Annotated in this window: 36 protein-coding genes; 10 read left to right on the top strand and 26 right to left on the bottom strand. The window is 41.4% G+C overall.

Translation table 11 applies throughout. The annotated features are described in order from the left end of the window. Positions 1–111 precede the first annotated feature (111 nt). The 4 genes from IQ246_RS13055 to IQ246_RS13040 all read right to left on the bottom strand — a co-directional run bounded on the left by IQ246_RS13055 (position 112) and on the right by IQ246_RS13040 (position 4,651). Entirely contained in the window at positions 112–954 is an 843-nt protein-coding gene (locus tag IQ246_RS13055) for a phytanoyl-CoA dioxygenase (RefSeq protein ID WP_194003651.1), read from the bottom strand. Positions 955–973: 19 nt separating this feature from the next. Further along, a complete protein-coding gene (locus IQ246_RS13050) occupies positions 974–2,002 on the bottom strand; it encodes a glycosyltransferase family 2 protein (RefSeq protein WP_194003650.1) in 1,029 nt (342 codons plus the stop codon). A 245-nt stretch (positions 2,003–2,247) separates the two neighbouring features. Continuing rightward, positions 2,248–3,516, bottom strand: coding sequence for a class I SAM-dependent methyltransferase (locus IQ246_RS13045; protein ID WP_194003648.1), 1,269 nt, complete (start codon positions 3,514–3,516; stop codon positions 2,248–2,250). Between the two features lie 106 nt (positions 3,517–3,622). Beyond that, positions 3,623–4,651 carry an NAD(P)-dependent oxidoreductase gene (locus tag IQ246_RS13040; protein WP_194003646.1) on the bottom strand — a complete coding sequence of 343 codons (1,029 nt, stop codon included), beginning with the start codon at positions 4,649–4,651 and terminating at the stop codon, positions 3,623–3,625. A gap of 97 nt (positions 4,652–4,748) precedes the next feature. On the opposite strand from IQ246_RS13040, the gene IQ246_RS13035 reads away from it, so the two are divergent. Next, on the top strand, positions 4,749–4,886 hold the full coding sequence (locus IQ246_RS13035) for a hypothetical protein (protein WP_194003644.1): 138 nt from the start codon (positions 4,749–4,751) through the stop codon (positions 4,884–4,886). Positions 4,887–4,945: 59 nt separating this feature from the next. Here IQ246_RS13035 and IQ246_RS13030 read toward each other — a convergent pair whose 3' ends face one another. From IQ246_RS13030 to IQ246_RS13005, 6 genes are all read right to left on the bottom strand, one after another. Further along, positions 4,946–5,161: a hypothetical protein gene (locus IQ246_RS13030; protein ID WP_194003642.1), complete on the bottom strand. Its 216-nt coding sequence runs from the start codon at positions 5,159–5,161 to the stop codon at positions 4,946–4,948. 10 nt (positions 5,162–5,171) lie between these two features. Further along, a complete protein-coding gene (gene lhgO / locus IQ246_RS13025) occupies positions 5,172–6,383 on the bottom strand; it encodes an L-2-hydroxyglutarate oxidase (RefSeq protein ID WP_194003640.1) in 1,212 nt (403 codons plus the stop codon). Between the two features lie 57 nt (positions 6,384–6,440). Continuing rightward, positions 6,441–7,214: a glucose-1-phosphate cytidylyltransferase gene (gene rfbF / locus IQ246_RS13020; protein ID WP_194003638.1), complete on the bottom strand. Its 774-nt coding sequence runs from the start codon at positions 7,212–7,214 to the stop codon at positions 6,441–6,443. Between the two features lie 318 nt (positions 7,215–7,532). Continuing rightward, positions 7,533–9,713 carry a tetratricopeptide repeat protein gene (locus IQ246_RS13015; RefSeq protein WP_194003636.1) on the bottom strand — a complete coding sequence of 727 codons (2,181 nt, stop codon included), beginning with the start codon at positions 9,711–9,713 and terminating at the stop codon, positions 7,533–7,535. Positions 9,714–9,766: 53 nt separating this feature from the next. After that, a complete protein-coding gene (locus tag IQ246_RS13010; protein WP_194003634.1) occupies positions 9,767–10,549 on the bottom strand; it encodes a PP2C family serine/threonine-protein phosphatase in 783 nt (260 codons plus the stop codon). Positions 10,550–10,601: 52 nt separating this feature from the next. Continuing rightward, on the bottom strand, positions 10,602–11,276 hold the full coding sequence (locus tag IQ246_RS13005; RefSeq protein WP_194003632.1) for a VWA domain-containing protein: 675 nt from the start codon (positions 11,274–11,276) through the stop codon (positions 10,602–10,604). Between the two features lie 745 nt (positions 11,277–12,021). Here IQ246_RS13005 and IQ246_RS13000 point away from each other — a divergent pair. From IQ246_RS13000 to IQ246_RS12980, 5 genes are all read left to right on the top strand, one after another. Next, positions 12,022–13,425: a response regulator gene (locus IQ246_RS13000; protein ID WP_194003630.1), complete on the top strand. Its 1,404-nt coding sequence runs from the start codon at positions 12,022–12,024 to the stop codon at positions 13,423–13,425. Positions 13,426–13,653: 228 nt separating this feature from the next. Then, positions 13,654–13,875 (top strand): type II toxin-antitoxin system VapB family antitoxin, encoded by a 222-nt coding sequence (locus tag IQ246_RS12995; RefSeq protein WP_194003629.1) that lies wholly within the window; start codon positions 13,654–13,656, stop codon positions 13,873–13,875. 236 nt (positions 13,876–14,111) lie between these two features. Next, positions 14,112–16,544 (top strand): phenylalanine--tRNA ligase subunit beta, encoded by a 2,433-nt coding sequence (pheT, locus tag IQ246_RS12990; RefSeq protein ID WP_194003627.1) that lies wholly within the window; start codon positions 14,112–14,114, stop codon positions 16,542–16,544. A gap of 173 nt (positions 16,545–16,717) precedes the next feature. Beyond that, entirely contained in the window at positions 16,718–16,987 is a 270-nt protein-coding gene (locus tag IQ246_RS12985) for a YciI family protein (RefSeq protein WP_194003625.1), read from the top strand. Positions 16,988–17,207: 220 nt separating this feature from the next. After that, the gene (locus IQ246_RS12980; protein WP_194003623.1) at positions 17,208–17,600 is read left to right on the top strand and encodes a hypothetical protein; all 393 of its coding nucleotides are present in this window, start codon (positions 17,208–17,210) and stop codon (positions 17,598–17,600) included. 368 nt (positions 17,601–17,968) lie between these two features. Here IQ246_RS12980 and IQ246_RS12975 read toward each other — a convergent pair whose 3' ends face one another. Continuing rightward, positions 17,969–18,160 carry a hypothetical protein gene (locus IQ246_RS12975; RefSeq protein ID WP_194003621.1) on the bottom strand — a complete coding sequence of 64 codons (192 nt, stop codon included), beginning with the start codon at positions 18,158–18,160 and terminating at the stop codon, positions 17,969–17,971. A 522-nt stretch (positions 18,161–18,682) separates the two neighbouring features. Between IQ246_RS12975 and IQ246_RS12970 the strand changes: the two genes are divergently transcribed. After that, a complete protein-coding gene (locus IQ246_RS12970; RefSeq protein ID WP_194003619.1) occupies positions 18,683–21,211 on the top strand; it encodes a mannose-1-phosphate guanyltransferase in 2,529 nt (842 codons plus the stop codon). A gap of 92 nt (positions 21,212–21,303) precedes the next feature. On the opposite strand, the gene IQ246_RS12965 is transcribed toward IQ246_RS12970, so the two are convergent. The 14 genes from IQ246_RS12965 to IQ246_RS12900 all read right to left on the bottom strand — a co-directional run bounded on the left by IQ246_RS12965 (position 21,304) and on the right by IQ246_RS12900 (position 38,798). Then, on the bottom strand, positions 21,304–22,269 hold the full coding sequence (locus tag IQ246_RS12965; protein WP_194003617.1) for a nodulation protein NodZ: 966 nt from the start codon (positions 22,267–22,269) through the stop codon (positions 21,304–21,306). 254 nt (positions 22,270–22,523) lie between these two features. Continuing rightward, complete coding sequence (locus IQ246_RS12960; protein WP_194003615.1) at positions 22,524–24,080, bottom strand: iron uptake porin; 1,557 nt, start codon at positions 24,078–24,080, stop codon at positions 22,524–22,526. Between the two features lie 19 nt (positions 24,081–24,099). Continuing rightward, positions 24,100–25,089, bottom strand: coding sequence for an NAD-dependent epimerase (locus IQ246_RS12955; RefSeq protein ID WP_194003613.1), 990 nt, complete (start codon positions 25,087–25,089; stop codon positions 24,100–24,102). Positions 25,090–25,250: 161 nt separating this feature from the next. Then, positions 25,251–26,483 carry a histidine phosphatase family protein gene (locus IQ246_RS12950; protein WP_244142016.1) on the bottom strand — a complete coding sequence of 411 codons (1,233 nt, stop codon included), beginning with the start codon at positions 26,481–26,483 and terminating at the stop codon, positions 25,251–25,253. Continuing rightward, positions 26,467–28,323, bottom strand: coding sequence for an ABC transporter ATP-binding protein (locus IQ246_RS12945; protein ID WP_194003609.1), 1,857 nt, complete (start codon positions 28,321–28,323; stop codon positions 26,467–26,469). The genes IQ246_RS12950 and IQ246_RS12945 overlap by 17 nt, the downstream gene beginning before the upstream one ends. 53 nt (positions 28,324–28,376) lie before the next feature. Continuing rightward, a complete protein-coding gene (locus IQ246_RS12940; protein ID WP_194003607.1) occupies positions 28,377–29,372 on the bottom strand; it encodes a glycosyltransferase family 2 protein in 996 nt (331 codons plus the stop codon). 97 nt (positions 29,373–29,469) lie between these two features. Next, positions 29,470–30,681 carry a glycosyltransferase gene (locus IQ246_RS12935; protein ID WP_194003605.1) on the bottom strand — a complete coding sequence of 404 codons (1,212 nt, stop codon included), beginning with the start codon at positions 30,679–30,681 and terminating at the stop codon, positions 29,470–29,472. Positions 30,682–30,852: 171 nt separating this feature from the next. Then, positions 30,853–32,040 (bottom strand): glycosyltransferase family protein, encoded by a 1,188-nt coding sequence (locus tag IQ246_RS12930; protein WP_194003603.1) that lies wholly within the window; start codon positions 32,038–32,040, stop codon positions 30,853–30,855. A 31-nt stretch (positions 32,041–32,071) separates the two neighbouring features. Next, a complete protein-coding gene (locus IQ246_RS12925; RefSeq protein WP_194003602.1) occupies positions 32,072–33,328 on the bottom strand; it encodes a glycosyltransferase family protein in 1,257 nt (418 codons plus the stop codon). A gap of 591 nt (positions 33,329–33,919) precedes the next feature. Then, positions 33,920–35,044 carry a HAMP domain-containing protein gene (locus IQ246_RS12920; RefSeq protein ID WP_194003600.1) on the bottom strand — a complete coding sequence of 375 codons (1,125 nt, stop codon included), beginning with the start codon at positions 35,042–35,044 and terminating at the stop codon, positions 33,920–33,922. A gap of 2 nt (positions 35,045–35,046) precedes the next feature. Beyond that, positions 35,047–35,409, bottom strand: a complete 363-nt coding sequence (locus IQ246_RS12915) for a response regulator transcription factor (protein WP_194003598.1) — start codon at positions 35,407–35,409, stop codon at positions 35,047–35,049. A gap of 187 nt (positions 35,410–35,596) precedes the next feature. After that, on the bottom strand, positions 35,597–36,265 hold the full coding sequence (locus IQ246_RS12910) for a response regulator transcription factor (RefSeq protein WP_194003596.1): 669 nt from the start codon (positions 36,263–36,265) through the stop codon (positions 35,597–35,599). Continuing rightward, positions 36,243–37,850, bottom strand: a complete 1,608-nt coding sequence (locus tag IQ246_RS12905) for a cell wall metabolism sensor histidine kinase WalK (protein WP_194003594.1) — start codon at positions 37,848–37,850, stop codon at positions 36,243–36,245. The genes IQ246_RS12910 and IQ246_RS12905 overlap by 23 nt, the downstream gene beginning before the upstream one ends. 90 nt (positions 37,851–37,940) lie before the next feature. Next, a complete protein-coding gene (locus tag IQ246_RS12900) occupies positions 37,941–38,798 on the bottom strand; it encodes a hypothetical protein (RefSeq protein ID WP_194003592.1) in 858 nt (285 codons plus the stop codon). Positions 38,799–38,936: 138 nt separating this feature from the next. Here IQ246_RS12900 and IQ246_RS12895 point away from each other — a divergent pair, with 138 nt between their 5' ends. The 3 genes from IQ246_RS12895 (at position 38,937) to IQ246_RS12885 (ending at position 40,568) form a co-directional block, all read left to right on the top strand. Then, complete coding sequence (locus IQ246_RS12895) at positions 38,937–39,845, top strand: metallophosphoesterase (RefSeq protein WP_194003590.1); 909 nt, start codon at positions 38,937–38,939, stop codon at positions 39,843–39,845. Positions 39,846–39,999: 154 nt separating this feature from the next. Continuing rightward, a complete protein-coding gene (locus tag IQ246_RS12890; RefSeq protein WP_194003588.1) occupies positions 40,000–40,266 on the top strand; it encodes a type II toxin-antitoxin system ParD family antitoxin in 267 nt (88 codons plus the stop codon). After that, on the top strand, positions 40,266–40,568 hold the full coding sequence (locus tag IQ246_RS12885) for a type II toxin-antitoxin system RelE/ParE family toxin (protein ID WP_194003586.1): 303 nt from the start codon (positions 40,266–40,268) through the stop codon (positions 40,566–40,568). The genes IQ246_RS12890 and IQ246_RS12885 overlap by 1 nt, the downstream gene beginning before the upstream one ends. A 216-nt stretch (positions 40,569–40,784) precedes the next feature. On the opposite strand, the gene pcrA is transcribed toward IQ246_RS12885, so the two are convergent. Next, positions 40,785–43,106 (bottom strand): DNA helicase PcrA, encoded by a 2,322-nt coding sequence (pcrA, locus tag IQ246_RS12880; RefSeq protein WP_194003584.1) that lies wholly within the window; start codon positions 43,104–43,106, stop codon positions 40,785–40,787. Between the last annotated feature and the right edge of the window lie 163 nt (positions 43,107–43,269).

The raw sequence follows: 43,269 nt of genomic DNA, 5'->3' as shown, positions 1-43,269 counted from the left end.
GGGGATGGGGGATGGGGAAGAAGTAATAAAGATGTACTGAATTTTTTTCAAAAATCAAATATGATTCCTATAGATTGGATTAGTATTAACAAAAACTTGGCAATTAATACACTATCGGCTATTTTCTACTTGCTCTCTTAACTCCATTTTGGGATAAGTATCATCCCAGTATTGAGTGCAAAGCTCTGGGCGTTCTGGGGGATTGGCTGTATAACAAAAAAATAAAGCTGAGCGGTCTTCTGTGCGTATTGTCCCGTGGTGGAAAGTCTTTTTTGTATCTACAATAATCACTGTTCCTGCTGGGCCAATACATGATTTCCAAGCTGATTTGGGAATAACTTCTTTTACTTCTTCATCGTTAATGCCTAAATAGCTTGACTTTAAAAGTTTGTAGTAAATTCGCCAATAATTCCAACTAAATAAAGAGGTTAAGGAACGCGGAATGTATTCAAATGGCCCGGTTTTTTCTTCAACATCATTTAAGTAAACAAAGATTTTGATAATCCGGCGGTCTTCTGCATCACTATGCCAGAGCAACGTACCAAACTGATTTTCACTCTTGAAATCTTTGCGTAAATGTACACCATGAAAAGTAATGGGAAGACCAATATAATTTTCGATGATATTGAGTAGTCTTTTCTCCCTTCCCCAGGTAGAGATTTCTGATAAATCTGTAACTGTGTAAATTTGTGGCCACTTTTTATCTAGATGGTCGTTGTTGGCATTTTCCATCTGAGATAATTGATTGTAAGCAGTTTTGAGCAGATCGGAAGTCGAATTTAATCCTAATTCGGCAAGTGTTGTTACATAAACGCCGTCTCGTTTGAGAGCATTAATAATTATGCGATCGCCTTCTTCCAATGCAGGCAAATTGGGAGCATGTTTCAAAAGTGCTAATCTATAAACTAACTCAGATCCTAGTGAAGCTATTTTGTTTTTAATGTTGTTAAGCATGGCATGATTACTTTATTTTTTACATGGATTTAGTAACTGATCGCTTACCATTAGCTCGCACTTGTTGAGTAGATGCTTCACTAGCTTCGGAAATTTTCAACTCTTTAAAACCCATGACATCAAATGCTGACAGGCTAACTAAAGTTAAAAAGGGAATAACTATTTTGATAGCAGACATCGGCCATCTTCTTAAAGCACCTAAGAAAACTTTCAAGTTTACTTCTCTACCATTTTGCAAAAGCATCCGCCTGCAAAACTGCTTGGAATATCCACTCTCCTCCAGTTTCAAAATAACTTCTGGTATATGTTTGTATTGCATTAATAGTGCAGACTTTGGTTCTTTTTGCCAATAACTCACACCGACAATACATTCCAAATAAGTCTCTTTAGTAACAATTACACTGCCATTAGCCGCACAATAACCAGCTAAGTATGCCAAAGATATCCAGTTATTCTCAGCATCTTGCCAAATTTGTAGAGCACGTTTTACTAAGTCAGTGCGGTACACCGTAGCAGTTAAAAAGATAACTGCGCCAACACTTTTAGAAAAACAATGTTCAAATATCGCTTTACCATCACCACGAGCATCTTCGCTATCAACATCAAACCAGCGGTTATCAACTATTGTTGGTGGATGAACTGGTTCACCAGTAATTTTATTACGACCAGAAAAGTTGAGAAACAATAATGATAAGTCTTCGTGCTTCTTGAGTTTGTCGATGACATAACTAACGGCTCTCTCCTGAATTGGGTCATCATCGCCAATTGTCCAAACATATTTTGTTGTTGCAGAGTTTAGGCAATAAATAATATTTTTGACTACACCTAAATTCTTGAAGTTTTTATTTACTTTAAAGGTGATATTACTAAGTTTAGTTTGCCACTTTTTTATGACATCCTGAGTATTGTCCGTAGAACAATTGTCAGAAACTAAAATTTCACAATCAGATTCAAAGCCTCTAATAGCTTGAGCTAGCCATTCTAACTGTTTATCAAGTAAATCGGCACGATTATAAGTAGGAATAGCGATGGTCAGTAATTTATTCATAGCGATAAAAATCAGTTTTTGTAGAGTCTAATATACTGCTTTACTGTCAAATGCAATCTCTCAATCTTCAATGGAAAAGTAAGGGTTATAAACTACTTCATCCGTTGATGCATTCAGCCAGGAAAAATTTAAAATTAATAGTGCTAAATTATGATATTTTTTAGTTATTAACCTGCAATTATTGCATTAATAATTCCAACTGAAGAAGCAGAGTAAGTAAAAAATACACTGCTTCTGTTTGATAATTACGATACTATGGATAGCAGATTATGTACAGGTGATGGATAAACTTGCACTTCAGGAATTGGCACTACAAACTGTCCACCCCACTCGCTAATAAATGCCATTTGTTCCATAATTTCTTCTTTCAGATTCCAGGGCAAAATGAGTAAATAATCTGGTTTAGTTTCGCGGATTGTGTCTGGATGAAAAATAGGAATATGAGTTCCAGGTAAAAATAATCCCTGTTTGTAGGGATTACGATCTACTGTATAATCGATAAAATCTTTACCAATACCACAGTAGTTGAGCAGTGTGTTGCCTTTAGCTGGCGCACCATAACCGACAATTGATTTACCCTTTGCTTTAGCCGTTAGTATAAAACTTAATAGCTTGTGCTTTGTCTGTTTGACTTTCTCTCCAAATTTAATGTAAGTCTCTATTCGATGCAGCCCAGCAGCAATTTCTTTTTCTTTTATTTGCTTAATTCGTTCGCTAATCCTGGGATTATCAACATAGTCATGTTTGGCATAAATTCTCAAAGAACCACCATGAGTTGGTAATTCTTCCACATCAAAAAGTTTTAAGTTGTGCGCTGCAAAAATTTTTTCTACAGTTAGGAACGAAAAATAAGAAAAATGCTCATGATAAATAGTGTCAAACTGATTTTGTTGAATGAGTTGCAAAATGTGAGGAAACTCCATTGTCAAAACCCCGCTTGGCTTGAGAATTAGTTTCATCCCGGCGATAAAATCATTTAAATCTGGTACGTGAGCTAAGACATTATTGCCTACTAAAAGATCAGCTTGTTTTCCTTGTGTAATTAGTTCTTTTGCGATTTCTACTCCAAAAAACTTGTTTATACTAGGAATACCTTTTTCTTGAGCTACTTTGGCTATATTGGCCGCTGGTTCTATTCCTAAAACTGGGATTCCCTTCTCTATAAAATATTGCAGCAAGTAGCCGTCATTGCTGGCAATTTCAATAACTTGAGTATGATGATTTAAGCCCAATTTATCTACTATCATATCGCTATAAGTCTTGGCATGTTTTAACCAAGTTGCTGAATAGGAAGAGAAGTAGGCATAGTCACTAAAAATGTGATCTGGAGTTTCAAACTGTTCTAGTTGAACTAAAAAAGTATCTTCTGAGATATAAGCATGAAGTGGATAAAATTTCTCGGCATTATTTAGCTGTTCCGCTGCTAAATAAGCGTTGGCTAAAGGAGACATTCCTAGATCAACAAAAGTATGTTGTAAATGTTGACGACTAAAACGACATTGGGCAATTCTCATAAACTAAATCTCACTGATGGGAAACAACTTGGTAGATGAGAGAAATCCGAATCAACAATATTTGATTCGGAAATTGCATTTTTTTGCTAATGGTAGGCTACTTTAACTACTTTTTATTCCAGAAGAAATCTTGGTCAATTTGCTCAGTACGAATCAGATACTCTAGCTGCTTTAAGCGCGTAAATCCTCTAAACAAGAAAGTATCTTCAGCCATATCTATTTGACTGAACAAATCAAATAACTGCTGAGCACCGGACTGAGCATTCCAATCACACTTAAATCCGGGTAGGGTTGTGTTGATTTTCTCGAAGGATACTCGATAGCTGCGGTTGTCTGCACCGTTGTCACCAAAGGACAATTTACAATTTGGGAAAATGGCAGCAATAATCTCAGCGATTTCTTTGACGCGATAGTTGTTCGCTGTATCTCCCACGTTGAAGATTTGGTTATGTACAATATCCCGTGGTGCTTCTAAGGCGCAGATTATCGCTTTGCAAATATCCAATGCGTGGACTAATGGACGCCAAGGTGTACCATCACTAGTCATTTTGATTTGTTTTGTAGTCCATGCCAAACCTGCCAGGTTGTTTAAAACAATATCAAAGCGCATTCTAGGAGAAGCACCAAAGGCTGTAGCATTCCGCATAAAAGTAGGAGAGAAGTCATCGTCAGCTAGTAGTTTGACATCTCGCTCTACTAGAGTTTTACACTCTGCGTAGGCTGTTTGAGGGTTAATAGGAGATGCTTCTGTGACATCACCTTCGGTAGCAACACCATAGACACTGCACGAAGACATATATACAAAGCGACGCACACCTATGGCTTTAGCCAGGTTAGCTAGACGAACGGAACCTAAATGATTAATTTCGTAAGTGATATTAGGTGCTAATTGTCCGGTGGGATCGTTGGAGAGTTCAGCCATGTGAACTATTGCTTCTACGCCTTGCAAATCTTCCGGGGTGATATCACGGATATCTTTGTTGAGAGTTTTGGCTGTTACTTGAGTACCGTTGTACAGCCAACCAACCTTATAGAAACCAGTATCGATGCCGAGAACTTCGTGTCCGCGTTCGATTAACAGAGAAGGTAATAACGAACCAAGATAGCCTTCTGTTCCGGTTACTAATATTTTCATTATTGTCAAATCCTCTGTATTAATGAGTTCGATTCAATTTCGCTGAGCAATTACTCTAGCGGGTACACCAACCGCAATTGAGTAAGGAGGAATTCTATTGATAACTGCTGCGACAAATTGTGGCATCATGTATGGCTTGTTACCCCACGACTCCGCTAACAGCAACAAATCTTTTGGTAAAGACGTTGAATTGCAACGTCTCTACAATGGTCTATCTGTCACATACTTTTTTTAATTTGTATAACTTCTTGTGGGAATTTTGTAGAGTCTAATACCAACACTACTACTTTCCATTTAGATATCAGCAATACCGGAAAGTTTCACATATATATATGTCAATGCAAACGGTTTTGTATAACTGATAGAAAATTGGAGGATACAGTTACTTTTGCCAGTAGAAATTAACAGCGATCGCTCACACATTTCCTGTATAGTGTAAATATTGAGAAACTTCCAATTTAAGTTTTTTTGAAGTTGCGATCGCTGATTTTTAATTCTACTTGCATCCACCAATTATGTCTTAAACTACTACAGTCTCTAAATGCAACGGTTGAGGAATTTGTGCCACAATCGCTTGACCAATTTCTAAGGAAGATGTAGCCGCAGGAGAAGGAGCATTGCAAACATGGATGGAGTTTTGAGCTTGAACAATCAAAAAGTCATCCACAAGAGAACCATTGTTCATCAAAGCCTGAGCACGAACTCCCGCATGAGTAGGAACTAAATCCTGTGCTTGAACTTCTGGAATTAGTTTTTGCAAACTTCTCACGAAGGCGGCTTTACTAAATGAACGAATGATTTCCTGAATACCTTCATCGGCGTGTTTTGCAGCCAATTTCCAGAAACCGGGATAGGTTATGACTTCCAGAAAATCCCCTAAGTTAAAGTCGGTTTTTTGATAACCTTCGCGCTTGAGGCTGAGAACTGCATTTGGCCCTGCATGAACGCTACTATCAATCATCCGGGTGAAGTGAACACCCAGAAAGGGAAAATCTGGATTAGGAACTGGGTAAATTAGAGTTTTGACTAGATAGCGTTTTTCTGGGGTGAGTTCATAATATTCTCCCCGGAATGGTACAATTTTGGCTTGAGGGTCAACTTGACCTAACTTGGCAATGCGATCGCTGTGCAATCCTGCACAATTAATTACGAAACGCGTTTCAAAACTGCCGTTGTTTGTTTCCAGTACCTGATTTTTACCGCTTGGAGAGATTTTTAGAACTTTTGTATTGAGATGTAAATCTCCACCTTGCTGTTTAATTAACTCAGCGTATTTAAAACAAACTTGCTTGTAATTAACAATACCAGTTGAGAATACCCGGATTCCACCTACGCATTTTACATGGGGTTCAACTTCTTTGACTTCCTCTGGGCTGATTCTCTGGACTGCCATGCCATTTTCTAAGCCTCGCGTGTAAAGCTTTTCTAGGCGTGGTAGCTCTTGTTCTTCTGTTGCGACTATTATTTTACCGCAAACTTCATGCTCGATTCCATGCTCTTGGCAGAATTCTACCATTGAGCGACTACCATCACGACAAAATTTAGCTTTGAAACTTCCCGGCTTATAGTAAATACCAGAATGAATCACTCCGCTATTATTACCAGTTTGATGAAATGCCCATCGGCTCTCTTTTTCTAGTATTAAAATACGTGCATTGGCATAGCGTTTGCCTAAAGCTAACCCGGTAGAAAGTCCAACTATTCCCCCGCCTATAATCGCAAAATCATACATTAGTATTATCGCACCTGAAGCCAGAGTATTGAAGTGTTTGTAGATCCAACTTGTTATCTACCATATCTTCCAAGGAGCCTGACTGTTCTTCCATAGCTCCTCTAGGTAGTTTTTATCGCGTAAAGTATCCATCGGTTGCCAAAAACCATGATGTTTGAAAGCAGATAGCTGTTCCATATCAGCTAGCTTCTCTAATGGCTCTTGCTCCCAAACAGTAGAGTCATCAGCAATTAAGTTAATTACTTCTGGTTCTAGGACAAAATAACCGCCATTAATCCAAGCGCCATCACCTTCAGGTTTTTCCCGGAAGCTGGTAATTTTAGTTTGCTCATTTCCTAAAGAAATAGCACCAAAACGTCCTGCTGGTTGAACTGCGGTGAGTGTTGCTAAGGTATTTTGTTCTCGATGAAAGTTCATTAGCTCTGTGATATTTATATCACTTACACCATCACCATAGGTAAAGCAAAAAGTGTCATTACCAACATGTTCGCTGATGCGCTTTAAGCGCCCACCTGTCATTGTATTATCACCTGTATTTACTAAGGTGATCCGCCAGGGTTCAGCATAACCGAAATGTACATTCATCTGGTTAAATCGCAGATCAAAGGTAACATCTGACATGTGTAAGAAGTAGTTGGCAAAATACTCCTTAATTATGTAACCTTTGTAACCGCAACAAATAATGAAGTCATTGATGCCGTGGGCAGAGTAAGTTTTCATTATATGCCATAGAATTGGCTTACCACCAATTTCAACCATCGGCTTGGGTTTGATACTAGTTTCTTCACTGAGGCGTGTACCAAGCCCTCCAGCCAAAATCACCGCTTTCATGCAATTACCTCGGAGATTTGCAGGTAGATTATTATTTTACTTTTACGATCTGAAGAGGATGCACTTGGATAGAGAAAAATTGATTTCTAATTTATTTTTCTCCGTAAATAATCTAACTAAGATTTTAATCAAAATTATGAAGGAAAGATAAATTAAAATCTTTTGTCTGTGAAAGCTTTATGAATATATATAAAACCGAAAATTTAATATTAATTTAAATACAAAAGTTACCTATAAAATAATCAGGGTTAGCTTTGGCTAACCCTGATTAGGCTTGATTTTCCTCCATCAAAACTAATAATTTGTTAGTGACAAAATTTACTTCTTTTCATTAGCTTTGTCAAACATACTTGAGCTTTGGAATAAACTATCACATTTGTTTTCTACAACTACGCAGATATGGCTGAGTGCTTGCTGGTAACTATCCATATCCTCTTGCTCAAGAGAGATTTTGGCAGCTGTTTGTAAATCTTGAATAGCTTGCGTATGGTTCGGGTTAATTTTACTGCCACTATATTGTGAAAGTTCATAACGAACCATACCTCGTTTGAGATAGACTTTCGCTAGCTTGGAATTGAGATTTAGTGCTTGATTAAAGTTGGTTATTGCTTCTTTGTATTCTTGAGCATAATTGGTGCTATATTGAGCGACTTGATAATAAGCAACACCCCGCTGATAGTAAGCTTCGGTTTTGGAAGAATTGAGATTTATTGCCTCGGTAAAATCCGCGATCGCTTTTTTGTAACCTTTTTGAGAATCACCGCTGTATTTGGCAATTTGAGAGCGGACAATACCCCGCCTGATTAATGCTTCCACTTCATTGCTATCGAGGCTTAGGGCATTATTAAAGTCTGCGATCGCTAGGTTATACTCTTTGTCAGGGTCGCTACTATATTCTGCGAGCATATATAGAGCATTGCCTCGATTCACAAAAGCTTTAACTTCTTTAGGATTGATTTGCAGAGCTTGGCTATAGTCTGTACGTGCTCCTTCAAAATCTTTCAAATTGTAGCGGGCATTGCCACGATTGACGCGAGCTTTAGCATTTTTAGGATCTTTTTCGATTGCGTGGCTAAATTTTTCAATTGCTAAATAGTAGTCTCGCACTTTATAAGCAGCATGACCCTGCTTGTAGTAATCTGCGAAGCTGAGATTATCCTTTTTAGGTGTCTGGCGAGGCTTCAATGTTTGTTGAGTGTAAGCATTTTGGAACACAAATGGACGAGTAAATTTAATCATTACGTCCAAATATCCCAAAACACCAAAACCCAGCAAGCAACAAATAATCGGGTATAATTTTGGTCTTCTGGAAGGTTGATAAGGCGCAACACTTTGGGTAATTGGCTGCCAATAATTAACAGCGTGGGCTGGTATTGCTGGCTGTGGGAAACGTGGAGTCTGAGTGTGGCGCTTTCTCGATTTGATGCGCGGTTGTAGATGTTCTCTACTTTCTACTGCTCGATGGGAGGGAAAGGGATCACGTCCGCCTAAACGTGATGTCCGTTCACACCAAGGACAGCTTTGCAGATGATTATTGTAGCGATGCTGGGGATTTACAGTACAGCTAATCAGGGAATCTTCAGCTTCGGCTAGTGCTGATAGCCAGGTTTGAGCGCTGGGGCGGAGGTGGGGGCTATTGTGGCTTTCTTCAAAACAACGGACAAATAGTTCTTGTAAGTTGGGATGGAGAATTTCCCAAGCGGGTGCAATTGGGGTAGGAAGGTAGGGTACGCGCCGCTGTTTACTGTAAGTGAAGTGTCCAGCAGCAATACGTGCTTCGTAGGGTGGTGGTTCAACAGCGCCTTGAAAGATACCAGAAAATGGATGAGTGCCTTCCATTAATAGTTGGAATACCAGCACTGCTAACCCAAATAAGTCGTGGGAAATTTCGCGATCGTGCTGTGCAAAAGTTTTATTCTGTAATTCTGGTGGGGTAAACTCTGGTTTGCCCACTGAGCAGCGATAAACTATATTGTTGTTTGGATCGCGTACTTGGAAAGAGTCTGTGTCTACCAAGGTGACAAGTGCTGTGTCGCTGACGAGGATATTTGACTCATTGACATCCCCAACGCAATATCCACTACTGTGTAGAGCAGCGAAAGCCGCCGCTAGGTTACGAGCCGTGCGGAGCAGGTACTGATAATTGAATAAAGGGCAGTGTTGGCGGCGGGTTCTAGGGTTGTAAAAGTCGATGATTGGACGCATCCCCTGAATGCGTGGCATCAAAAAGCCGATGACGCCACCGCTACCATCTGCTGATCGCAATAAAACTTCTGGCCAAGCGATGGAGATATGCCCCAAACTAGCCGTAGGGTTATCCGGTGGATTGGCAAGCATCGCCTGGAGTTTATCAGCATGTGCAGTAGTTGGCTTGTGATAAATCTTGGCCACCATATTGCTATCAGATGGCAGTGCATAGACACAAGCTTCACCACCACGCCCCAGACTGACACTGAGGTTGAGAATTTCTTGCTTAGGAAGACAACGTAGTACCTGCATGGTGAATTATCGCTAACGGGAGTTGTTTAAAATGCCAAACACTAGACTATTGCTCATGAGTTGCTGAATGCAGCTATAATAAGTGTCAAATCATCATCGGTGCGTTGCGTGATCCGCTCAGAGCGTAAAAAGCTCACCAACTGCTCTTTTGCCACTGTTTTATCCTCGGAATTCGCTACAAACTCAAACAAAGGAAAAAAGAACGGTTTGTGAGGTTCACTAACAACCATATTCAAAGCCAGCATTTGTAGTCCGTCGGTAAGGACACCAACATTGATTATGTCTTCACGCCATAATCTCATCTGCGCTGTATCCAAAGCACTGGCCGAAGTCAAAAAAGTAGTTTCGTTGATGTATTCGCCGCTGTCAGGCATGGTAAGTGCTAGGAGGTTGCCCATGCTATCTTTTGCTACGGCTAATCCATCACCTATCTGCGCTACAGCTACGACTTCTGGTGTAGCCACCAGAATAATTAAGGTAGTCGCTAAATCTTGAGGCTGTTTATTACAAGCAGCCGCCTCATCTTCTACAGCTTTTTTGGCGGCTACTATCGCCTCAGTCAAGAGCGATCGCACATTGGTATCATTAGTCAGGGTGTCTCTGGTGACTTGTTTGATGGAAATGTTTTCTATTGCTGTTTCTACAGCAATCATTGCCCCCACTTTCCCAAGGCTTGCTGAACCCGCACCATCTGCTACCGCTACCACTAAAACATTATCTGATAATACCTGCCAGTGGTGAGCATCTTGACACAACTGCTTGTTCTTTAAATGGCTTGTACCACATACAGATGCAGCTACTACCTGCCATTGAGCAATCTGTTTTGATATGTTCATAGATTTTATTCCAACAGCCAGCTGTCATAAACATCAAGCTGCCATCTTTAAATTAAACAGCCCCCCAACCAATCGGTGGTAGTGCTACCTGTTCGTCTACCTGGGAATGGGAAACAGTTGACATACTAGCTGACAGCCAGACAAACATCTCGATAAAGTTTAGACCTTTGAGTTTTAGGGGAGTACGCACAGTGATTTGATTTAAGCGCGTCATATTCGCGTTTTCTACACCGACTGTAAAAAAAGCTACGCGCTTACTTGCTTCATCTCCTTGTAGACGCTGCGCTGCTTGCTCTACTACATTGTCTTGCTCACCTTGTGGCTCTCCATCAGTAATCATAAATACCCAAGGACGATAGTAAGCAATGCCGTTAGAACGATACTGAGATTTGCGCTCTTGAATTATGTCTAAGGCTTTATGAATTCCTGAACCCATTGTAGTCAGTCCCTGTGCTGTCAAAATGGGTGGATTGAATTGATCAGCAGTCACAAAGTCTTGTACTACGTTGACATTACTATCAAAAGTAACTATCGCTACCTCTACTCGTCTTGCTGCCAAGGAATTTTTTACTAATTCATCTTTCAAACTCAGCAAGCCCTGATTTAAAGCCTCTATCGGCTCTCCTTGCATAGAGCCAGATGTGTCTAGTAATAGTACGCACGGACAACGCGGTTCTGGGTTTTCAGCAAACTCCACAACTTCATCAAGTCTTAATGTATCATGCATAACTTTTTGTGTTATGTTATAGTCCAAAGCTTTATTTCCCTCGCTCTCAAAGTATATAGTTTATCAAGCCAACACGACTACAAATATTGTGTTTGGCAATAGATAATTTAATCTTTATTAAACAGAATATTTTCACAAACATCTCTACATATCTAAGAAATTATTAATCACGACTAGTTTAATAAACAAAGAATTTATCAGGAGCTGGCATTACCTGTTGTAGTGGATCTACCAAAAATTCATCTATTCATAACTAGGATACAATAAATACGTACGTTTTCCTAAATAAGTTTTTAAAGATTTCATGTAGTAAAATTCCCGTTTCTACATAAAGTAATTAGTCCTAATTAAGAGCATCAGACTTCAGAACTATTCTTGTAAGAACTGTGTGAACTTTACTTCAAAATTGTTTAGCAAGTAACTGGGTGTAAATAAACATAATTTTTGAAGTCTTTAGCCAAGAGTTGTCGGTGGTGAGGGTAACTGACAACTAAGACTAACACCTATAAAATAGTCATGACAAAAATTTACATCTGCTTATGCCCACTTACTTCTTTTTCTGGAACTTAGAAAAACCTGTTGAATATAACAAAAAAATTATCAAAATTATAGCTTGTAATATATATACATATTTTAAAAGAAATAATTTGTCTGTAGAGAAATATTAAAAAGAAGGAAATCCTTCATAACCGATATTTCCAATTTACGAATGTTTAGTCGCTTATCCGCAAAAAACTCAAAAAATATGAATAACTCAGGTACATTTACTAAACTACGTCCTCAGAGTTTGTTAAGACAGTTATTTAATTGCTCTGAGACTATTTGTTTACAAGCATTTAGCAATTCAGTTTCTTGGTCGATTTACTTAGAGCAAGGCAAAATAATCTATGCTACCCATTCAGTTGAACCCTTTGATCGATTAGAACGTCATTTGCGTCGCCTCAGTCATCAAATTCCACTACTTACCAGTGAAGTTCGTGTTCAATTACGTCTGATGTTTGAACCAGATACATATAGTCAGGTAGCAGAACACGACAGCAATGCCCGAAATCAGCCTCCTGAATATCAAGCCATACAATGGCTTATTAGTCAACAATATCTACATTCTACACAAACAGCAGTACTGATTCCAGAATTAGTTAAAGAAGTGATTGAATCATTTCTATTGCTCAAAGAAGGTACTTATGAACTAACAGAAACCCTGAATAGAATGCCAATCATTTGCAGATTGGATGTAAAAAATATTTTAGAACACAGTCAAGCAAGACTAAGAAATTGGAAGTCTTTTGAACCTCAAATTTCTTCTCCATATCAACGTCCATATCTGTTGATTTCTGGCAAACTACAGAACGGAAACTTACCAAATCTCAAGCCCAATTTAACTAATTGGATGAAGGGTTTCAGCTTACGTCATCTTGCTGTGATTATGAATCAAGATGAAATCGAACTGGCTCACAATTTATACCCTCACATTATTCAGGGAAAAATTATCTTACATGAACCAGACCCACCATTTGATCAGTTACCAAATACATTGGAAGAATTTACCCAGTCTTCTAAATTGATAACAGACTTAATTAATCGCAAATCAGTTGATGTTGTAGAAGAACTAAGTAACACAACTAGTAAAGCTTACCCAGATAATCTTGAAAACAGTATAACTCCTATTGAGCGATCGCCAAAATTTTCTGAGTCTTTAAAAGAAAATTTTCAGGAGTTAGAAACCAATAATAACATAAATATTGCTTCTGAAAAAGTTACGTCTAATACTGTAATTGCCAAAAAAACCTACAAAATCATTTCCGTAGATGATAGCCCCACAATTCTCAAAGAAATTAGCCGTTTCTTAGAAAATGAAAATTTTGATGTTGTGACTATTAACGAGCCACTGAAAGCGGTTATGTCGATTATCAGACACAAACCAGACTTAATTTTATTGGATCTGAACATGGTAGGAATTGATGGATATGAGTTGTGCCAAATCATACGAAACAACTCGCTATTTAAAGAGATACCGATTATTTTTGTAACTGGAAACAAGGGAATAGTAGATAAAGTCAAAGCAAGACTGGTAGGGGCATCTGGATATCTTACAAAACCTTTTACTCGCGCGGAGTTATTGAAGATAGTCTTTATGCATCTAACTTAAATTAACTATCACGCTGTAATTTTTTCGGAAAATTATTATCGAATGCAGCTACACTATTGGTCAGTATCATGGCTTTTAGAAGAAGATAATACTGACCTGCGGCGAGTTTAATGAAAAGGATTGGTTACGTTTGTATTTGTCAGCAATTGCAAGCCGTTGAATTATAAAACTCAAGTTGTTCATCCAAGAGGTTATTTTGCGAACATTAGTTTGTGTAATAATGTCAACATGGCTATTAATCTAGAAATTGACGAAAACTTAATTCAGAAAGCCCTCGAGCTTGGTGGTGATCGTACTAAGCGTGCCGTTGTTGAAGAAGCATTACGAGAGTATGTGCAGCGTCGAAAGCAACTGAAAATTCTAGAATTATTTGGCACGATTGAATACGATGATGATTATGATTTTAAGAATTTCAGTCAGCATATTCCCGTAACTTTAGTTGAATATTAGGTTTACATTGATTAGATGATTGGTGCAAGTTGTTTTTTATGTAGACGCAGAGCCGCAGGCTGCTGCCAAAATCTCAAGAACGCAAAGGAAAGATAGCTAAAAAAGATTGTTCCGTCAGTTCAACGTAGTAGGATTGTTCAGATGGAAGGGTATGTCTTGCGAGATGAGTAGCCATCGATCGCTAATTGACACCCTAAAATTAGAGCAAAAGACGATTTCAAAAACCAGCACACTCCATGCGTATTTCTCTAAATTGGCTGCGAGAACTAGTAGAGATAAAACTGAGCCACGAAGAATTAGCCGAAACCCTAACAATGGCTGGGTTTGAAGTAGAAGATATTGAAGATCGGCGCACTTGGGCAAATGGCGTTGTGGTGGGAAGAGTGCTTGAGCGTCAACCCCACCCCAACGCTGATAAATTGAGTGTTTGTCAAGTGGATATCGGTGCAGATGAAACTTTAAATATTGTCTGTGGTGCTCCCAATGTCCGGGCAGATATTTATGTACCAGTAGCAACAACAGGTACTTACTTACCTAACATCGATTTAAAAATTAAACCTGCAAAACTGCGTGGCGTCCAGTCTCAGGGTATGATCTGCTCTTTAAAGGAACTCGGTTTACCTAGTGATGTAGACGGAATTCATATTTTTCCTCAAGCAAATTTGCCAGTGGGTAGCGATGTGCGTACATTGTTGGGTCTAGATGATGTAATTTTAGATCTCACTGCCACAGCTAATCGCGCCGATGCTCTGAGTATGGTAGGGGTAGCACGAGAAGTAGCAGCTTTGACAGATGCAAAGTTGAGCATTCCTGAACCGGGTGAGGTAGCGATTACCAGAGGTGGTGGAAATTTAGCTTTAAAAATCACCGAGCCGCAAGCTTGCCCCGCCTATATTGGTACAGTAATTGAACAAATCAAAATTGCGCCATCTCCCGATTGGTTGCAACAGCGCTTGCGGGCGGCTGGAGTCAGACCAATTAATAATGTGGTGGACATTACTAACTATGTTTTGTTGGAATGGGGACAACCACTGCACGCTTTTGATTGCGATCGCCTAAAATCTGTTGCTGGTAGTGAAAATCTAACCATTGGTGTCCGCTTCGCCGCTGCTGAAGAAACCCTCAAAACTTTGGATGGACAAACTCGCACCCTCAAAACTCAAAATTTGTTAATCACCGCTAACGACAAACCCGTAGCCCTTGCGGGAGTCATGGGTGGAGAAGAAACAGAAGTGCATGAAGGTACTCAAAGCCTTGTTTTAGAAGCAGCCTTGTTTGATTCTGTAGCAATTCGCCGTTCTTCCCGGAGCGTGGGGTTAAGAAGCGAGGCTTCTGGTAGATACGAACGAGGAGTTAATCGGGCTGAGTTGGAAGTAGCCAATCGCCGCGCTTTGGCGCTGATTAGCGAGTTAGCTCAAGGTATGCTGGTTCAGCAGGAAATTGCCGACACTCGCCCTGATCCATCTACTTGGAGTCATTCTATTGTACTGCGTTTAGATAGAGTCAATCAGATTCTCGGCCCAATCGACTTGGCAGAGGACACAGGAGAACTCGAAGCAAAAGATGTTGAACGCATCCTGACTGCACTAGGATGTCAGTTAACGCCTTCGGGAGAAGGTACTTGGTCTGTTTCTGTACCGCCCTATCGTTACCGTGACTTAGAACGGGAAATTGACCTAATTGAAGAAATTGCCCGTCTCTATGGCTACAACAAGTTTTGCGACACTTTACCAGAAAAGGCGGAAGCTGGTTATCTACCTTTAGATCAGGAACTGATCCGCGAGTTACGCGCTTACCTGCGGGCGGAAGGATTGACAGAATTAATCCACTACTCTTTAGTGAAACCAGGGGAAGCAAGCCAGATAGTATTAAGTAACCCTTTATTTGTAGAATATTCGGCGCTACGAACTGATTTAATCTCTGGGTTGATTGATGCTTTTCAATACAATTTAGAGCAAGGTAACGGTTCTCTCAATGGCTTTGAAATTGGGCGAATTTTCTGGCAAGAAGACGGGTTACAAGAAGCAGAAGCGATCGCTGGTATCATCGGAGGCGATTGTACCATTGGTAAATGGTCAACAAGTGGTCGAGAGCAATCCCTAACCTGGTTTGAAGCCAAAGGTATTTTAGAAAGTGTATTTCGGCAACTTGGCTTACAAGTAGAATATCAACCAGATCGCCGTGATGAACGCTTGCATCCAGGATGCACCGCCTCACTCTGGGTTAGGGGTAACAGACTAGGTATTTTTGGACAACTCCATCCCCAAGTGCGACGCGAAAAAGGCTTACCAGATTCAGTCTACGTTTTCCAGCTAGATGTAGACGTGCTCTTAGATTCTATGGAACAAGATGAAATCCTCACTCCGACGTTTCATCCTTATTCCACCTATCCAGCTAGCGATCGCGACATCGCCTTTTTCGCACCAGTGAAAGTCTCCGTCGCCGAAATTGAAAAAGCAATTAGCAACGCTGGTAAAGGCTTACTGGAATCAGTGGAATTGTTTGATGAATATCGCGGCGAAAATGTACCACAAGGACAACGGAGTTTGGCATTTCGCTTAATCTATCGATCCAGCGATCGCACTCTCACTGAGGCTGAAGTCGAACCAGTCCACAATCAAGTCCGCGAAGCTTTAGTAGAAAAATTCGGCGTTAACTTGAGAAGCTAAAACTCAGGATATTTCTAGTTCCCAGGCTCAGCCTGGGAATACTCTACTTGAGCCTCAGCCTCATCAATTAATACACAATACGGTAAAACAAGCAATTGACAATCTAATTTTAGAAATTGATTAGATCAAACTCCTAGCACAATATATTCTTAACTAGTAGTACTAACAAAGATATGACTAAATATATCCTCTGGGGAACCTATTGCAAAGACGTTCTAGAAAAGCGTACTCCTTACCGTCAAGCTCATTTAGACGGATTAGCAAAACAGAAAGAATCTGGTGTGCTGATTACTATTGGCCCTACCAAAGATGTCACGAAAGTTTTTGGAATTTACGAAGCCGAAGACGAAGCTACCATCCGCCAATTGATTGAAAATGACCCTTATTGGAAAAATGGCATCTGGACAGAATATTCTGTCAAAGAGTGGATTCAGGCTATTTAGTCAAAAATCGATAGTTAGCTAATCAGTAAATCTTATCAGTCTATAAGATTGCCCAATTTATACCTTTAGTAGATGCAATCGGGGTTTTATTAGTGTCATTATGGGAGTGTTCTCAAACCAAAAACCGTTGCTATGTTGTCTAAACTAAAAAGTAAGATCATCTGCGATCGCAACAACTCCGGTTTTCTCCAGGTGTTTGAAATTTTGAGAGGGTTCTACCATGAATCGAATTCTAAAACGTGCGCTTTTACCCGGTCTGATGGCTGCCAGTTTAGCTGGTGTCACCTTAGTTCCTGTTAAACCAGCTGCTGCCGATGACCAAGTACTAAGAGATGCAGCCATTGGAGCTGGTACATGCGTAGTAACTGGAGCCATTAGAGGACGTGGCACAGTATTACGCAATGCTGCTAAATGTGGCGCTGCTGGCGCTGCTGTCAATGGAGCCAATGGGCTAAGACGCAATCCCAAAAAACGTGACTTAGGTCAAGACGCCGCAGTCGGTGCAGGCGCTAGCGCCGCAACTCGTGCAGTTCTTGGCGGTCGTGAAGATACCGCCGGTGATTTACTTGATGGTGCAGCAGCGGGTGCAGTCATCAATATCCTCACCAAATAAAAAGCAATTCGTAATCCCTCATTGGGAATTTAAAACCTCGTTTCCAGTCAGAGACTGGAAATGATCTCTATTGCGGCTCTGCCGCGAATTCGGCAGGCAGAGCCTCGCAATTGGCATTCCCAGTCAGATACTGGGAATCATTAGTTTTTTTAAAAATATTAGATCGCTCTGCTTCGCTTACAGAGAGCAAAATAAACTCCAGTAAAGTACAAAGGGGATTAAAGTGCGATCGCTCTTTAAAAAATTTACCTAAAAATCGGAATTTTAGAGAAAAATAGACTTTGTTTGTAGTTAGTGCTTTAGCGCTAAAGCACTAACTACGAACCTATCAAATCAATCTTGACGACAGATAACTTTAAAAGTCATCTCTAACCCTTCAAAGCCTTTTTAAAGTTTCGACGATAGGATTGATTCGTAATAAACAAAGCTGGCCATAACAAAGCTAAACCAATGCGATTGGGCAAACTGGGATTAAAATTAGTTCGCTCAAACCCATTCCAGAATTTCCAAACGCCACCAACATAAACCACTATTAAACCGAAAATAATTAATTTAACCATTCCCATCAACTCCGTTAGTAACTGACAGAATTTAAACTAAGTTTTTCTACACCATGTAGATACTTTATAACCAATACTGAGAAGGTATGGTCAAACGCTTCAGTCTTCGACATCCGAGTTTGTTGACAATACATTCTCTCACTCCAGTGTAAAGTAGCCTTAGGCATCACAGCTATTTACCAGTTAACCAACAGAAACCTCTATCGTCAGCATAGAACACAGGCAAAAGACAGACTAATCGTCAAGATAAAAGGTAAAAATAATTTTCCTTTTCTTTATGGCTCTCTTTGCTTTGAAAGCTTCTGATAGCTACAGAGAAATATCTTTTTCACAAGCAATTCCCCTTGTTCATTTTCTCTGGACAAATAGTTTAATGGGTAAGTAGATATGCTTACTACTTATCAGATGCATCTTGCGGAAGTTCCTCAAATCTCAAGATCCATAGGAGACTAAAGAAAGAAAAACAAAACGGATCTTACGGGTCTTGACGCAGGGAATGCTGCAAATAGCTAAGGAGGATTTATGCGTGCAGTACTGATGGCAGGCGGTTCGGGAACGCGGCTTCGCCCGTTAACTTGCGACCTGCCTAAACCGATGGTGCCTATCTTAAATCGACCAATTGCTGAACACATTATCAATCTTCTCAAACGACACCAAATTACAGAAGTAATTGCGACATTACATTATTTACCTGATGTCCTGCGAGACTACTTCCAAGATGGTGGCGATTTTGGCATACAAATGACCTACGCCGTGGAAGAAGACCAGCCCCTTGGTACAGCAGGCTGTGTGAAGAATATTGCCGAACTCCTTGATGAAACTTTTTTAGTCATTAGCGGCGATAGCATAACAGATTTTGACCTCACAGCGGCAATTGAATTTCACAAACAAAAACAGTCAAAAGCTACTTTGATTTTAACTAGGGTTCCTAACCCAATTGAGTTTGGGGTGGTAATTACCGATGAGCAAAGCAGAATTCGCCGATTTTTAGAAAAACCTTCTACTAGTGAAATTTTTTCCGATACAGTCAACACGGGCACTTATATTCTTGATCCAGAAGTTTTGGAATATTTGCCAGCAAACACTGAATGCGACTTTTCCAAAGACTTATTTCCCCTGCTTCTAGCCAAAGATGAGCCAATATACGGTTACATTGCTGAAGGTTACTGGTGCGATGTTGGTCATTTAGACGCTTATCGCCAAGCTCAGTATGATGCATTAGCTCGGAAGGTGGAACTTGATGTTGCCTACAAAGAAGTTTCAACTGGGTTATGGGTAGGACAAAATACCTTTATTGACCCAACAGCAATTATTCAAATCCCAGCTGTGATTGGTGACAATTGCCGCATTGGGGCCAGAGTACATATTGAGGATGGAACTATCATTGGGGATAATGTCACCATTGGCGCTGATGCTAATCTCAAGCGTCCAATTGTATGGAATGGAGCGATTATTGGAGATGAAGCACAGCTGAGCGCCTGCGTAATTTCTCGTGGGACTCGTGTAGACCGCCGTGCTCAGGTATTAGAAGCTGCGGTAGTGGGTTCGCTTTCTACGGTGGGAGAAGAAGCCCAAATTAGTCCTGGTGTGCGTGTTTGGCCTAGTAAGAAGATCGAGTCAGGTGCAATTTTAAACATTAACTTGATTTGGGGTAACATCGCCCAACGAAATTTATTTGGGCAACGTGGTGTGCAAGGATTAGCTAATATCGACATCACCCCAGAATTTGCCGTCAAGTTAGGAGCTGCTTACGGTTCTACCTTAAAACCTGGCTCTAAGGTAACAGTTTCCCGTGATCAGCGTAATATTTCTCGCATGGTGACGCGATCGCTAATTGCTGGTTTGATGTCAGTAGGTGTTGATATTCAAAATCTCGATGCTACAGCTATTCCCATAGCTCGCACAGTTATACCCACCATGTCCGTTGCTGGCGGTATCCATGTGCGGGTACACCCAGATCGCCCTGACTACATCCTAATTGAATTTATGGATGCCAAGGGTATTAATATCTCCAAGGCTCTAGAAAAGAAAATTGAGGGGGCTTACTTTAAAGAAGATATGCGGCGGGCGCTAATTCACGAAATTGGCGATGTGGCATATCCTAGCCAAGTTATTGACCGTTACTGTACTGCCTTTGAGAAGCTGTTACATGTTGCTACTCTTTGTAACAGTCGGGCAAAAGTGGTGATTGACTATGTTTATGCTGTATCTGGGGCAGTGTTACCCCAAATGTTAGATAAATTTGGCGCTGATGCGGTGGTGCTGAATGCCAGCCTGAATAAAAATGCTGTAACCACAACTGACCGTGAAGCACTGCTGACTCAGTTGGGTCATGTAGTCGAGGCGTTAAAAGCTAACTTCGGTGTCCAAGTAACAGCTAATGGGGAACAACTGATTTTAGTTGATGAATCGGGAAGCCTAATTCGTGGGGAAATGTTAACAGCACTGATGGTGGACATGATGTTAACCGCTCACCCCAGAGGAACAGTAGTTGTGCCAGTTCATGCTTCTAGTGCAGTCGAACAAGTCGCCCGTCGCCATGATGGTAAAGTGATTCGCACTAAAGCCAATCCCGCAGCATTGATGGAGGCTTGTCAGAAAAATCCGAATGTGGTAATAGGGGGCAGTGGAGACGTTGGTTTTATTTTTCCGCAACTGCATCCGGGATTTGATTCCATGTTCTGCATTGCTAAACTGATTGAGATGCTGACCATTCAAGAGCGATCGCTTGCTACTGTCCGCTCAGAATTGCCTCGTGTAATTCACAAATCTTATACAGTACGTTGTCCTTGGACAGCCAAAGGCTCACTAATGCGTTATTTGGTCGAAACTCACCCAGCCCAAAACCTAGAATTAATCGATGGGGTGAAAATTTGCCAGCCCTACGATGACAGTTGGTTGTTAGTTTTACCAGATGCCAGCGAACCACTAGTACACTTGTATGCAAATAGCAACGATCGCGATTGGGTAGACGATACCGTCAGAGATTACCGCGCCCGTGTCCAGACATTTGTGGAGAGACAACAAGAATATCTCCCTGCTGAAGTGTAATTTCAAACAGTTACTAGTTATTAGTGAACGCTGATAACTAGTATATTTATGGAGATGTTAATTTTTAATTCCCCGAAGGGACTGACTTCGTGCTATTCGATGAGATATTGGTTCATAGATTTTGAAATCAATTCTTTCTCTGGGAACCAAAGTGTATCTTTATTTGGACTGTTTAACAAAATTATTGGTAAGTCTGGGTTAAAAATGGATGCCCATGCTGACAAGAATGAACTTGTCCTGATTAATACGTTGCATTGAGACAGTAAGAGAGCGTTTATCAACGCTTCTTCACCTTTTTTAAAATTATCTTTACCTAAATTGATGTGATGAAAAGCTTCATTGTTAATTGATTTTAGCTGATCTTCATGGTTAAAAACTGGTATAAATTGAAATTTATTTTTTATATAATCAATAAAATCACCTTCATCACTGGCTACAAAAAGACAATCTACTTTAGGATGTTTATTTAGATAATTATTGACTACTTTCTTAACATATTCCCAAGAAACTCTAGGAGACTCAACTATTTTATCAGTCCCCCTATAGTGTATCCCTAATACAAATCTACCCTGAAAATATTTTTGGAAGTATGTATCTACTTTTGTCTGTATATGTTGATTAATATGCATATATTTTTTCATAAGATTTGATGCATATAATACAGTCATTTTATCGAAGTGTTCGCGTGGCAAAAGTAGTTGTAAAATATGCGTAATAGCAATACTTTTTATCAATTTATTTTGTGAAGTTTTATATATTTTGTCTCCAGGTAGCTCAGGAACTTCAAAAAAGTATTGAAACCAATTTTCGCCTAATTCAGCAGCTAAATAGTTTTCTCCAGTCAGGTGAATATCAGGAATTAAACCTTTTTCTTCACAAAAAGAGAAGATATAAAGACACCAATTTAGTTGTGCAAAAAAACCGCTATAATTGTTGTGTATTGTTACAGAAAATCTTCTAGAATTAAATATTGAAAAATAGGATGGACGCACTTTGTCATAAACATTTCTAAGCACTTCCTTGACGATATCTTTGGTTGATTTTGGTATTGTCAACATTAGCATGATATTTGCTGCTTATTTGATTTCTAATGTTTGATAGTTAATATAAAAAATAGGTAAGAGACAAGCCTAAACAAATATTTTTTACAAAAACTTTAATTCTTTAGTGAAAAAACATACTTAAGCACAAAGCTACTACTTAAACTTAAAGTTTCAGTAAAGATTTAGTATAAATTAATGATAAAATTATTTAATAAGTCAAAAGCCTAAATACTTGCGGAAAACACCACAATGAGTAATTAAATATGAATTTAAAAGCTGAAAGTTGTGCGAATTGTGCCGATATAGATTGTGTCGTTTTGGCGATCGTGTTCTGGGTTAGTAATTATCAGTAATCCGGGAGTGATGGCGATATACTCATCAATTTGGAAGCGGTAAAAGGCTTCTAGATGAAAAGATGTGTCTTCATCTGCATATACCTGATTTGCAACCTCAAAGTCATTGCTGGTAACTTTGGGTGGTTGACCGATGGCAATTCCGCCAACGCTGTTTTCACTACCTAAATCGACGAGAGCCAAAGTTATCGCCCAGTTAAAAATATTTGCCACTGGGTCGTTTGGCAAATCTATTGCTGTCGCGTGGGTAAAGCCAGCCCAACCAGAGATAGTTAAACCATCGTTAACATCGAAGGTTGATTGTAAACCAAAAGAGTCTGCAATAATGGCATCACTTTCATCATCAAAAGGATCATTGGCGCGGCGAGAGCCGGTTCCTGTTTCGAGGCTGTTGTAAGAGTGGATGTAGGTGAAGCCAACTTTTAAGGACTCACTGGGTTCGAGATTGAGTTGAGCGATCGCCCCGTATTCCGCTTCACCAAACCCAACTTCTGGATCATCAGCATCATCTGCTACATACCCCAAACTCAAGCTGATTGAGTCACTAAAATCGTAAACTAATCCGACTCCAGCACCCCCGCCCTGCCGATGAATTGGGTTGCGCTGTGCAAAACGGGAAATGGAACCACGTCCACTACCACTGAAAAAGGGATTGAGCGTATCGGTAAAATCATCAAGGTCGCCGCCTTCTGCCTCAAGATAAACAACAGCTTGCTCTCCTATGGGAAAGCGATATTCCAAAACACTCAATTCAAATTGATTATCGCTGTTGCTCTGAAAGGCTAAACGAGCCATATCAGTCTCCGTCGCATCATCTATTCTAGGGAGATTACTAGCTTGGAGGCGAACTTTGAGGCGGTCTTTTCCAGTAAAGCTGGTATTGAAGGTCAGGCGTGCTCGACTACTTAAGGTAAGATTGCTATCGATAGTCTCGCCACTGTCATCAGCTTTTTCACCGCCGCCAACTCCAGAGACAGCAAAAAGGACTTCGCCCTCTAATTTAGTAGTTGTAGAAAACGGTTCTGTAGAATTTATCCGGGTTTCCACACTGTCTAATCGTTTTTGTAAAACCTCTAGCTCTTTGGTAAACTCAGCTTGCAACCGCTTCAATGTTTCCAAGTCTTTCTGGTAGACTTGGTTAGCATCTGCACTTGTCAGTTCGTTGATGCGGTTCATGGTTGCGGCAAGACTGGCAGCAAATTCATCACGAGTCATGGCTCGGTTCCCACCAAAGGTGTTATCAGGATGACCTGCAACCACCCCGTAGCGCTCCATTAAGGATTTCAGAGATTGAAAAGCCCAGTCAGTAGATTGAATTTCTGCTAACTCAGAAACAGCATTGATTTTAGTGAAGGGAGTAGGGGGGGCTTCGTTAGCAAAAACTTTACTTGCTAGTGAAAGAGTGGTTGTAAAAGCAAGCACACTGAGATGGCAGACATTCCAGACATTTTTCAACTGAGATTGTTTTTTCATAATCCTGGAATGTTTTTCTTTAATAACTGTAATAGTCTCGATACCACTGCACAAAGTGCTCGATACCTTGCTCAATTTGAGTTACAGGTTTAAAGTTTACATCTTGCATCAGGTCATCTACGTCAGCGTAGGTAGAAAAAACGTCACCTGGCTGCATGGGTAGTAAGTTCTTTTTGGTTTGCTTACCCAGTGCTTTTTCAATAACTTCAATAAACGTCATTAACTCTACCGGGTTATTGTTGCCAATATTGTAGAGCTTGTAAGGTGCTTTGCTGATTGCGGTATCTCGGTCATCAGCTTGGGGTGGGTTTTGCATAACCCGAATTAGTCCTTCAATTACATCATCGATGTAGGTGAAGTCTCGTTGCATTGTACCAAAGTTGTAAACGTCAATTGGCTGGTTAGCTGCGATCGCCTGCACAAATTTAAAGTAAGCCATATCAGGACGTCCCCAAGGCCCATACACTGTAAAAAAGCGTAATCCTGTAGTTGGCAAGTTGTACAGATGGCTGTAGGCATGAGCCATCAACTCATTTGACTTTTTGGTAGCGGCGTAGAGTGAAATGGGATGGTCAACATTATCGCTGGTGGCAAATGGTACTTTAGTGTTAGTGCCATAGACAGAACTAGAAGAGGCAAAGACGAAATGACCAACCTGGCTATGGCGACAGCCTTCTAACACGTTGACAAATCCTGAGAGGTTGCTGTCTACGTAGGCAAAAGGGTTGTGTAAGGAATAGCGGACTCCGGCTTGAGCAGCTAGGTGAACTACGTAGTCAAAGTTCTGATCTTGGAATAGTTGAGCAGTGCCAAGGCGATCGCTTAAATCTAAAAATTGAAAGGTGAATCCAGTTTGGGGGTAAAGTTGCTCCAAGCGAGCTTTTTTCAGGTTTACATCATAGTAGTCATTCAAGTTATCGATGCCATAAACCTGCATCCCTTCCGCTAAAAGACGCTGTGCCAGATGAAACCCAATAAAACCAGCAACTCCAGTCACTAATATTTTCATAGTTTGTCAAAGTAATTCGTAATTATTACCCCACGGATAAATCCGCCTGCTCTAAAATATTATTGCTACGCATTTTTTATTGATTCATAAACTTTAGTTAATTACTCTGTCCTCTGTCCTTCAATAAATTAATTCCTAATTAATTCCTAATTAATTACGAATTACGAATTATTAATATTCATGGCTTGCAGCACAGGGGTAAGGCTTTTTAGAGGATAGTAAATAACACTTAAGGTGTCGGGAATCAGTTGCAAGCATTCGGGTGAGGTGTCCAATACCTGACGTAGTAAATTTTGGATAATGGAGGGACAGGCTACTATTAATCCTGTGATGAAATGAGTTGAATCTGTTTCATTAGATGATATCGTGGCGCGTTGAGATGAAAATTTTTGTTGCAAAATCTGAGGGAAATATTGATGTAATACCTGGATTTGTACCGTTTTGGGATGATATTTAAGCAGTTGCTCGGTGGTGTGTTGAGAACTTTCTAAATCGCTGTTAAGGCTAAAATCAATAGGCACTGCCTGAAGGCGTTCAGCTAGCTGATTAATTAAATGTGGGTTTGTGTCGGTGGCTGGTACTAAAAGTAAACGCAGACCTTGTTTACCATCCTTGAGCTTGGGCAGAACTTCACTGAGATGGGTGGTAATATTCATTGCCTCAAGTTGGGGCTGCTGATGTTTGAGTGTGGAAAAATTCAGGATGCTGATGCCGCAATTTGATTGCTGAAGGACGTGGTATTGCTCAGATTTTATTGCGATCGCAGTACTAATTAACGCCCGAATTGTGCCGCTGTGACTGACAATCAAGATAGTCTTGCCAGTATGAAGCGGCAAAATTTCCTGCCAGAATTGATCAGCGCGATCGTACAAATCCAGTACCGGGAAACACTGCTGTTGGACACATATAGCAGATCTTGACTGCCTTTCCACCTGCGGTATCATCTGAAACTCGTGGGGTCGCTCCTTCCAGCAGCGATAGTCTGCCGCAAAATGTTCTTGTACGTATTTGTACGTTAGCCCTTGCCATGCAGGCATATCGATTTCTTTGAGATGAGCAGATGTAAAGACAGGTTTCTCTACTTTCATCCCTCTTAAAATCTCAACTACAGTTTGCTGAACTCGTCGCAGAGGACTTGTATAAACTGCATCTATCCTTACATCCCTCAGGGCAACACCAGTTTGATAGGCATCGCTGCGCCCCTTATCGGTCAGCACTGAGTCGTCGCAACTTCCTTGATAACGCTTTTGGGCATTGTAACTACTCTGTGCGTGACGCACCAAAATCACACGGGTAAAATCAGGGATTGGGCATGGGGCATGAGGCATTGGGCATTGGTTATTCCTTTTGTCTCCCTCATCCTCCAGTCTCTTCTTATTAAGCTTCAACTGCATACACATCATCCTCGCGGGAATTTCCACTAACCGCAGATTTCAAGGCATACATCGCGGCGTATCGTCCACCCAGGCGCAGCAGTTCCTTGTGCGTACCTTGTTCTAAGATTTGTCCACCTTCGATGTAGAGAATTAAATCGGCTTGTTCAACAGCTTTGAGGTTGTGAGAAACTAAAAAAGTGGTGCATTCTTGAGTCAAACGTTCCAGTGCTTCGTTGACGGCGTGTTCGTTTTCGTTGTCTAAGCCAGTGGTAGGCTCATCCAAAATTGCGATTGCAGCTTGACGAATGGCTGCACGAGCAATGGAAATTCTCTGCCGTTGTCCCCCTGAAAGCGTCGCCCCTCTCTCGCCCAAAATAGTCTCGTAGCCTTCAGGCATTGCCATGATGAAATCGTGGGCATTTGCCAGACGAGCAGCGCGTTCAATTGCTTGGTCAGAAGCTCCCAAACAACCATAAGCAATATTATCTTTGACACTGGCGGCAAACAGGATAGTATCTTGTAACACCACGCTGATTTGCTGCCGGATAGATTGCAGCTTATACTCGCGCAGGTCGTGACCATCAACTAGAATCCGCCCTTCCAATGGGTCATAAAGGCGCAAGAGCAGACTTACCAGAGTTGATTTACCGCCGCCAGATGGCCCAACTAAGGCGACGTGTTGACCTGGTTGCACCTCAAAGCTAACGTTCTGTAAAATTCCCTTTTTTGGTTCATAAGCAAAGGTAACATTTTCAAACCGCACACCTCCCTTTAAAGGCGGTGCATCCATTGCTCCCCGTGCATCGCGGATGTCGGGTACTGTGTCCAGTACATCCAAGATGCGCTCACCGGAAGCTGTTGCTTTAGCGATTTGCCCTGTGTACTTGGCAAGCTGCCGCATTGGCTTAAAGGCAATTCTGAGATAGTTGACAAATACGAGCAAATCCCCAGGTGTGATCGCCTGTCCCAATACCAACTGCACACCCCGCCATAACACCAAGGCAGTGGCAATCCCTACGAGCAATTCCACCATCCGCTCTAAACCTGCTGCCAGTTTTTGCGCTTTGGCACTTTCTTTTAAGCTTTGGCGGTTATGGCTGGAAAAGGTATGCTCCAGCATATCTTGCAAAGAGAGCGCCTGAACAACCTTGATAGCTCCGATGGACTCTGCTGCTGTGGCAGCCATTGCACCTTCACGCTGACGCTGCGATCGCACCACTTGCCTGATGCGTTTTGTCAAGCGCATAGTAAAGAAGATAAACAGGGGAAACACGGCAGCAGCAATCAATGCCAATTCCCAATGTAGCCAGAACATGACAAAAATCATGCCAAATAGGGTGAGGGAATGGGCAATTAAGGGCAATACCGCCATTACCGTAACTTCCCGTAGTCGCTCAATATCTGAGGTAACACGGGTAATTAAGTCGCCACCCTTGGCTTTGTGGTGAAATGACAAAGAAAGGCTCTGGAGATGGCTGTAAAGCTCAGAGCGAATCTCAGTTAACACATTGCTAGCAGCTAGCGCCATCCCCACCACGCTGAAGTAAGCAGCAGTGGCGCGAAGTAAAGCGATCGCTACTAACCCCAATGTCAAGCCTGTTAATAGGGCAAATGGGCTGAGTTCTGCAAGCAGGGGAATTCCCAAGGACTGAGAACGAAAACCAGGTACAAGAATGTAGTCAAAGATAAACTTTAATGGCCAAGGTTCTAAAAGATGCAAGATAATCTCAGCCATCAGTGCCACAAAAGACACAATTAATAGCGCCTTTTGTTTGCCCATCTGGGGCGCAAACCGCCGCAAAATCCGCACAATTCCCGGTAAAGCAGCTTTCAGACTTTTGGGATCTCGATGCGCCATATCATACCAATTCTCCAAAACCCACATCAAAACTGACTTTCAGAAATTACGAATTACGAATTATTTTGGCTTTGAGTATAGCGATCGCTAATATACTGATTTAATTTCTTTTCGAGAGCGATCGCCATTTTCTCTAACCACAAAGGGTTTTGCTCAAAGGTAAGGCGACTCAGCAGCGGTTTCAAAAATCCCTGATGGCGACGATGGCCCATCCGCTTATAACGCTTCTTGAAATACTTGTCTTTGATTGTCAAATCCCACTTTTGGGAGAAATATTCTAAACTGGCAATTTCCCAAGCATCGCTCCAGCGGAGCATAAAAAATGCTAGTTCTGGCAATTCAAATTTCAATCCTGGTACATAGGTAACTACCGAAGCTGGTTCACAGTAAAAAGTACCTCCCGCCTCAGCTACCGTCATACAAAAATCGATGTGTTCTCGCGTACTCAGCAATCCCTCGTCTAACAGCCCAATCCGCCCGAAAATCTCAGTGCGAACCAACATACAATGAAACTCGGCAAATTCGCATTGTTGACGATGAAGTTGATCACGCACTTCCGCAACTTTTCGGTTTACAAAGTAGTGTTTTTCGTGGACTCGTCGCTTGACTCCAGTTTCCTGTGGCTCCACAAAAATATGAGCTTCGCCACCCGCTAGATGTATTGTTTCCCCCAAAGGCTTGCCAATACAGGTAAGCGGACAGACTACAGTCGCTTTTGTTTCTTCAGTGCATTGGAGTAACGAGTTTAGCCAACCTGGACTGACAATCACATCGTTGTCAATAAAGACTAAATACTCGCTATCAACTTGTTGTAAACCCAAGTTACGGGCTTGATTGGGTGAAAGGTAGTGTTCTGTGCGGATTAGCTGGAATCCTTTTTCTTGCGCTTGTTCTTCTAGGTAGCGCTGGATGGGGCGGGGTGAACTACCATCTACATAAATTAGGGAGAAAGGTAGTTGAGTGTGTTCGTAGATACTTTCTAGTGATTCGCGGGTAAAGCTGAATCGCTCACGCTGCGAAACAATTATGGTGATTTGTGGTTTGTTCATGGTTTAAATTCTGTTTTTAAGAAATGAATTTCTCTGTTATCTCTGCGGTTAAATAATTAACAAACCGCAGAGGCGCAGAGAACGCAGAGTGAAGAAACTAAACGAGAGATATTTCGCCTAACAAAACTGATTCAGATGTGATTAAGACTCGTTGATAAACGTTGATCCAGTTTTGATATTCTACTGATGGGGCAAGTTGCTGATTTACTTTTGTTTTTGCTGCTGCACCCAACTTTGGCCGCAGTTCTGGTTGAGTTGCTAGATATCGGAGTGAAGCAGTTAGTTCTTCTGTACTGCCAGGGTTGACTAGCAAACCGTTTACGCCGTCTTCTAGGATTTCGGCGATCGCATCTACACGAGTGCCAATTATTGCTCGACTCGCTAGCATCGCTTCTAAGAGAGTATTCGGACAACCGTCATGCAGTGAGGGAATCACGAAAATATCCAAGTGGGGTAAATAAGCTAAGGCTTCTTGGCGACTGGTGATTCCAGTAATGCGGAGGCGATTACCAATTCCACTTTGTTCTACTTGTTGCTCCCAGTATTCTCGTTCTTTCTCCACAAAATCACCTATAAGCAAAAGTGTTAAATCTAACTCTTTGCTTAATTCGGCGCAAGCGTCAAGGAGAAATTCAATTCCCTTTTTGTCTCGGAACCTACCTGATGAACCGATAACGATACCTGGTAATTCGTTAACTAGAGATGGGGTAGGGAGTTGCTCAAAGTTGATAGGTGCAATGGAATTCCAGAAAGCTGATGATTTTAACTTCAGACTCGGAGCAATGACACTAGCTCTTTTTTGCAAGTCCCGACTAACAAATGTCACCCAAGCAGAATTTTCTAAAATCCATGATATCTGAGCATGGTTTTTGGGATTGAAAATATGCTTGTGCAAGTCGCTACCGCGAACGCTATTGATTACTGGAACATCATTTTCTTTTGCTAAAAGTGTCGTCACATACCCTGTTTCATTCATGAAAAAGGCATGAAATAGGTCAAATTTATATTTTTGATGTAGGCATTTGAGTTGAAAGTAAACGTCACTAAAAAAATCTTGAATCTCTGTGATATTGTCGCGAACTGCTGATTTAATCCGATGCACAAATACACCATCTTGAAACATTGTTGTGCAACTTGCTCGTCTGCGACTTCCGTCAGAGACTAGCCGTTGTTTCGAGCGAAAAACCGCAACGTGGACTTCATAGCCACTGTCAATCAGCATTTTGGAAATCCGATGTACTGACTCACCAACCCCGCCAATATCGGGTGGATATTCAAGTGTGGTAATGCAAATTTTTGTTTTATCCATGATTTTATCTTTATGTGAATTTATTTGCACTTTATTCCTTCTTTCCTTAGCGCCCTTCTCTGCGAGACGCTCCGCGAAGGCGTCCTTGGCGGTTCGTTAAAAAGTTTTATTTTAAACGCAGAGGAGCGCAAAGGTAAGCGCAGAGTAACGCAGAGTTTATTTATGTATGTATCAAGCTACCTTTTGCTTAACTGCTAGATTTTTTAACAAGGCTGCTGTCTTCTCAATTCCGGCGAAATCAAAGCTAATTTTATTGGGTTGATATTCAAGGTAATTGATGATTTTTAAAGCTAAGTAATCGGGTTGCAAATCATTAGGATTGAGAAGTTTAACAACTCCTAAATCGCTTAAGTTCTCTGCTCGAATAGTTTGTTCTCTGTCTTGGTTTCCTGTAAAGGGAAGAATCATGGCTCGTACACCTGTAGTTAAAACATTCATCGTAGTGTTGTAGCCAGACATACTTATAGAAAGTTCTGCTTTTTTCATGTAACTCAGCAAGTAAGGTGTGTAGCGTCCAATACGAATATTTTTGCTATCTCTTGCCATTGCTTGCAGTTGATTAAATTTGTCTTCTGGCATGAAGGGGCCAGTAAAAACTTGAATATTGTGCGGCAATTTTTTTTCTAGCCAGGGAGCTGTTTTTACTACACAATCAAGCAACTCATGACCAAATCTACCACCTCCAACGCTGACTAGTATGAGGGGTTTATCAGAGTTAATCAATTCCTTTTCTTCGTCAGTAAGCACAGGATGCATCGGAGGTTCTTGTACTACATATCCGGTGTAATGTACTGCACACTTGAGATCACTGACTCTAGAGAAGGTTTCTTCTAAGGGAACAAATTCAGGATCACCGTGAACCAATAACAGGTCAAAGTATTGGTTGATTAAGCTGCAAACTTTTTCTTCATGTTTCGCCTGCTTATGTTGTTTAGTAACTACAATATCTCGCAGGCTAGAAACAACTTTGGTTGAGCTTCTATTTGACTTTGCCCGTTCTAGTAAAGGAATTAATTCAAAAGAAAAACGTCGCCTACCAAAGGGGAATAACTCAATCATTAAGATATCAGGCTGGAACTGATCAAATATTTTCAGGAGTTGATTTTTTCTGATTTCTTTGGCTTCGGTGAGACTAAAGATATCATCTACTACTTGTAGTTCTTCAAATTCTGAGTCGGTTTTAATTGCAGGTAAATTGATGATTTCAACACCAGCCGGAAACTCAAATTCTTTAATTATTTCACCACCATTAATAAAACAAATTTGGAAGTCTTTGGTTAAACCGCGGACAATTTCCATGCTGCGAACCAGATGACCCATACCCAAAATATGTTGGCAGTAAAACATTAGACGTTTCATGGCAACTTTACCTCTGTAAATTTGTTTTGATTTAAACGATCGCAATTATTTCTAAATCCCGTAATTGCTGTGGTGGCTGATAGGTTTTGCCAAATGGAACCACGCTCTTTTTTTTTACTAGTAAGGTGGAAATGTATTGGCTAATTTGGGGCAATGCATTCAAATCAATTGTCGGAGTAGAAATCTTATGTTGCGGAGTATTGAGTTGTTGTAGGAGCGATCGCAGTAATATATCTGGAGTTAGATTATCTGGATGAATAGCTGCCAAAACCCCCAGTTTTGTTAAATGTTCTGCTCGCATCCACTGTTCTTGAGATGGTTTAATTCTGGGTATCACTACTGCTGGCTTACCCACTGAGAGAATCTCACAGGTTGTATTGTAGCCACCCATTGCCACTACTGCATCTGCTGCGGCAATGTAGCTCATCAAATCATCGGTAAACTCAACCATCTGCACTTGCGGATATGCAGCCGCTTTTTGCTCCAGTGCTGCTCGGTCTTTCAAGGGCATTTCTGGGCCACATATAATTAAACTTCGGAGTTTATGAGAAGTAGGCAGCAATGCCAAACTCGATAGATAGGTATCAATTAAGTTGTAGCCATCCTCGCCACCTCCCGGCGTGACTAAAATCAGCTTTTCTTCGGGGCTAAGTCGCAACTCATTACGAACAAGATTTGGACTTTTACGCCCTAGTTCTTTGCGGATGTAGCCACAAAACTGCACCTTCTGTGCCACTTTTGGCGGTAGTTGATATTCTTGGCGGATATCGAAAATTTCTGGAGTGCCAACGACAAGCACGCGATCATAAAATCTTTCAATCGCTTCGTAGTAACCGTGCTTTTGCCATTCTTGCATTGTCACATCTGGATGATCCAAAATGTCACGCAGCAGCAGAAGTAGGGGAGTTTCTGGTAATTCTGCTTTGATATATTCAACAGCTGTCTCTAATTCATTGCGGATGCCGTAAGGCTTTTTGTCTACTAGAAAGACATCCGGTTTAAAATTGGCGATCGCAGATAAAATTAATTCTGAACGCAGTTTCACTGTTTCATCGATTGCTGTCCCCAGATACTTGGCAGACAACTCACCCGATGTTCCCCGATTTATGCAAGGTAATTTAATGTAATCCAGTCTTCTTGGAAGACGAAAGCTGTGTAACATCGGCGAACCAGAAACAACCAATATAGAAAGTTCTGGAATCGAATCTAGTAAGTGAGTGCAGATTGCCAGCATTCTGCGAATATTACCGAGACCAAAGCCATCGTGGGAATATACCATCAGTTTCATGGCTAAATGTCCCTCAATTATTCAGTGAATGGATGCCTTACTAATCAGCTTCTCAATCTTCCATGAGTCTTTTATGAAACTTTTATGAGAAAGCTCTCATGATATTTTTTCAGAAGGAAAACCCCGACAAGAGGCACAGCGGCAATGAAGGGTATTTCCAGATATAACCTGGAAACGAGATTTTAATGTTGGGTTACCCTCCGGGAAGCCACCTTTGGTGTCTACGTTCCTCAACCCAACCTACGCCTACGTCTCGTCGGCGAGTATTAGAGACTCGTTCATGAAGCTCAAATACTAGACCTCTTGCAAAAATATATTTTTGCATCTTGGGGAAAATGGTAAAGGTTAAAGGGGAAGGGTTGTAAGTCCCTTTTCCCTTTACCCCTTAACCTTTTCCCTGACTTTTGCAAAAAGTCTACTCATTCACGAGTATCAAAGACTCGTCGGCGAGTCCTATTTATCCCAATCCCCAAAATTACAGCTACAAATCTTGTCCCCCTGCCTCCCCAATTCAATTTTCGATTTTGAATTTGGGATTTTAGCTTGTTTAATCCAAAATCTAAAATCTAAAATCTAAAATCTAAAATTCCCCTACTCCCCCTGCTCGCTTTCCACGAGTTGTGCTTGAGTGCGACGTAATTCTTCTAACGCCGACTCCAGGCGGCGATTTTTATCATTTAATTCTCGTGTCCGTTGGCTCGCTTTCTTTTCTAGCACCTGGCTGTATACTTCTAGCTGTTCGTTAGCATCTTTTTGGGCTTTGATGAGTTGCTGAACTTCCTGAATTAGACGATTTAGGGAAGCAGCCAAAATACCAACTTCATCATTGGTTGTGACAGGTGCTTGCAAATCGAAGTTAGATTCTTCCGTAACTTGTTGAGCAATATGGGTAACTGCTTGAATGGGATGGGCAATGGCGCGACTAGTGTAAATTGCTAATAATGTGGCGATCGCGATCGATAGTGACAGGCTCGCGCCAATAATATACAGGCGTAATTTCTCTGCTGTTTGTAGTTCCTGTTTTGCTTGCTGATACTCTTGGGCTGTAACTTCAACAAGGCTGGTGATGTCATTGAGAAAATCATCAATTCTAAAAACTGACGAACCATGCATGAAATTGAACAGTTGAGTTTGTGCTGTCTTAATTTCGTTTGGTGATAATTTGCTGGGATTATTATCCTGAAACAAGGCTTCTGTGTGCTGTAAGTAAGCGCTAAAACCATTATGAGTCTGCAACAAACGGTGAATCGCTTTCTGTTCAATTAGAGAATCGTATATAGCAGGTTTTTCAATGCTGTAGTTAGCTCCAAAATCAGACCAAATTTGGCGGGCTTGAGCAACATTTTTAAGCAACTGAGTGTATTTTCCTTGCCATATCTTTGGTCGATCCATGTAGTAAATCAACTTGTGTTGCTTGGTGCGGACACGAAACACACTAGTTTTGAGTTGGTAGACTTCATACAACTGTTCAATCGCTGCTTCTTCCCGTTTTTGTGCCTTGGACTTGTAGTGATCCGTAGTCAGAAAACCAATGGTAGTTCCCAGTATGGCGATGCTCAAAAGCAGTCCATACCCGATACCGATCTTTTGACCAACCTTCAAGTGGCTAAACCAATGTCTAGAATTGCTTGTATGCAAATCTGAGTTATTTAATGGTTGCAAGCGGTGATTTGATTGCCCAGAAGCCAGTTCATCAAAGTTACTGTGCTGTTTCATACTCAATCACGACTCAAATGAATTTGAATTCGTTCCAACAACTCACTAAAGCGAAATGGCTTGGTAATATAGTCGTCTGCTCCATTTTTGAATGCATTTGCTCGTTCGTGATCGTCCTTACGCGCTGTGACGATGATAATAGGTAGTATCTGTCCCTGTCTACGAAGTTCTTTTAATACCGTCCAACCGTCCACTAGTGGTAAACCTAGGTCAAGCAGTATCAAATCAAATTCACTGTTTTGAACCAGGAGGAGTGCCTGCTGTCCGTCTTCGGCGATGGTAGTTGTATATCCCTGTCTTTGCAACCCTTTTGCAATAAAAGCGGAGACTCCTGCTTCGTCTTCAATAATCAAAATTTGATTCATAAACGACAATCCCAGCAGGTAAATTAATTCGTAATTCGTAATTCGTAATTCATAATTCGTAATTCGTAATTCGCCCTGGGGCTACGCCCGCGCTAACACAATTAAGAAGGTTTTCTGTAGATTTATGTCTCTGCTACAGTATGGTAATGATTGATGAAATCATAAGAAAATAAACATAAAAATTTTCTCATGTTCGCAGGCGATAACCCATTCCTCTAACCGTTTCAATGACTTTACTGCCTAGTTTTTTGCGGAGATAACCGACATACACATCAACAATATTAGAACCTGGATTGTAGTCGTAGCCCCAAACGTAATCTAGCAATTGCTCTCGACTGATGACTTGTCCTGGATGACGGCAAAACATTTCTGCCATTGTAAATTCACGAGCAGGCAATTCTACAAGGCGATCGCCTACTTTCACCTGTCGAGTTCGCAGATCAAGCATCACGTTACCTGTTTTGAGAACAAGCTCTTGAGCTTCTCTTACAGGTCTAGCACTCCGCAAACGTACTCTTACTCGCGCTAGAAGTTCTTCAAATCGGAAAGGTTTGGTGACATAATCATCAGCCCCTCCTTCTAGTCCGGCAATTTTATCGTGGATATCACTCCGGGCAGAGAGGATAATCACAGGTAAATCTTCTCCCTGTCCGCGTAGTTCCTCCAATACCTGAAATCCATCTTTTCCGGGCAACCCCAGATCCAAAATTAGTAAGTCAAAACTTCCACTCTGTGCTACATCCAGTACATGCAGCCCATCGGCAACAACTGCGGTTGTGAACCCTTGCGATCGCAATCCTTTCTCAATAAAGGAGGCAATCCGGGGTTCATCTTCAGCGATGAGAATGTTGGGCATAAGCACTCATTTCCTGCGGGGGATCGAGCGGTAAAACGATGGTAAACATCGAACCATCTCTTAATTGGCTCCGAAGCAATACTTGCCCACCGTGAGCCTCTGCGATCGCTCGCACAATGGATAAACCTAGTCCAGCACCTTCAGAACGACGGCGACTGTTGGTAGTCCGGGCAAAGCGTTCAAAAATGCGTTTTTGATCCACAAGGGGAATTCCCTCGCCTGTATCGCGTACCCAGAATCGCACTTTTCCTTTAGCGATCGTAGAGCCTATAGAAATAGTATCACTCTCTTCAGTATGCTGAGTTGCATTCTGTGCCAGGTTCATCACAGCCTCAGTAATTCTTTGGCGATCGACTATAATCTGACCCTTTGCCACTGAATCTATTTGCCAGTCACGCTCTGCGAGTGCCTGGGCTTTAGCAAATAGCTCTTGGGTTAACTCTGCCACATTCACCGTGGCCAACTGCAAAAAATCCGAGCGTTCTGCTTTTGCCAGCAAAATCATGTCATCAACCAAACGGCTCATCCGGTCTAGTTCTCCGATGACCAGTGTCAAGGTTTCTTGTTGCTCTTGGGGGTCATCTCCCATCAATTCTAGATGTCCGCGAACGATGGTAATGGGAGTCCGCAGTTCGTGTCCAGCATCGTTGACAAATTCGCGCTGAGTGGCAAAGGCTGCCTCTAGTCTGTCCATCATTTCGTTGAATGTCGTTGCTAGTTCTCCCAGTTCTCCCTTACCTCGCGCAGGTAAGCGCTGAGTCAAGTCTGTTTCACTGATGGCATGAGCAGTAGTGGTAATTGTCCGTAGGGGAGCCAGCACCCGCCCCGCAGCGAACCACGCCAGAACTGACGACACGACAAATACCAGGCTGGAAACCTCAATAATTACGGAGACTGCATCTAAAGCCTCTGCCCGCTCACCGGCTGCACTATGGGCAACAACGAAGACTCCCCGTGTTTGTCCATTAATTTTTATCGGTTCCACCATGTAGAGAATCTTACTAACATCAGGGTCAGAGAATTCTTTTTCTCCCTCCTCTGGTTGGGTTTGTTTTGCCCACAGTTGCATGAGTGGTGAGTTCTTCGCCAGCGGTTTGGGGCGTGCTCTGGGACTAGATTTGTAGAATTCACCATCGATAAATGTGATGAAGTAAGATTCATCTTCTGGCAGTCGATACAACAAATAAGCTCTGAAAAGTTGCATCAAATCTTCTGTGGAGTCTGGAGGAGTGATTTGTTTTTTTCCAGAGAGCAACCACTTCAATTGCTCTGGCCTAATCACTAAGTCTTCTGGATCGTCGTCCTCAGTGAGTGCATCGTCTGGAGCAAACGTTTCACCCCTAATCAACGCCTTGAAAGCTGCCATGTCTTCTGTCATGTCCTGACGAACGCGTTCATCAATGCGCTGGTAGAGGTTGTAGCGAAATGCAGGAATGGCGATGAGAAACGTGATCACCAAAATTAGCAAATACCAGAATAAAATCCGGGTGCGTGCTTCTCCAAATATCTGCTGCCAACCTGCAAACAGCTTAGGTATTTTAATGTTAGATGTGCGATCGCGTCGAAATTTTGTTGCACTACTCATTTTTTTACCTTCCCAAATAAGGAGGCAGGAGTCAAGAATTTTCTCCTTGTCCCCCTTGTCCCCTCCTGCTCCCACTCCCCCACTCCTCTTCTAACTCCTCGTTTGTCGTTTAAAAATTACCATCTCAGTTCCGACAACTGGATTACGAGCAATCAGTCTATTTTGAGAGTCGAGAATTTCTAAATGGGTAAAATCCAGTTCTTGAGAACGCTGTAATATTTCGGCGGCTAGTTTGTTCTGTTGGGATTCCTGGAGAGTATACCAATCGTCGCTAATTTTGAGAGTTAGATTACTATTGCGGAAGTTGGCTTGAATAGACTTTATCAGACCAGAAGCAAAGCGATCGCTAATTTCCGCTACTTGATTCTCAATGGCTGCAATCAAGGTTTGTTCTGGTGTCAATTCTAAGATTGGTGTCGGCGTTGGCGAGGGAATTGGTTCTGGTTCTGGTGGCGGCGTAATTTCCTCTGGTGGCTGTGGTGGCTGTAGTTCTGGTGCTGCTAACTCCGGTGGAGTAATTATCGTTGGTGTGGGTGCAGGAACCTCCTCAACTGGGGGAACTGTTGCTACTTCAACAGGTTTTCCAGTAAAGACAGTTGCAGTCGTCCAAACTATTACTACAGAAACAACAGCAACTATGGCTGTCAAACTTGTATCTGATAACTTTGTTGACAAATTTGATGGCAAAAATAAGCGGATTGTCCTTAACAGTCCACCCCACTTCAATTGCAACTGCTGGAAAAAACTAGGTTTTTCCTCACTACCAGGTGGCGGCGCTGTTTCCAGTTTCTCCACCGTCGTTTCTAAAAGCCCAATCGTCCCTCGGAGAATCTGGATAGTTTTAGACTTCCAAATTGGCTGAATTCTCTGATAGGGTTCTTGAGGAGGCTGATTCGCTTCGGGTTTAAAAGACGAAGGCGGTTGTGAATTCTGATTGTCTTGTGACATGGTTTCACCAAAAGCAGCGAATCAAAGACAAATAACACAAATTGTTATGGGTATTGTCTTTACAGCCTTAATGTATCACTTCATTGCACATTACTTCGGCTAAAATGACTATTTGTTGAATTTGGTGAATTTAGGAACATGAAACGCCGTCAATTTTTATTTTTAGGTAGTCTCAGCGCCATTGGTACTGGATTTTTAGGCTGGATGTTAGCTCATCAAAATAGTCAAAGTGCTGATATTACCGATTCAACAGAAATAGCTGCTAACCCACCCAAAAAAGACTTGATATTGCGTTTCGTGTCTGTAGCAGATACGGGGACTGGGGCTAAAGGACAGTATGCTGTGGCTAGGGCGATGAATTTTTATCACAAGCGAAATCCTTATGATTTAGTAGTTTTAGCTGGAGACAACATTTATAACAACGGTGAAATTGAGAAAATAGGCACAGTTTTTGAGCGTCCCTATCAACCTTTGCTCAAGCAAGGTGTAAAATTTCAAGCTTGTTTAGGTAATCACGATATTCGGACTGCTAATGGTGATCCACAAGTCCGCTATCCTGGATTTAATATGAATGGTCGTTACTATACTTTTAAACGTAATCAAGTACAATTTTTTGCTTTAGATACTAACAGTAATGCTGATTGGAAAAACCAAATAACTTGGTTAGAGCAAGAATTGAGTCTGAGTAAAGCAACTTGGAAAGTGGTATTTGGTCATCATCCAATTTATTCATCAGGTCATTATGGGAGTAATCCAGATTTTATTAAAATTTTTACTCCCCTATTTCAAAAATACGGTGTTCAACTTTATATCAATGGTCATGAACATAATTATGAACGCACTCGTGTTATTGATGGGACAACTTATTTAATTTGTGGCGCAGGTGCTGGCAATCGTCCTGTAGGACGTTCTGAGTGGACAGAGTATTCCACCAGTGATTTAAGTTTTGCCTCTTATGAAGTGTATCCAGATAGAATAGAAGTTGGTGCGATCGCTATTAATAATCGCGTTTTTGATCAAGGTATTATTCAGTTAAAATCAGCTTAGTTGTGCGATCAATAATATCTTTAAAGGAATTTTGAATACTGATAAAAGACTTTGTATTGTTAGTTACATTATCCAATAATCATGACTTGGCGGTTTAGCAACAAAACAACTAACCACTGATAAACAAAGTTTTAATTAACTAGGGGTAAAAATTATGAACATCCAACTTCAAGTGGAATACGAGCAATTTATACAAACCCGAATTGCTACAGGTAGGTATGAAAATGCTGAAGATGTGATTGTTAAAGCACTGAAACTGCTGGAAGAATGGGAGAATGGTTATCAGGAATGGGAAGAATCAACCCAGAAAAAACTAGCTGCTGGGCTTGCTTCTATCGAACGTGGAGATGTAGTAGATAGTGAAGTGGTGATGGCGCGACTAGAGGAGAAATTACGTCAAGCGCGTGAGAATCAAGGATAATGGAATACTCTATTGCCAAGGAAGCAAGTCAAGATTTAGATGAGATTTTGGATTATTTTTTAGTTCGCAATATCAACGCTGGGTCAAGATTTATTCGAGAATTTAATAAGAAATGTCAAAACATAGCTCAATTCCCGAATATAGGACGAAGTTATGCCAAGTTTGACCCCAGGCTTAGAGGAATACCCTTAGATAGCTACATTATTTTTTATCGAGTTTTTCAAGATAGTATTGTGATTGTGCGGGTAGTTAGCGGTTATCGGGATTTAAACTCTATATTTGCAGATGTGGACGATGAGTAGATTTTAGAGTTTTTTGAAAATCCAACTCTAAAAACCCCTCTAGCAAAGCATTTGGTTACGCCAGAGCAGAAGCGAAAAGCAGTTTCAGTGATTGGGTTCTAGGGCAACCCTCGAACCCTCGAACCCTCGAACAAGGAAAAGAATCACATCCGTTGCTCTAAATGAAAAACAAGATCACCGACTTCTCAAACAAGTCGGGAATCTGCGGCTATATCACTATACTCGTTGCAATTGCGCTACTCTTGGGTCAACTATTTTTTGTCCCAAGCTGGCAAATTTAATTGCTACAGACATCTTACTACCTGTTCCGAAAACATGAGTAATTTCACCAAGCCCAAAGGTTTTATGTAATACTTGATCACCTACTTGCCAATTCTGCGTAGTGTCTTGTTTACCACTAGGAGTAGAGGCACTTTTGGTATAACTTTGACGACTCAGACGTGGTGTAGTTAATAATTCTTCTGGTAATTCGTCGAGAAATTGCGATCGCATGGCGGGTTCACGAGAACCATAAAGGCGGCGTTCACGCGCGTGGGATAAATATAACCTCTCTTGGGCACGGGTGATGCCGACATAACACAAGCGGCGTTCTTCTTCCAAAGATGCAGGATCGCCCAGGGAACGGTAGCCGGGAAATAGTCCCTGTTCTAACCCCACCAAAAACACTACGGGAAATTCTAGCCCTTTGGAAGCGTGCAAAGTCATCAAAGAAACGGCTGTTTGTCCTTCTTTTAAGTTATCCAAATCGGAACTGAGGGCGGCGCTACTCAGAAAGTCTTGGAGGGAAACTTCTTCGTTTTCTTCTTGAAATTGCAATGCGGCGTTGTAAAGTTCCTGGACGTTTTGTACCCGATCTGTGGCTTCATCTGTGCCTTGATTCATCAAGTCTTGGACGTAACCAGAGTCTTCTAGTATTCCTTGCAGAACCTCAGTTACAGGAACCGTGCCGATTTGTCCTTGCCAACGGCTAATCATTGCGGCAAAGCTATTTACAGCTTTAGTCGCCCGTCCAGCTAATGTATTAACTGACGTCTCATCACTAAGTATTTCCCACAGAGTTGTCCCTAATTGCTGAGCGGCATTTACCAAAGCATCAATAGTGGTTTTACCAATACCGCGCCGGGGAGTATTGATGACTCGCAATAAACTGACTGTATCAGCTGGGTTAGCGATCGCTCTTAAATAAGCGACGACATCTTTGATTTCTTTGCGATCGTAAAACTTCATTCCTCCCACAACTGTGTAAGGAATTTGATATTTCACCAACAATTCTTCAAACGGGCGAGATTGAGCGTTTGTTCGATAAAGTATGGCAAAACTACCCCAGTTCAATTCGGGATTTTGATGTTCTAAAGTGCGGATTTGACGAATTACAAAGTCGGCTTCTTCTAGCTCGTTATCTGCTTTGTGAGAATAAATTTCCTCACCTGGGCCCCGCGTCGGTTTGAGAACTTTATCAATCCGTTGGGTATTATTTTCAATCAGTTCGTTAGCTGCTTGCAAAATGTTTTCGCAAGAGCGATAGTTTTCCTCAAGTTTTACCATTGTGCGGGTATCATCATCTGGCAAACCATCGCCAAAGTCGTTTTGGAATTCCAGCAAAATGGTATAATCTGCCATTCTAAAGCTATAAATAGACTGATCCGCGTCACCTACGACAAAAACTGAGCGATTCTGCCATTTCCATTCGCTCTTTCTGTCTTCGCCATTAGTCACTAATAAGCGGATTAAGTCGTACTGGGTGCGGTTAGTATCCTGATATTCATCTACAAGGATATGGCAAAATTTGCGATGCCAGTAACCCAATACCTGCTCGTTTTGCTGAAACAGTCTAGTAGGTACAAGAATTAAGTCATCAAAATCAAGTGCGTTATTTTCTGCCAGCTTATCTTGATATAAATTGTAGACTTCAGCAATTACCCGTCCACGATAATTAGGTTGTTCTCGTTCAAATTCTTGGGGTGAAAAACCTTGGTTTTTCGCGTTACTAATAGCGTAGCGCACAGAGCGGGCATCAAACTTTTTATCGTCTAAATTTAACTGTTTATTAACGATTTCTTTAATCAGAGTCATCACATCTGATTCATCAAAGATGGAGAAATTGCGATTCCAGCGGCGTCCTTTTTCGTCTTCGTATTTGTCAATATCAAAGCGGAGAACCCGGGAAAATAGACTGTGGAAAGTACCACACCACAAATTTTTAATGGTAGTTTTATAGACTTGCGATCGCAGTAGCGTTTGTTGGTATTCTGTCAACAAATCAAAACGCTGACCGTGTTCTTTCATTGCCAATTGTTCAGCAAACAGCCTTTGAATCCGCTCTTTCATCTCCCGTGCAGCTTTGTTGGTGAACGTCACCGCCAGGATATTTTCTGGATTTACTCGGTGTTTGAGAATCAGGTTCGCAATGCGATAAGTTAGCGCTCGTGTTTTACCGGAACCTGCACCAGCAACAACTAGCAATGGGCCGCAGTAGTGTTCGACGGCTTGGCGTTGGCTAGGGTTAAGGTGACTGAGAAAGTCAATGGTTGTTGTCATGGATGTGAAAAAGCGATGTCTCCGACGGGCTACGCCTACGCCTGGCGTCACATCAATAAAGAGTTGCTATTGCCCAGGTTACAATATCCTAACGAAACTTGGTCAATAAAGATGAAAAACTCCATCCACAAGGGCAATGGGGCATGGGGCATGGGGCATGGGG

This window comes from aff. Roholtiella sp. LEGE 12411, from assembly GCF_015206995.1.
Taxonomy (GTDB): domain Bacteria; phylum Cyanobacteriota; class Cyanobacteriia; order Cyanobacteriales; family Nostocaceae; genus Komarekiella.
The sequence above is the reverse complement of the archived record's forward strand: the minus strand, read 5'-3'. Positions and strand labels throughout refer to the sequence as shown.

Excerpts from the sequence above, each read along its gene's own strand:
- IQ246_RS13055 (WP_194003651.1), bottom strand. The coding sequence starts at position 954 with ATGCTTAACAACATTAAAAACAAAATAGCTTCACTAGGATCTGAGTTA.
- IQ246_RS13050 (WP_194003650.1), bottom strand. The coding sequence starts at position 2,002 with ATGAATAAATTACTGACCATCGCTATTCCTACTTATAATCGTGCCGAT.
- IQ246_RS13045 (WP_194003648.1), bottom strand. The coding sequence starts at position 3,516 with ATGAGAATTGCCCAATGTCGTTTTAGTCGTCAACATTTACAACATACT.
- IQ246_RS13040 (WP_194003646.1), bottom strand. The coding sequence starts at position 4,651 with ATGAAAATATTAGTAACCGGAACAGAAGGCTATCTTGGTTCGTTATTA.
- lhgO (WP_194003640.1), bottom strand. The coding sequence starts at position 6,383 with ATGTATGATTTTGCGATTATAGGCGGGGGAATAGTTGGACTTTCTACC.
- rfbF (WP_194003638.1), bottom strand. The coding sequence starts at position 7,214 with ATGAAAGCGGTGATTTTGGCTGGAGGGCTTGGTACACGCCTCAGTGAA.
- IQ246_RS13015 (WP_194003636.1), bottom strand. The coding sequence starts at position 9,713 with ATGCAGGTACTACGTTGTCTTCCTAAGCAAGAAATTCTCAACCTCAGT.
- IQ246_RS13010 (WP_194003634.1), bottom strand. The coding sequence starts at position 10,549 with ATGAACATATCAAAACAGATTGCTCAATGGCAGGTAGTAGCTGCATCT.
- IQ246_RS13005 (WP_194003632.1), bottom strand. The coding sequence starts at position 11,276 with ATGCATGATACATTAAGACTTGATGAAGTTGTGGAGTTTGCTGAAAAC.
- IQ246_RS13000 (WP_194003630.1), top strand. The coding sequence starts at position 12,022 with ATGAATAACTCAGGTACATTTACTAAACTACGTCCTCAGAGTTTGTTA.
- IQ246_RS12995 (WP_194003629.1), top strand. The coding sequence starts at position 13,654 with ATGGCTATTAATCTAGAAATTGACGAAAACTTAATTCAGAAAGCCCTC.
- pheT (WP_194003627.1), top strand. The coding sequence starts at position 14,112 with ATGCGTATTTCTCTAAATTGGCTGCGAGAACTAGTAGAGATAAAACTG.
- IQ246_RS12985 (WP_194003625.1), top strand. The coding sequence starts at position 16,718 with ATGACTAAATATATCCTCTGGGGAACCTATTGCAAAGACGTTCTAGAA.
- IQ246_RS12980 (WP_194003623.1), top strand. The coding sequence starts at position 17,208 with ATGAATCGAATTCTAAAACGTGCGCTTTTACCCGGTCTGATGGCTGCC.
- IQ246_RS12975 (WP_194003621.1), bottom strand. The coding sequence starts at position 18,160 with ATGGTTAAATTAATTATTTTCGGTTTAATAGTGGTTTATGTTGGTGGC.
- IQ246_RS12970 (WP_194003619.1), top strand. The coding sequence starts at position 18,683 with ATGCGTGCAGTACTGATGGCAGGCGGTTCGGGAACGCGGCTTCGCCCG.
- IQ246_RS12965 (WP_194003617.1), bottom strand. The coding sequence starts at position 22,269 with ATGTTGACAATACCAAAATCAACCAAAGATATCGTCAAGGAAGTGCTT.
- IQ246_RS12960 (WP_194003615.1), bottom strand. The coding sequence starts at position 24,080 with ATGAAAAAACAATCTCAGTTGAAAAATGTCTGGAATGTCTGCCATCTC.
- IQ246_RS12955 (WP_194003613.1), bottom strand. The coding sequence starts at position 25,089 with ATGAAAATATTAGTGACTGGAGTTGCTGGTTTTATTGGGTTTCATCTG.
- IQ246_RS12950 (WP_244142016.1), bottom strand. The coding sequence starts at position 26,483 with ATGCAGTTGAAGCTTAATAAGAAGAGACTGGAGGATGAGGGAGACAAA.
- IQ246_RS12945 (WP_194003609.1), bottom strand. The coding sequence starts at position 28,323 with ATGGCGCATCGAGATCCCAAAAGTCTGAAAGCTGCTTTACCGGGAATT.
- IQ246_RS12940 (WP_194003607.1), bottom strand. The coding sequence starts at position 29,372 with ATGAACAAACCACAAATCACCATAATTGTTTCGCAGCGTGAGCGATTC.
- IQ246_RS12935 (WP_194003605.1), bottom strand. The coding sequence starts at position 30,681 with ATGGATAAAACAAAAATTTGCATTACCACACTTGAATATCCACCCGAT.
- IQ246_RS12930 (WP_194003603.1), bottom strand. The coding sequence starts at position 32,040 with ATGAAACGTCTAATGTTTTACTGCCAACATATTTTGGGTATGGGTCAT.
- IQ246_RS12925 (WP_194003602.1), bottom strand. The coding sequence starts at position 33,328 with ATGAAACTGATGGTATATTCCCACGATGGCTTTGGTCTCGGTAATATT.
- IQ246_RS12920 (WP_194003600.1), bottom strand. The coding sequence starts at position 35,044 with ATGAAACAGCACAGTAACTTTGATGAACTGGCTTCTGGGCAATCAAAT.
- IQ246_RS12915 (WP_194003598.1), bottom strand. The coding sequence starts at position 35,409 with ATGAATCAAATTTTGATTATTGAAGACGAAGCAGGAGTCTCCGCTTTT.
- IQ246_RS12910 (WP_194003596.1), bottom strand. The coding sequence starts at position 36,265 with ATGCCCAACATTCTCATCGCTGAAGATGAACCCCGGATTGCCTCCTTT.
- IQ246_RS12905 (WP_194003594.1), bottom strand. The coding sequence starts at position 37,850 with ATGAGTAGTGCAACAAAATTTCGACGCGATCGCACATCTAACATTAAA.
- IQ246_RS12900 (WP_194003592.1), bottom strand. The coding sequence starts at position 38,798 with ATGTCACAAGACAATCAGAATTCACAACCGCCTTCGTCTTTTAAACCC.
- IQ246_RS12895 (WP_194003590.1), top strand. The coding sequence starts at position 38,937 with ATGAAACGCCGTCAATTTTTATTTTTAGGTAGTCTCAGCGCCATTGGT.
- IQ246_RS12890 (WP_194003588.1), top strand. The coding sequence starts at position 40,000 with ATGAACATCCAACTTCAAGTGGAATACGAGCAATTTATACAAACCCGA.
- IQ246_RS12885 (WP_194003586.1), top strand. The coding sequence starts at position 40,266 with ATGGAATACTCTATTGCCAAGGAAGCAAGTCAAGATTTAGATGAGATT.
- pcrA (WP_194003584.1), bottom strand. The coding sequence starts at position 43,106 with ATGACAACAACCATTGACTTTCTCAGTCACCTTAACCCTAGCCAACGC.